Raw genomic sequence first — 57,671 nt, 5'->3', positions numbered from 1 at the left:
TGCTTTATTGGTGTAACGTACTTCATGGTGTGCTTCGTACTTCGGCTTCAAGCCCATCAAGATTTTAGTTGTGTCATCCAGAGAAGGCTCTACAACGTCAATCTTTTGGAAGCGACGGGACAACGCACGCTCTTTCTCGAAAATGTTGCTGTATTCTTGGTATGTAGTCGAGCCGATACAACGCAACTTACCGCTACTTAGTAGAGGTTTGATAAGGTTTGCGGCATCAACTTGACCACCAGAAGCCGCACCCGCACCGATGATTGTGTGTATCTCATCGATGAACAAAATTGCATCTTCTTCTTTTTCAAGCTGTTTCAAAATCGCCTTGAAGCGTTTTTCAAAATCACCACGGTACTTAGTACCAGCCAATAGAGAACCAATATCCAATGAGTAAATCACGCTGTTTTGAATAACTTCCGGGACCTGCCCTTCTACAATTCGCCAAGCAAGACCTTCTGCGATGGCTGTTTTACCTACCCCGGCTTCACCCACTAGTAATGGGTTATTCTTGCGGCGGCGGCAAAGTACTTGAATAGTGCGCTCTAGCTCTTTATCGCGACCAATCAGTGGATCGATATTGCCATCTTTAGCGACCTGATTAAGGTTAGTCGCAAAGCTTTCCAAACGTTCTTCAGAATTCGGCTCTTCGACACTCTCTGAACTGAACGAATCTGATGATGGGTCTTCGCTTGCACCTGACGCTTTAGTAATACCATGGGAGATAAAGTTAACAATATCTAATCGGGAGATGTCGTTTTTCTTCAGTAGGTAGGCGGCATGCGACTCTTGCTCACTGAAGATCGCCACAAGCACGTTTGCACCTGTTACTTCGTTGCGGCCAGACGACTGTACATGAAAGACGGCGCGTTGTAGCACACGTTGAAAACTCAAAGTCGGCTGGGTTTCACGCGTCTCATCACTGTCTGGGATAAGAGGCGTAGTTTGATCGATGAATATATCGAGTTCGTTACGTAAAGCGTCAAGATCCGCTTTACAAGCTAAAAGGGCTTCCTTAGCTGCATCATTTTCCAATAATGCAAGTAGGAGGTGTTCGACAGTCATAAACTCGTGGCGTTTATCTCGCGCCCGAGCAAATGCACCGTTAAGGCTTGACTCTAGTTCTTTATTTAGCATAAGTACCTCCCGAAAAAACAACTTGGGTTGTTCGAGCAAGTCTTCTTTGTTTACGCTTGCTCCATAGTGCAAAGTAGCGGATGTTCATTTTCCCTTGCGTACATCGTAACTTGCGCTACTTTTGTTTCGGCAATTTCTGCACTGTATGTGCCACAGATTGCCTTTCCTTCATAGTGAATCTTGAGCATGATCTGAGTCGCTTTATCAATGTCATGTGAAAAGAATCGCTCAAGTACCTCTATGACGAAATCCATAGGTGTATAGTCATCATTATTTAGTACAACATTGTACAGCTTAGGTGGCTGAACTTTCGTACTTTCTCGCTCCAGAAGATCAGAGTCCGGAGTGACCCATTCAAAATTTTTACTCATGGCAATTCAAAGATATCGTATCAAAGGGTTGATGTTTTCGACCTATAAAAACAATCTACCACAAGCGTGCAGCGCGGTGTAGTGAGATATGGCACCGAATTCGATCTTTGATCGATAAAAGTTACTACCTAATATAGAGACTAATGCAGGTCTTGAGGGGGCGCAAATAAAAGATGCTTGTCGATAAGTTACACATTTTTACTTATAAAATAACTTTCTTTTTACCCCCTCCGAGCTATTGCGAAACATCTCTCAGTCTTCTACCGAGATCACACTTCCTAACTGAGAATGGGGTAATTATCACGAAAACTTCATTTTTTATTCAGTTAGAGGATTCATCTATCATAAGCAACACGAACAGTATGGTTTTTCCAGTGAATACTACTTTGCAGGCTAATTGACCAAACTTCCGCGTATATACGAAAAACTGTTTGCAAATTTGTTAATCTCAAAAGTGATTTGTTTTCAATTATGTTTCTGTTTGTTGCTTAATGCTATTGACTGTCGGGATTCATTGACTACAGTGGAAAGTGTTGATGCATAAATCGTCATTTTGAATCCATTTGTTTTTAAGCAGCTTGGTGAATGTGATTTCTCATTGACTAGATGTTTGTTAGCGTTCGCTGACAATAGTAGTACCAGGTTAAAGGTATAACTTGGTTGTTGTAACAACTCAGTAAAAAATGCATGAGGGATGTAAAAGCATGGCTACAGGTACAGTAAAGTGGTTTAACAATGCCAAAGGATTTGGGTTTATTTGTTCAGATGAAGAAGAGGGAGATATCTTTGCCCACTACTCAACTATCCAGATGGACGGTTATCGTACACTGAAAGCAGGCCAACAAGTCTCATACGAGATTGAAAAAGGTCCCAAAGGCTGTCACGCGAGTAGCGTCGTGCCTCTTGAAGGTCAAGCCAAATAATTAGAGCGCTGTCGAAAAATAAAAATATTGCTCTCGAAACATCATTTTGATGTTCTGAAGAGAAAAATAAACCCGCCAAGATAGCGGGTTTCTTACTATTTGTAGCTTATGAAATGCAGATAGACCACATACAAAGTATTGATAAAATAAGAAACACGTCGAAAGCGACGTGCTCTTTTCATCTATTTTACTTGTTAATGATCGCGTTAAAGGTTTCGCTTGGGCGCATCAACTTAGAAACCAGTGCATCGTCTAGCAGGTAATAACCGCCCAGCTCTCCTTTCACACCCTGTGCGTTGTTTAGCTCAGCGACGATTTTTTCTTCATGCTCTGACAACGCTTTCGCAATCGGTGCAAACTCAGCAGCGAGATCAGCATCGTCTGTTTGCTCGGCAAGTGCTTTCGCCCAGTAAAGTGCAAGGTAGAAATGACTACCGCGGTTATCTAATTCGCCCACTTTACGTGATGGAGACTTGTTGGTATCTAAAAACTCGCCAGTCGCTTTGTCTAGCGTATCCGCCAAAACTTGTGCTTTCGGGTTGTTTGCCACCACACTTAGATGTTCTAGGGATGCAGCTAGTGCTAAGAACTCACCTAAAGAATCCCAACGAAGGTGATTCTCTTTTTCTACTTGTTGAACATGCTTAGGAGCAGAACCACCAGCACCTGTTTCAAATAGACCACCGCCATTCATCAATGGAACGATAGATAGCATCTTAGCTGACGTGCCTAACTCTAGAATTGGGAACAAGTCTGTTAGGTAGTCACGAAGAACGTTACCCGTTACAGAGATAGTATCTAGACCCGCTTTCATACGCTCTAGCGAGTACTTACAAGCATCAACAGGAGACAGGATCTTAATCTCTAGACCGTCAGTATCGTGCTCTGGTAAGTAGGTATTTACTTTCTTAATGAGTTCAGCATCGTGCGCACGGTTTGCGTCTAGCCAGAATACAGCTGGAACACCTGTTGCACGTGCGCGAGTCACTGCTAGTTTAACCCAATCTTGGATTGGTGCGTCCTTCACCTGACACATACGGAAGATATCGCCTTCTTCAACCGCTTGCTCTAACAATACGTTACCCGCAGTATCAACAACGCGAACAGTACCCGCTGCGTCTAGAATAAATGTCTTGTCGTGAGAACCATACTCTTCTGCCTTTTGAGCCATTAAGCCAACGTTAGGCACGCTACCCATAGTGGTCGGGTCAAATGCGCCGTGCTCTTTACAGAAATCAATCACCGCTTGGTAAATACCTGCGTAGCTACGATCTGGTATCATCGCTTTGGTATCTTTTTGTTTACCATCTGGTCCCCACATTTGACCAGAAGAGCGAAGCATTGCTGGCATAGAAGCATCTACAATAATGTCGCTTGGTACATGTAAGTTTGTGATACCACGATCAGAATCAACCATCGCAAGTTCTGGTTGAGTTTGGTAAACCGCTTGAATGGCCGCTTCAATTTCTGCTTTTTGCGCTTCAGGTAGAGACTCAATTTTTGAGTAAACATCACCGATGCCATTGTTTACATCAACGCCTAGCTCTTCAAACAGCTTGCCGTACTTATCGAAAACGTCTTTGTAGTAAACTTTTACTGCATGGCCGAAAATGACAGGGTCAGAAACTTTCATCATTGTCGCTTTCATATGAAGAGACAGCAGCACGTCTTGTGCTTTCGCTTCAGCAATCTCTTTCTCGAAAAATTCAACCAGCGCCTTCTTCTTCATCACTGAAGTGTCAATGACTTCTTTATCTAGTAATGGGAACGCAGACTTGAGCTCTTTAACTGTACCGTCATTACCAACAAACTCGATTTTTACCTCTGTTGCACCAGAGATAGTCGTGGACTTTTCGCTACCAAAGAAGTCATTGTCTGACATGCTCGCGACATGAGACTTAGACTCTGATGACCACGCACCCATTGAATGTGGATTTTTCTTCGCGTAGTTCTTAACCGAAGTTGGAGCACGACGGTCTGAGTTACCTTCACGAAGTACTGGGTTAACCGCACTACCTTTGATTTTGTCGTAAGCCGCTTTAATAGCTTTCTCTTCGTACGTGCTCGGTTCTTCTGGGTAGTTTGGTAAATCGTAACCTTTCGCCTGAAGCTCTTTAATCGCCGCTTTAAGCTGAGGAACTGAAGCTGAAATGTTAGGCAGCTTGATGATATTTGCTTCTGGAGTTTGAGCCAGTTCACCAAGCTCAGTCAACGCATCGCCAATGCGCTGTTCTTCTTTTAGATGCTCTGGGAAGTTAGCGATAATTCGACCTGCTAGTGAAATATCACGAGTATCTACATTGATGCCAGACGATGCTGTGAATGATTGAATGATTGGTAGTAATGAATAAGTTGCTAGCGCCGGCGCTTCATCAGTGATGGTGTAGATAATTGTAGGTTTTTCTGTAGGCATGAAATTTCCCTATTTTTTAATCAACTTGTTGGCTGATCAACTCAGCGTCTGAGTTGGTTTAATTGACGCATTGCTGCACGTTAGCAGTACATGTCTCCTCACTAACGCCACATGCGGTTCGCACTCTTTGTTGTAGTTTGAAGCTCTAAGCTCTGAATCCATGAGTGCACTGATATAATTAAACAAATAACACGAATTAGTCTATCATTCTGTGCGCGTTTGTTAGTTTTAGGCGCGCAAATCATATCCGATCATGAGAAAACTTAAAACTTTCAAACACAGTTCATTTACATTTTTGCAGGGTAGTTAACATGTCATCTCGTACAGGTCAGGAAAAAGGTCGCAGTCGTAACCAGTCTAAAACGGGCCATTTTAAACACTCAGGAGCTCGCAATGGCTCAAAGACTCGTACTCAGCAAGACCGTCGCCCTAATCGCCCAACAAAAAGCCAAAAGCCAAAAGTGGCCCCCAAAGATCGTAAAGTCATTATTTTCAACAAGCCTTACGACACGCTCAGTCAATTTACCGATGGTGATGGTCGCAAAACGTTAGCGGACTATATCCCAATCAAAGATGTCTATGCGGCTGGCCGATTGGACCGAGACAGCGAAGGTTTGATGGTGCTCACTAACGACGGCATCTTACAGGCGAAGCTCACGCAGCCAAAGTCAAAATCGCCGAAGACTTATTGGGTTCAAGTCGATGGCGCTCCTCAAGAGCAAGATCTTGAAAAATTGAGAAAGGGAGTAGAGCTAAAAGATGGTATGACCCTACCAGCCGAAGTTGAAGTGATTCCAGAACCACAAGTCTGGGATAGAACCCCTCCTGTTCGTTTTCGGGCAAATATCCCAACAACTTGGCTAGCCATTACCATTATTGAAGGAAGAAATCGCCAGGTGCGTCGCATGACTGCACACATTGGCTTCCCTACTTTGCGCCTCATCCGTCATTCGATGGGTGATATCGTCCTTAACGACCTAATGCCTGGTGAATGGAGAGAAATCTCTCTCTAATACGGCAGAAAAGATAAAAGCAGGCTTAAAGCCTGCTTTTTAGATTCTTGGAAGCGTTTCAACTTCTTCCGTCAAACCCTATCTAACAAATTAAGGGATTACTGCTCAGCTAGCCAGTTTTTAAATGCCTCTTTTTCCGCTGGAGACGCTTTATTGTACATCGTCTTTAATACATCAATCATTGGACTGTCTTCAGGCACTGTTATTGTTCGGGTATCGCTAGTCTCAACTCGAGGCTCGATATCACTTACTGATTGTTGATGCTGATTCACAGTTACATAACTAACGGCAACACTCGCGATACCGCCAGCAATATTGTAGTTACGAGATTCTTGAGGGTAATTACGACCAATTTGAACACCATCTGACTCTAATACATCTTCGACCAAAGCAATAGGTTGACCTTTGGTGTCCAGCAGTTGCCAATCTAAAGGTGAGATGTTGTTTTGCGCTTGACGAAGAGTTTTAAACTCTGGTAGTTCAAACTTTAGTTTTTCATTTTCAACATCAAACTTAGCGATGATCACGTCACTGTAAACTGTCTTAAGGTTTTCGTTTGTTTCAAAAGCAGGTTGATATTTGAAGACAATTTGGTTAGTTCCGTCGGGGATCTCAATTGTCTTCTCACTAGAGAAAAGTCCCCCCTCAAGTTTTGGCTTCTCCATATTGACGGCCAGTAACTTCACGTCTTCTGGAACCACTAAAGTCGTTGCAGCATAAAGGTTTGTACTGGCAAGAATAGACAACGCCATTGCCACTTTTAATGATAACTGCATAGAGTTTTTCATCCTTATCTTCATAGTAAAAGACCCAGCATATAGCTGGGTCTTACAATATCAAACTGGGTATTGATTACCAGTAGAAACGTGCACCAACACCGAAGTCAGTTTTAGAATCAGTTTCTGCAGTTGTTTTACCAGCTTCTAGCTTATCACCATCAAAATTGTAACCCGCTTCTGCGAATACGCGAGCCCATTTAGAGAACTTGTATTCAACGCCAGCGTAAAACTTAGATTGGTCGCCATCTTTCTTGCCAGATTTGTCAGAAGATGACATTACTAGCTCGTAGCCAGAGTAAAGTGTTGTTTTAGGAGCTACAGCGAACATGCCTGCTAGAGAGATACCGTGAGAATCGATAGTCTCGTTAGCTGCTTTGTCTTCATTTTCGTTGTAGTAGTACGTAGCACCTAGAGTGTGCTCATCTAGAGCGTATTCAGCAGTTACTTCGAAAGATAGGTTTTCAGTGTTGTTACCTTTAGAAGCAATCTTGTTCTCAGAAGAAAGAACGCCAGCGTGTACAGATAGGTCATTGAAAGACTTACCTACGAATACTTCGCGGATTTCTTCGTTTTGATCTTTCTCACCTAGCGCGTAACCAGCTTTTAGCCAGAATGCGTCATTTTCGTAAGCGTATTTAATTTGAGAAGAGTTGTTCCACGCGTGTCCGTAAAGAAGTGCAGAACCACCGAAGAAGTATGAGTAATCAGCTCCGTAGATGTCATCAGCCCAAGTACCTTCTTTACCAAAACGAAGTGTACCCATATCGCCCATGTCGAAGCCAAAGATGTGACGGCGTACGTATACTGAGTCATCAGTACGCTCGCTTGAATCAGCACCTGCACCGTAGTTGTCACCTAGAGCAACACCGATTTCAACTTCACCTAGAACTTTTAGGTTGTCGTTTACAACGTAGACACCGTTTACGCCCATACGAGAAGAGCTAGTGTTTAGCTCTGCAGTGTGGTCTGTGCTGTCTAGGAATAGAAGAGTTGGACGTAGCTGACCGTAGAAATCTACAGAACCTTCTTCAGATTTGAATACTTCAGCTGCGTTCACTGAAGTTGCAGACGCAACTACAGCTAGTGCTAATAGAGTTTTTTTCATAATTAATCCACTGCCTTTTCTTAGTTCGGGATATCCTTGTCCGGTTCCCTTTTTTTATATGTTTGAGATAGAGCGTTAACAAAACGTTATACAGCGCCTTCTCAAAATCTGGAGCTAAGAGTGCAAAAGATTATTCTGGCTGTCAAATTTTCTAAATACTAATGTAAAAAAACAAAAATAACATTTAAAAACAATAGCTTGAAAAGTTTATCTTTATTTATTCGACGAACATCTAATCAATCCTCTTGATTTTTCATAATTTATAAAACCATTAACAATAAGATTTTAAATCCAAGATACGCACTAAAAAACACAATTCACAGAATAAAAAACCATACAAATATCATATTTGGAGTTTTATATTTTTCATATAATGAAATTAATTTCATTTAGATAAGGTTCAATATTTTTTTGTGAAGAAGATCTACATTCCTCATAAAAGCATTCCGTTTTGTGAACTACTGTACAACTAGTGATGTGTGCTACTATTCGCCTCCAACGCATTTGAGGCCCGTATGCTGACCAGTAACATTCAAAAATCGATTCGTAATAGCTATCAAAACCTGCAAGATCAACTTGATAACTTTGTACCTAGAAGAGCACAAAACTACCTTGTTGCAGAGATTGCAAAAACGCTGTGCGGTCAGTACCACAAATCTAACCGAATACTGGTTGCAGAAGCAGGGACTGGAATTGGTAAGTCGCTCTCCTATCTAATGGCCGCCATCCCCGTGGCCGTACATAACAATAGAAAAGTGGTTATCTCAACGGCGACCGTAGCTCTGCAAGAACAGCTCATAAATAAAGACCTCCCTCTTTTTCGTCGGATTACCGACCGAGAGTTTTCTTTTATTTTGGCAAAAGGCCGTCAACGATATTGTTGTGCAGAAAAACTTGCTTCAGCTTGTGGCGCTGATGGTGGTCAGTTAGCCATGTTCGAAACCAAGCCTAAGCAAAGAGATATAGAGCTGTTGGAAACAATGCATCGCTCTCTTGCGCAAGGTAAGTGGGACGGTGACCGTGATTCTTGGCCTAAAACCATTGATGATAAGCTATGGCAACTGATTGTTAGTGATAAACACAGTTGTAATAACAGCTTACCCGGCCATCGCGGCTGCCCATTCCAAAAAGCGCGCTCAGAGTTGGATAAGAATGATGTCATCATTGCGAACCACTCTCTCGTCATGGCAGACGCAGACTTGGGGGGCGGAGTAATCTTACCTGAGCCAGAAAACACGATATACGTCTTTGACGAGGCACATCACTTGCCTCATGTCGCCCGCGATCATGCTTCAGCATCTGCGAGCTTAAAAGGTGCGGCAGCGTGGCTTGAGAAGTTAAATCAGTCGATTAGCAAGTTTTCATCGCTCGCAGACGAGAAACGCGTAGCTCGATTTCGCAACGACCTTCAAGACGCGGTTCAGAACTTGATACCAGCACTGACTCAACTGCCTAAACAGTTCGATCCAGCTCAATTTGAAGAAGGCATCTACCGCTTTGAGCACGGTGAACTACCAGAATGGCTAGAGAACCAATCCAAAGAGTTGAAGCAGTTCAGTAAAAAAGCAAATCAAAGTGTGGCAAAAATTGCCGACCTTATTGCGGAAAGAGTAAAAGATGGGGAGCTTGCGACAAGATTGGCTGAACCAGCGCTTGCAGAGCTCGGCTTCTACATTCAAAGGTTAGAAAACCTAGCGCAAGTCTGGCACTTGATGGCTGAGCCAACTCGCGAAAAAGGTGCGCCTTTGGCTCGCTGGTTAGAAACCCACCCCGATCGCGAGGGTGATTTCATTGTGAGTGTTTCTCCGCTTGAAATTGGATGGCAACTCGACCAACAAATTTGGAGCAGGTGCATTGGCGCCATTTTAGTTTCCGCAACGATGCGTGCATTAAACTCCTTCCATTACTTTTGCCATCAGGTTGGTATTGATGGAAAACCAGAATCAGGCACACAGTTTTTAGCGCTTGCGTCACCATTCGATTACCAAAACCAGGCAGAATTGCTCATCCCTGCGATGAAATATGAACCACCAGCGCCTCAATTTACTGAATATCTTATTGAGATATTGCCTAACTACTTGGAAGACAAGAAAGCCAACTTAGTATTATTCTCATCCTATTGGCAGATGAACCAAGTTGCGAAGGCGCTGTCTTCGGAGTTCATAAAAAAAGGCTGGGCGTTGCAAGTTCAAGGTGAAAGCTCACGTCAAGAAATTCTAAAAAAACATAAAAAGCTAATAGAATCAAATAAAACCAGCATCTTATTTGGTACTGGCAGTTTCTCTGAGGGGCTAGATTTACCTGGCGAATTACTTGAAAACTTGGTAATTACAAAAATTCCATTTGGTGTTCCAACCTCTCCTGTCGAACAGGCTCACTCCGAATATATCGAGAAAAAAGGTGGGAACCCGTTTATGCAAATAACTGTACCTGACGCAAGCAAAAAGCTGATCCAGAGCGTAGGTCGCTTACTGCGTAAAGAGAGAGATTCTGGTAGAGTAACGATTCTTGATCGACGCCTAGTCACTAAGCGATACGGACAAGCCTTAATCGACTCACTACCTCCATTTAAACGTAAAATAGAATATTAGAAGAATCACCATTTATGGAAATGATTGAGCCAACTATGCTGTTGGTGTTGGCGCTTGTCGCTTTTGTCGCTGGATTTATTGATGCAGTTGCCGGTGGTGGTGGCATGCTAACCGTACCTGCTCTATTATCGTTGGGCTTGCCGCCCCATATTGCACTAGGCACCAATAAACTTGCGGCTACCTTTGCCTCTTCTACTGCGGCATTTACGTACTACAAGAAACGTTTATTCAAGCCTCAATGCTGGGGAAGAGCATTTGTTGCGACGCTTGTCGGAGCAACATTAGGTACCCTACTTGTGGACGCGATTAGCACGGATTGGCTAGAAAAAGGGTTACCTCTTGTTATTTTAGCGGCGGCGTTATACACCGTCTTCCATAAAACACCGCACTCACCTCATCAAAGTCCAATTCCCGAGCCTTGCCCAAAACTTCATAGAAAACAGTACATGCAAGGATTATCCATAGGGTTCTATGACGGGCTCGCAGGGCCTGGAACTGGGGCTTTTTGGACGGTCAGTTCAATGGCTCTTTATCGGCTGAATATCTTGCTCGCCTCTGGCTTAGCAAAAGCAATGAACTTTACCAGCAACTTTACCTCTTTGATCACGTTTGCAGTCCTCGGTCATATCAACTGGGTGCTAGGCTTAACAATGGGGGTATGTTTAATGGCTGGCGCTTTTGTTGGCGCACATTCCGCCATTCGGTTTGGTTCTAAATTCATTCGCCCTGTATTTGTTACTGTCGTCAGTATACTGGCCATAAAATTGGCTTATGACGCATGGTTTGTAGGTTTGTCATGAACATTTCTCAACTCCAGGAAAACCTAGAACAAATGGCGAAGCAAGCCGCTGTTCTTGACCGTCAAAGAGGCGAACACCATGTTCCGCTTTTTGATGATCGCTTATTTGGTTGTCGCTCTCGCTTACTTACTCCTTGCGTAAAAGAAGCAAAAGCTACGCTGGATGCGATTGTGCGTGAGCAAAATGAAGGTAAGCTCACCGCTTTACGTGCTGAGTACCTCACTGAACGGTTAGTAGCGCAAATCGGTGCGATTCAACGCGAGATTTCTACCACCAAAATTCGCAAGAATGAGATCAAACATAGCAGCCATTTCCGCAAGCCTATTAACGTGCTTTACCAGGAACTCGCTCAACACCAAGAGTGGGCAAGACGCTTGCGCGAAATGGTGTTAGAAAAAGAACGTGCTGTCGAAACCGCTCCTAGTTTTATGCGTGCCGAGGCTCAGAAAGTGTTACTAGCGACCGAGCAACGTTTGGCACGTTGTGAGGCAGCGCTTCTGAAACTAGAGAACCAAATTACACATAGGGAAAAACACCAATAATGGCCGATCAACCAACCTCGCCTTTAGATGACGCACCTGAAGAGATCAAATTGGCTGTCGATTTGATCTATTTACTTGAGAGCAATGAGATAGATCCAGAAGTTGCGCTTAACGCTTTGAAGATCGTGCAAAACGACTTAGAAAACAAATTAAAAGCAAAGTAGCCCAACGTTTCGCTCCTTTCACCGAGACTCGTTTTCAGTGCTCTTGCACAATGATACTATTCATAAAAAAGTACGCCCTCAAAAAGGATAAACAATGAAAGTAATCAGCTTTAACATCAATGGACTACGTGCGCGACTGCACCAACTCCAAGCGCTAATCGACAAACACCAACCAGATGTGATTGGCCTTCAGGAAATTAAAGTTCACGATGAAGCATTCCCGATTGAAGCTGTCGAAGCCATGGGCTACAAAGTGTATTTCCATGGTCAAAAAGCGCATTACGGCGTCGCAATGCTTTGTAAGCAAGAGCCTCTTCTCGTACAAAAAGGGTTCCCGACGGATAACGAAGAGCACCAAAAGCGCATGATCATGGCGACGTTTTTAAATGAAAACGGCGAAAAGATCACGGTGCTAAATGGCTACTTCCCTCAAGGGGATAACATCAGCCACGAAACAAAATTCCCATACAAACGTCAGTTTTATAAAGATCTAATGACCTACCTAAACGATCATCACAATAGTGACGAGCAATTGATTGTTATGGGTGACATCAACATCAGCCCTATTGATGCAGATATCGGTATCGGCGAGCCAAACCGTAAGCGTTGGCTAAAAACAGGTAAATGTTCATTCCAACCGGAAGAGCGCGAATGGCTGAAAACCTTGCTAGATTGGGGCTTTGAGGACACCTTCCGCAAGCTATATCCAGAAGTGAACGATCAATTCTCGTGGTTTGATTATCGCTCTCGCGGGTTTGATGATAACCGAGGTCTACGAATTGATGTCATTTTGGCGACCCCTTCTCTCGCGCAAAAATGTATTGAGTCGGGTATCGATTATGAATTGCGCGGTATTGAAAAACCTTCAGACCACGCTCCAATTTGGTCGACGTTCAAGTAATACATAACTGAACAATAAGCGGGACTCAACGCTAAGCTTAACCCATTAAAAAGGGAGACTCTGTCTCCCTTTTTAATGCAAGTTACTTTCTACTCAGCTAGTTCAGCGGCCAAACCGTTTGACCATCTACACTGACTGGCGTTTGAGCAAATTCGTTCAGACAGTAGCCGGTATTGCTGCTTGCAAAGTAAGTGAGAGGCATCGGTGGTAGATTCAGCGCCACAACCTGCTGTTTCGCTTTTTCTGTGAACGAGAAGCCCCACATATCTAAATAGCTCGTCATGTCTCGCTGAGAGATGTAGCTTAGAGCAATAAGCAACCAGTCGTTGTTTGAGATGCTATTTGCCTCTTCACGAGAGTAGTTGGCGAAACCAATACTCAGTCGTCTCTCATTCCAAAGCGCATCATCCGATTTTAAGCGGTTAAACTCACGTTCAATCAGGTGCAATCGCGCCAATAAATGCCAACCATTTTGCAGTACACCTTCATGCTGCGTCGCCATCATCATTTGAATGTAAACGCGAGCTCCCCAACTCCAACCAGTTTGATTTTGCGCTGCCATGTAAGCGTTTGAATCCGCTTGAGTTCGGCTTGCTTGCAATAATTCAAACTGGCCTTTGAAATCCAAACTTTGGCAAGTTGAAACTTTCCCTGTATCCTGGAAGAAACGAGACTTACTGTAATACGAGTAGTAATTGGTCGTTGAATGCCCTTCCCAGCCTGCAAATCGGAATCGACCTTTTTCCAAGCCATGACCAAGCTCATGTAAATCACCGTGACCGAGTGGGCTGAATGACCAGTAAGCATCGTATGGGTTACCAGAACAGCCGTAACCACACGTCGCTTGGTCAGCGTTCATATGCTTCACCATATCAATATTGGCGATTTCCCAACCTTGATTTTTGGCATACTGGATAATTTCCGGAACCTCATCGATACCCGGCCCTTGGAAACCAGCCAAGACATGTGGGTAGTTATGAACATACTCTTCTGTCGCCAGCGCCATTTCAGCTGGTGTCGACCACATCTCATCGTTGACAGATTCAAGCATTTTGTCACGTTTAGAGTGTACCTCAAATCCAGGCGTGATCAGTTCAGCCCAATCGAACAAATTCGCTTCAAGCTCCTGAATAAACGCATCGTTATCCTTTTCACTTCTCCATACAGGGTGTTGCGCTACATGGCTAAATGTTAGAGCTACTGGTACATCGTTGTTGTTAAAGTGAACCTGGATAGGCCCGCCATAAGGTGAAGTCAGCGTGATGGTTTCACCCGGCTTCACCTCATAGGCGAAAGAAGTCAGCATTTTTGGTCGCGTGTATCCATCTTTGCTGAACTCATGAGTTGCGCCACTTCTTAAACTGTTGATGACAATTTTAGTCGTCACTTCATTACTGTCATTGCGCGTGACCGTAAAGGTCTCCCCTGGAAGCGCATACACACCAGCAGAGCGGAAGTTACGCTTTGATTCCATATTAATCGTTGCGCTGATTCTCTTTACTTCAGGGCTAAACTCACTACGGCTGAAGTTCCCCATATTTGGTTGTTTTGGGTTTACGCTTCGGCTGTTGTATTGCACGTAATCGGCAAAGTACGACTTTAGGAATTCGGTCGTTTGGGTTGACTGTTTGTCCATTGGGAAGACAACCGTTTGACGATAATGATCAGCCAGCAATACCATGAGTTTTTCGTATTGGTAGCCGTCTTGATTAAACAAATCTACTTTTTGTTCATCAAGCTTTTGCAACCGATGGCGAATACTGTTTGCCCCTGCATAAAATTGACTTTCCATATTCGCAGTGTCAGGACAAGATTTGTCATCACACTGTGACAAGTCAACATTGAAGTTTTGAGATTCAAAACGAGACAACAGCGCTTGTTGCGTAGCAACAGAGTCTGGCACGAAGTTCATGAGTGATGAAGGCGCCCAATCAACCAAGCCTAACTTACGCCAATAGTTATCTCCCACATAATCAACATGGAATTTTTCCAAAATGTCTCGGCCAAGTTCAGTTAGTCCTCCATCCCAATGCAGGTATAGAACAGGAATTTGGGCTTGCTCAGCGTATGCCAGAGCATCGAGTACTTGTTGGTTGGTGTCGCCAGATTGCAGATGCTGTGACAAGATCAATAAGTTTGGAGTATTGGTTTGCAAGCAGCTAAGTAGCTTCGAACCATCGCATAGGTTGGCCTCGTTAAACGCCAACTCTTGTGAAACATTGTCGTTCAGCCAATTCCGAGTCGCTTGCTCATCAGGGAAGTAATAAGACTGATCCATTTGCGCGATGACAACGTTTGAAGTAGCTCCGCCTGACAACCAAGTGACCAAGTTGCTTAGCCATTGAGTCATCGCTGCATTCGAAGACTCGGGAAAGCGTTGTGCCGTTCTAAATGGGTTACTACCTAATAGCGCATAACGTTGACCATTAGCTTTTTCTCCAGCAACGCCAATTGACAACGCCTGATCTTTATAACCGCTAGCCATGGCCTTGTTGGTCATCAAGATGGTGTCGTTGAACCCATACTGAGGTGCCAATATCGCTGCATCATGGGTTGGATCCCAATAAAGGCCAGAAAGGTTTTTCGCAATTGCAGATTTGATCGTATTCGACTGTTTCTTGTGCCCTTCCACAACTTGCCGACTTTCTCGGATGAAATCGTTCGGGTCAGAAACGAGCAGTGCATTACCAGTTTCCAGAGCTTGTTGAACTGGAGCTGGCGTTGGTTTTACTTGAGCATTAGATTGTGACTCTCCCTCTCCCCCACCACATCCAGTGGCAACGGCGGCAAGGCCCAACGATAGAATTGTTTTTTTCATTTTTACTTACTAAACAATGGGTTTATCAAATATTAATGTAAGTACATGAATAAAAAGAAATAGTCTTTTGTATCGGTAGGGAAAATAGGAATGAAGATAACAAAATCATCAAAAAGCAATGGTACCCATTCCGATACCATTGCTGACATTAATTATTAACTTAAAGGACGTAGGTATGCCAAGAAGCGCTTCTCTGCCACTTTAAAGCACCACAAGATCATAAACGTCAGTGCCATGTAGAACAGCCCCGCCGTTAGGAAAGATTCAAATGGCGCATAGTAACGTGAGTTAACTAAGCGCGCAGCGCCAGTTAGATCCATAATGGTAACGATACCCGCGACCGCACTACCGTGCAGCATGAAAATCACTTCGTTTGAATAAGCTGGTAATGCTCGACGCAGTGCACTAGGCAAGATAATACGTCTGTATGTCATAAACTTACTCATCCCATACGCTTTGGCAGCTTCTACTTCACCTTTGGGCAAGCCATTAATCGCACCACGAATAATTTCTGCTGTATAAGCCGACGTATTAAGAATAAAAGCGACTAAAGCACAAAACCAGGCGTTTTCCCACAAGGTATCTTTCACAGGAAAGAACTGATCCATACCGTAATAAATCAAATACAACTGGACCAACAACGGTGTTCCACGGAAAAAGTAAATGAATCCCCAAGAAGGTAAGCTAAAGGCATAATTCGTACTATTACGTGCCACGGCTAATGGAATCGAGACACACAAACCGATAACCAACGCTAATCCTACCAGCCAAACTGTCGTCCAAAGTCCCTGAAGATAAGTTGGGAAGCTTTCAATAATCAAAGAAAAATCCATAACTTACCTCGCATGAATACTGAACTTACGCTCAACAAGCTTGAGTAGCCCGGTCGAAACGCTGGTAAAAAATAGAAAGATGAGCGCGACAGCCATGTAAAAGGTAAACGGCATTTTCGTCGTACCTGCCGCCAACGAGCTCATTCTCACCATGTCATCCAGGCCGATGATGGACACTAACGCTGTGGTCTTGAGTAACACTAACCAGTTATTACCAAATCCAGGTAATGCATGACGAATCATCTGAGGCAGTAAGATTCTTCTAAACGATAAGGCTGAGCTCATACCATAAGCTTTCGCCGCTTCTAGTTCACCTTTGTCCACCGCCATGATCGCTCCGCGAAAAGTCTCCGCCATGTAGGCACCAAAGATAAAACCAATCGTGAGTACACCTGCAATAAATGGGCTGACATCAATATAATCAGGTAAGTAAGACGTCCACTCATGGTTTGGATCACTCGAAGCAAACCACTCATTGAGCGTTTCGTTAATGGAGTACAGGCTATTGTTTAAAAGTATTTGTCCACCAAAGAAAATCAGCATCATCAGAACCAAATCTGGAATGCCGCGAATGACGGTGGTGTAAAGAGTGGCAATCGCCCTTGCCCATTTGTAAGGCGCTAGCTTAGCTAATGCGCCAAGCATACCTAAGATCACCGCAAGAAGGAGTGAAAGCACTGCAACTTCTATCGTTACTAAAGCCCCTTTTAAAATCGAAGCTTCGTATCCTTGTAAATCTAGCATAGGTGAGTTCCTAATCCCTAAACTCAAAAAATCGACCGTTGACTACTTCTAGGAACAAGCCAACGGTCGCTTAATTACGGTTTATTCACCGTACACATCGTAGTTAAAGTATTTACCAGCAATTTCTTGATAAACACCTTTCTCACGTAGTGAAATTATCGCCGCGTCCAATTTCTTCGTTAGATCTTTATCTTGTTTACGCACGGCAATGCCAAAGCCTTCACCGAACCACTTAGGATCGGTCAATGACGGACCAACAAACTCGTACGCGTCGCCGCCCGCTTTATTAAGCACACCTTCTTCTAGAGCAGAGGCGTCGCCCAATACAGCGGCAACACGACCATTGGCTAAATCTAGGTAAGCCTCATCAAAAGAACCGTAACGAACAATTTCTACTTTATCGCCATAGTTATCTGTCAGATATTTGTCGTGTGTTGTTGCACGTTGAACGGCGATTTTCTTGCCATCTAGGTTGTCAAAATCCAGATTCGCACCCTTCTTGGCAATAAATTTGTTTGGAATCAGTGCGTATTTGCCCGTGAAATCGACTTTCTTCTTACGCTCTTCAGTAATAGACATCGCAGCGATGATTGCGTCGTACTTACGCGCTAATAGAGAAGGAATGATGCCATCCCAATCTTGCGCGACAATCTTACATTTCACTTGCATTTCCTCACAAAGCGCGTTGGCCATGTCTACGTCGAAGCCTTTAAGAGAACCATCCGTTTCTGTCCAGCTAAACGGAGGGTAAGCACCCTCAATGCCGAAGCGAACTGTTTTCCATTCTTTCGCTTGAGCGACACCAGATACTGCCGTTGCAGCGATCGTTGCTGCTAATAACCACTTTTTCATTTCCATACTCCTGTGATTGCTATTTTATTTCGTTTTGTTTGTTGTGCTGGCTTAGGAGGCAATAGTCTGCCGCCTAAAAATATTAGTAAATGGATGAGATAAACTGCTGTAATCGTTCCGAATCCGGGTTTGTAAATAGCTTAGCTGGATTTCCCTGTTCTTCCACTAAGCCTTGATGCAAGAACATCACATGGTTTGATACGTCTCGCGCAAACGCCATTTCGTGCGTGACCACCAGCATGGTTCGTCCTTCATCTGCCAAATCTCTCATTACCCCTAATACTTCCCCAACTAGTTCTGGGTCAAGCGCAGAGGTTGGCTCGTCAAACAACATCACTTCAGGGTCAACTGCTAGCGCACGGGCAATAGCGGCACGTTGCTGCTGACCGCCAGATAAGTGTCCAGGATAATAGTCTTTACGCTCATATAGGCCTACTTTCTTAAGCAAGACTTCTGCGTTTTCAATCGCTTGGGCTTTTGGCACGCCTAGAACATGAACAGGGGCTTCAATCACGTTTTCTAGTACTGTCAGGTGTGACCATAAGTTGAAACCTTGGAACACCATCGCTAGACGTGAGCGAATACGTTGCACTTGCTTTTCATTAGCAGGAACGGATTCCCCTGCTCGGTTGTTCTTCATTTGGATTAATTCACCATTCACCCAAATTTCGCCTGCGGTAGGCGTTTCTAGCAAGTTGATACATCTAAGAAAGGTACTCTTACCAGAACCGGAAGAGCCAATGATGGAGATGACATCTCCTTTGTGCGCGGCAAGAGAAATTCCCTTGAGAACTTCATTTTGTCCAAATGTTTTGTGCAGGTCTTTTATATCTAGCGCTGGTACATCATTCATGCGCTCTACTCCCTGTGTTTTTGTCACTGCAATTAAGGGACTCCGCCCTCTCTAATTCGGAACAAATTAGCACCACGCCCTGAAACTTGCAACAAATTATTAACCTAAATAATTCGAATAGAAAGATACGATAGCCAAATTAATATGCAATATATAGCAACTTATTCTTCAAAAGCTGAATATTAAATATAAAAAAGCCCCTTTAGAAGGGGCTTAATAAAATTACAAAAGTGTTAATTGAAACTTATTTAGGGTCGTAATGAATTAATTAAAACGACTGACTACCAATGAGTTTGAAGTACGTAATGTCACTTCATTTTCTAGGCCTTCTTTTTCAGAAGTAATGACGCCATCCAAGTCTTCATCTAGCTCAGGCTCTGACGCTTCACCATTAGAAAAGAAGCTCATGAAAACTTTAGAGTCGATATTGCTATCGTCACTCAATACCAAAGCAGTGCGATTAAAATCGTCCGAAGCTGAAACTTTCAAACCGTTAACGGCTGATGTTGGGAAATTGTAGTAATGGAGCTCAGGAACAACAACAGAGTCACTGTCACTCTTTGTGAAAATACGATGTGTGACTTTATAGTCGCCTGAAGCCGCAAAGTAAGCAACACGAGTAAAGCCTTCTGTAGACGATGTTAAACCCATGTCCAGATCAATCACCGAGTCTGCACTTCCTTGTGTTGATACACTTGGTTTTGTGTTTGGCAGGTTATCAATATTTAAGTAAGAGCTTGGATCAACGTCAATATCCCATCCATCAGAGACCGTTTCGTTAAGTAGAGACTCCCAACCATTAACTTGATTCTCTGAGAACGCCATGTAGACCCAAGTTTCTTTATTCGTTGCACTAGGACGACTATATTCAACGGCCGTTTTATCTAGCTTCAGCGCATCATACGCAAAGCCGTTAGTAACAAAACCAATGTGGAGAGTGTCGTAAGTATAATCAGAAGACGAATAAATGTTTGACGTATTATCCGCTCTGACTAAGGCGATCTCACCAGTCCCCCACGAACCAATACCATACTGGTACAGCACTTTGTCGCTTGAACCAGATTCATACTGGAACAACGCCGTTGGCTCACCTTTAAGGCCCATAAGTTCATCGGTAGGCAACATATCAGGGTTAGGTGACGTGAAAATATCGGTTTGCGAGACAAAGTTGTAGTCTCCACCACCTGATTCAGCATTTCGGTAATCTAGGTTAGTAAACTTATTGCTTGCTAAGTTACCGCCAGTAAAGCACTTGTTCAAAGAGTCTCGGTTAAGGGCAAACGTGGCATTACGTAGTTTCTTATCTTGTAAGAATTCTTTTGAAAACGTATTTACGCGAGCTTCTCTACCGTTAAATTCTATTGCTTGAAACGTTACAAAGCCGCCGTCAGGAATATCTTCAAGATAAAACTTAAAGTTATCAGTGGTTGGTTTGATGATGTCTCCGGCTCTTTTGCCATCTGCATCAGAGTAGTAACCGATAACATAGTTAGTCACTTGCTCTTTTGACGCTGCGCTATAGGTTAAAACCGTTTTATCACCGTTCAGCTCAGTTTTGTGGTCATACACCGTACAACCTTTCGCAGTAGCTTCACTTTCAGTCATTGTTGCTGGTATAGCAAAATCAAAAGTAAACGCTGTTTTCGGCGCAGCACCACCGCCGCCACCGCCACCGCCGCCACAACCGACCATTAACCCTGAGATGATTGCCACTAGTGGCAGTACTTTAAGCTGTTTCATGTCTTTTTCCTAAACTGAGCGGCAATGATTAGCCAAAAAATCGTCTTTGCCCTGTAGAAAGCAAGAATAAAGCCAGCTTTATATAATCATCATGAATATTGATATTTACCCTGCATCCCAGAACGATAAGAGCAACAAATTCTAATTTTATGCAACTTGTGTAATGAAATTACACAAGATTTCACCATCTCATTCGCATGCCAGAAACTTTCTGTAGTTTTATTTCACAACCATTCTTAAAGTGATCTAAATCAATCACCCTAAATGGCTATCTTGCTAGACTCCTGCCAAAAGATGAGGATTTTTTTGTGCCTCAACACAATAAGTTATTAGCTATGCTTAGGCACAATGTCGACGTGTAACAAATCTAATAATAGCTAGCATAAGCGTGCCGCAGGATGCGGATTAACACAATTGAATGAAGAATTCATAACTTTTAAATATATGAGGAATCTATGTCAGACGCAGTTAACAAAACGCACTCTGATTCAGATATCGAGACCAAGAGCTACCGTGAGCTTCATCGTCCAGCATCTGAGTTCGCAAGCCGTTCAGACTACCTAGACCACGAACTACAAATTATGAAGCCGCGTCGTTTCGGCTTAAACTTGCCAGGTCGTGACTTCCGTTTTGAACTTGAAGATCTTGTTCCAGCACTTGCCGGTACGATTGGTATTATCGCGATGTACTCTGCGGTAATGATGTCTTGGGCTGAAGGCCTAACTGCCGCATGGGACCATGTTAACCTGGGCAAAGATTTCGCCATCGAAGTTGCCCGTGTAGAGATGCTCATCCCTGCACTTCTTTTCTGTGTACTTGCTTCTGGCTTTATTAACCCTAAAGCCAACCTAGCAGGTAACCACGGCCCAATGATCCCTCTTATTGGTACCATCGCGCTTGCTGGTGCTCACCCTCTTGCATTGGCAATTCTCATTGGTGTGTTTGGTTTAATTCTGAGCCTGTTAAAAGGTGGTTCAAAACTGGTTAACCTCACCTCTGAAGGTACGGCTGGTGGCCTTCTCATCTTCTTGGGTTTAACCGGAACGATGAGCCAAATTAATTCCATTCAAGCTTGGGCTGTTGGTTTGCAATCCGACACAGTTGCCGCAGGTAGCATGGGTTACATCGGTCTAATCGTTCTTGCGGTTACTATTGGCCTATACGCGTTCCTTGCTAAAGTGAACAAACGCTGGCTAGCAATCCCTGTTTGTGCCTTCACTGGCCTTGCAATCGCACTTGTTCTTGGCGCAGGCTTCGATATTAAATTCGTAACCGAGACGGGTCTTCCAAACCTAAACCCAATCTACTGGTGGGGTTCAACAGAAGAAGGTTGGATGCTTGGTCTTCCTAATATGGAACACTTCATTGCTTCTCTACCATTCGCAATTCTTGCTGTAGCAATGTGGTCTCCTGACTTCTTGGGTCACCGCATCTTCCAAGAAATGAACTACCCACGTAAGAGTGAAAAAGTACTGATGGACGTTGATGACACAATGACAATGTGTTCTGTGCGCCAAATGGTCGGTACCGCTGTCGGTGGTGGTAACATCACATCATCTTGGGGGACTTACATGATCCCTGCAGCAATCGCGAAGCGCCCTATTCCTGGCGGTGCAATCTTACTAGGTTCTCTATGTATTATTGTTGCAATCCTTGGTTTCCCTATGGATGTTGCTGTATGGCCACCAGTTATGCGCGTTGCTCTTCTCGTTGGTGTCTCTCTACCATTGCTTGAAGCAGGCATGCAGATGGTGAAAGACTCAAAAGATTCACAAGCAGCAGGCATCTGTATCTTTGGTTCAGCAGTCGTTAACCCTGTTCTAGCTTGGGCACTAACTATGCTTTTAGATAACAACGGCTTAATTGGTGATAAAGAGCGCGCGTCTCGCTTGTCATTTGTAGACAAGATTGTGATCCCAGTAAGCGTACTTATTATCTGTTTAGTTGCTATGCTTGCAGTTGGTATGCTTGAAGGCCAATATGGCATCCAAGCTTGGCTGTAAAGCTGACAGTTCAGAAAATGTGTGGGTAGCGCTAGTCGCTACCCCATTTTTATCGAGATTTTTGAGGATTTATTGATTTAGTTTAAGGTTTGCAAAAAAATTTTAGTTTAACCTCTAACTGTTGCTTAAAAAGAGAAACGTTAAAACTAGTGACAATATTTATAGTTTTGTAACTCGAACATTTAAATTTAAGACTATAAATATTGTTATTCATAAGAGTGTACTGTTCCCCTCTTTAACTTGGGGATAGCTGGCTCAACGGCGAAGCAGTACGTATTTTTTTCTACTAAAAAGGTAGGTATGTCATGGCAGAGCAATTTGCTAAAGCTTGGGAAGGTTTTGCTGCAGGCGACTGGCAAAACGAAGTAAACGTTCGTGATTTCATTCAGAAGAACTACACTCCGTACGAAGGCGACGAATCTTTCCTAGTTTCTGAAGGTACTGAAGCGACTAACAAGCTTTGGGCTAAGGTAATGGAAGGCATCAAACAAGAGAACGCGACTCACGCTCCTGTTGATTTTGATACTTCAGTTATCTCTACCATCACTGCTCACGATGCAGGCTACATCGAAAAAGACCTAGAAACTATCGTAGGTCTTCAAACTGACGCTCCTCTAAAACGTGCGATCATCCCTAACGGTGGTATCCGTATGGTTGAAGGTTCATGCAAAGCCTACAACCGCGAGCTTGACCCACAAGTTAAGAAAATCTACACAGAATACCGTAAAACTCACAACCAAGGCGTTTTCGACATCTACACTCCACAAATCATGGCGTGTCGTAAGTCTGGCGTATTGACTGGTCTTCCTGATGCATACGGTCGTGGTCGTATCATCGGTGACTACCGTCGTGTTGCTCTATACGGTATTGATTTCCTAATGAAGGATAAATTCGCACAGTTCTCTTCTCTACAAGAGCGTTTCGAGAACGGCGAAGACCTACAAATGACAATGCAGCTTCGTGAAGAGATCGCAGAGCAACACCGTGCTCTAGGTCAAATCAAAGAAATGGCTGCAAAATACGGTTGTGACATTTCTCGTCCTGCTGAAACTGCACAAGAAGCTATCCAGTGGACTTACTTCGGTTACCTAGCTGCTGTTAAATCTCAAAACGGCGCGGCAATGTCTCTAGGCCGTACTTCTACGTTCCTAGACATCTTCATCGAGCGCGATATCGCTGCTGGCCGCATCACAGAAGAACAAGCTCAGGAAATGATCGACCACTTCGTAATGAAACTACGTATGGTTCGTTTCCTACGTACTCCTGAGTACGATGATCTATTCTCTGGCGACCCTATCTGGGCAACTGAGTCTATGGGTGGTATGGGTCTTGACGGTCGTACGCTAGTTACTCGTACAAACTTCCGTTTCCTAAACTCACTATACACAATGGGTCCTTCTCCAGAGCCAAACATCACTGTTCTTTGGTCTGAGCAACTACCTGAAGGCTTCAAGAAGTTCTGTGCGAAAGTGTCTATCGATACTTCTTCAATCCAGTACGAAAACGACGACCTAATGCGTCCAGACATGAACTCTGACGACTACGCAATCGCATGTTGTGTATCTCCAATGGTTGTTGGTAAGCAAATGCAGTTCTTTGGTGCTCGTGCTAACCTTGCGAAAACTATGCTTTACACCATCAACGGTGGTGTGGATGAGAAGCTAAAAATCCAAGTTGGTCCACAAATGCCGAAGATCGAAGGCGATGTACTGAACTACGATGAGTTGTGGGAGAAAATGGACCACTTCATGGATTGGCTAGCGAAGCAGTACGTGACTGCACTAAACGCTATCCACTTCATGCACGACAAGTACAGCTACGAAGCGGCACTAATGGCTCTACATGACCGTGACGTTAAACGTACTATGGCTTGTGGTATTGCTGGTCTATCTGTTGCGGCTGACTCTCTGTCTGCAATCAAATACGCAAAAGTTAAGCCAATCCGTGACGAAGACGGTCTAGCAATCGACTTCGAAATCGAAGGTGATTACCCTAAATTTGGTAACAACGACCCACGCGTTGATGATATCGCATGTGAACTTGTTTCTGTATTTATGGGCAAAATCCGTAAGCTTAAGACTTACCGTGATGCAATCCCTACTCAGTCAATTCTTACTATCACTTCAAACGTGGTTTACGGTAAGAAAACTGGTAACACACCTGACGGTCGTCGTGCTGGTGCTCCATTTGCTCCAGGTGCTAACCCAATGCACGGTCGCGATGAGAAAGGTGCCGTAGCATCACTAACTTCAGTTGCAAAACTGCCGTTTGCTGACGCACAAGATGGTATCTCTTACACATTCTCTATCGTACCTAATGCACTAGGTAAAGATGAGGGTTCACAACGCGCTAACCTAGCTGGCCTGATGGATGGTTACTTCCACCACGAAGCGGGTATCGAAGGTGGTCAACACCTAAACGTGAACGTTCTTAACCGCGAAACTCTAGAAGACGCTGTTAAGCACCCAGAGAAATACCCTCAGCTAACAATCCGTGTATCTGGTTACGCTGTTCGCTTTAACTCTCTAACTGCAGAGCAACAAGCTGACGTAATCGCACGTACATTCACAGAGTCTCTATAAGACTTTAGCGAAATAACGTTTTAGTGATACAACAAAGGCTGATGCTTAGAAGCATCAGCCTTTTTTTATTTCTTGAATGAAAGTTGTGATATTACGAAAGATTTTGCCCACATTCTTACGTATGATGCGAAAAAAGTTAGTAAATAAAGTATATGAAACTCAGTAAATTAATTGTTCTTACTCTTCTTTCTCCAGTTGCGATGGCATCCACTAAGTCTACGGTCTCTTTTACACTCGACAATGATGGTATTTTCGGCGTCGACCAAGACTACACAAATGGTATTTTTCTTTCCTACGCAACAGGCCAACTGAAACAAGAAAGCCAATGGAAATGGCTGAGTCTGGCTGACTCAGAACACGCCAATATCGATAAAATAGAGTTGGTTCTTGGCCACAAAATGTGGACTCCGAGCGACATTGAAGCGGATTATCCACTGGTCAATGATCGCCCATATGCGGGTTATCTACATACTGAGATCAACTATCTTTCTTTGACTGATAATAAGGCCGTCCGCTACAACTTCACCATCGGTGCAACAGGTGAAAGTTCGCTTTCAGAAAAAGCGCAAGAAATCGTTCACGGCATAACAGGCTCGACTGACCCACAAGGTTGGGATTACCAGATCGACGATAAAGTAGCGTTTAGCCTTGGCTACCGCGTATTTAATAAATTGATGCGCAGCGAAGAACAAAAAACGCAATGGGAAATCACCAACATTAACGACATCAATGCGGGTAACTTCCGTAGTGATGTCTCTCAAGGCGTCATGTTTCGTTGGGGTACAAACCTAGCAAGCAGCATCGGAGCCGCCAATATTAGTGTTGAGAGCCCGTTCTCAGCGAGTATGCTCGCACAGGATACTTCAAGCTGGTTCTTATTTACGGGGTTTGAAGGTCGTTACCGTTTCAATGACATGACCATCGAAGGTGATCGCCCTGGTATTCCTGAGCCATCCGCGCCATACGACGTCACACTGCAAAATTGGCAAGCAAGCGCCGTAGCGGGTGCAACTTGGTATAACCAAAATTACGGTGCAAGCCTAACCTTTACGATAAAAACGCCAGATTATGAAGAATCCCAAACTGATATTTATGGGACAGGCTCCTTCTCTGTGTTCGCCTTTTTCTAAAAGCTGACTTATCCCTGTATCCGCACCAATCTAAATACGAGGCAAGTTCTCTCGTTTGGTATTAACCAACCCTGTGATCAAGCATTTATTTAGATTGGTCTATCTATTTTCTTTCTTCACATAACCTTGCCTTTAGTACCGACAAAGCTGTTTTAACCCTGCTTTTTGTAATAAAATAACAGCTAGAATTTACTAGTAATGAGAGCAAAAGATGTCAACAACTGGTCGTATTCACTCATTTGAGTCATGTGGTACCGTAGACGGACCTGGTATTCGTTTTATCGTCTTCTTGCAAGGTTGTTTGATGCGCTGTAAGTATTGCCACAATCGCGATACATGGGATACGCATGATGGCAAAGAAGTTACGGTTGAAGAGATCATTTCCGAAGCGAAAAGTTACCGCCACTTCATGAATGCATCAGGTGGTGGCGTTACTTGTTCTGGCGGCGAAGCGATGCTTCAGCCTGAATTTGTACGGGACTTTTTCCGCGCAGCTAAGGCAGAAGGTATTCATACGTGTCTAGATACGAACGGTTATGTTCGTAAACACACTGATGTTATTGATGAAGTACTGGATGCAACAGACTTAGTAATGCTTGATATCAAGCACATGAAAGATGAAGTGCACCAAGATCTCATCGGCGTATCGAACCGACGTACATTGGACTTTGCTCGTTACTTGCAAAAAATCGGAAAGAAAACTTGGATTCGCTATGTAGTCGTGCCTGGTTACACAGATGACCCTGAAGCAGCACACATGCTTGGTGAGTTTATTAAAGATATGGATAACATCGAAAAGGTCGAGTTACTTCCTTATCACAAATTGGGTGCCCATAAATGGGAAGCATTGGGCTTAGAATACCCACTCGAAGGGGTAAACCCTCCACCGAAAGAAACGATGGACGAGATTCAATCCATTCTTGCGCAGTACAACGATAACGTAAAATACTAAGTGAACAGCAAGACTAACCTCTTTAAAATACCAGCAATATGCTGGTATTTTTTTAACTATACCTAAGTACCTTCAATGAATCTCTATGAGGTGATTTAGGTATAAAAAGAACAATAGAAATGATTGCGTCATGATCGCATAGGAAGGTAGTAACATGGATTGGTTTAACTTGGGCTCGCTGGTTGTCATACTTTGGATAGTACTCGCCTACTGTCTACCAGATTGGAAAAAAGTCGTTTGGCCCAAGCTTGAAAAGGAAAAAGCATTTCAGCACCTCGTTTTTGCAACACTCTTTTTTTTCAGTATCTTATGGGTAACTCAAGCTGGCGTAAAAGAAGGACTACAGATTCATTTTCTCGCGCTAACAACGCTGACGATGATGTATGGTTGGCGTATGGCCTTTCTAATCAGTATCCCCGCAATGCTGGTCAACCACCTGCTACATGATGTGTCGTTGTTGCAGTTACCCACATCTTTAGTATTGTCTGCCCTGCTTCCTATCTTCATTAGTTACCTCGTCTTTCTTTTGAGTTATCACTACTTGCCAAGAAACATTTTTGTATTCATCTTCGTTGCAGGTTTTTTCAACGGCGCGATAACAGGAAGCCTGCATCTGCTGATTAACTCCTTTTACCATTTATCGGTTGGTCATTACGATTGGGAAACCATTCAACATAACTACTTTATTTTTGTACCGTTGCTTGCCTTCCCTGAGGGCCTATTAAATGGTATGTCACTGGCTGTTTTAACCGTATTCAAGCCAGAGTGGCTAAGAGTATTTTCAGACCGAGACTACATATACAATCATTACCATAAATAAGTGTTTTTAAACTGGTCAAAAGTGACAGTTCTTGCCATTTTTTAGTATTAAATATGTGTTGAGATCATGTTTCACTCATGTCTTAAGCGTTAACCTAAGCACATTAAAAATGTATTAGATATCTAGTGAGGTCATCATGGAAATGTCAAACGCTCAACGTTTGATTCTATCAAACCAATACAACCTTATGTCTCAACTTGATCCAAGTAATGCGGCCAAATACAAACGCTTACAAACGATCGTTGAACGTGGCTATGAGCTACAAATGCGTGAGTTGAATAAAGATTTCGGCTGTCTCTCAGAAGCGGAGTGTCGTGAGATCATCGACGTTATGGAGATGTATCACGCGATGCAAGAATCTTACAACATGCTCGATACCGAAGATCGTAACAAAGTGGATCAGCGCCGCTTGCAGTTCCTTGGGTTTGATATTGCTTCGGAGGCCCAACAAGTCCATTACGTACGCTTCCTTATTGATTCTGAAGGTCTGTACCCTCAATTTGATAAAGCAGACCATCACTTTAACAGCCAAATGCCAATGCTGGATAAATACCGTCGTATGCTACAAACTTGGCGCAACTGCCCTCGTCAGTACCATTTATGCGAAAACGAGCTTGTACAAATCTTCAGCGCATAAAATATTCGTCTACGAAAAGGAAAGCACTCGCTTTCCTTTTTTATTTGCCCTGTCACAACCTTACCGCTGCTTTTTCACCTTCTTACGCTTCCCTTGTGCGATGTAGAGCAATGAATCACTGAGACTCTTCTGTCTTTGCCAAATATTTGATTTCTATTGCACCTATTCACGACATAAATTCATCTTCAGTGAAAGAGTGATTCAAATGTCACTTTTGCAATAAATTCATAATTGTTAAGCAAAATTGCAAATCCCCGACTAGGCTTAAGTAGAGAAAGGCTGTGATTGAAAGATTCATACCCACCGCTCACCGTTGTAATGAAAAAACTGTCCATAAAGCAAAGTCTTTGGTGTCGCCAATCTTACATTCTGTACGAACCAAATGTGATAACAGGACGTATATTCAAACAACAAGGAGCATAACAATAGGTGGGAAAGCCTGAATCAACGTTCGTCGGTAGACTGACTATTAAAGGGGAAAGCGACATGAGTATTTTCGACCACTATCAATCAAGATATGAAGCTGCAAAAGATGAAGAGATGTCGTTACAGGAGTTTCTAGCCCTGTGTAAGGATGACAAAAGCGCTTATGCTAATGCAGCAGAACGCCTACTGATGGCGATCGGTGAACCAGAGATAATCGATACGGCAAAAGACCCGAGATTGAGCCGCATCTTCTCGAATCGTGTTATCTCTCGTTATGAAACCTTTAAAGATTTTTATGGTATGGAAGATGCCATAGAGCAAATTGTGTCTTACCTAAAACACGCAGCGCAAGGTTTAGAGGAACGTAAGCAGATCCTATACCTACTCGGTCCTGTCGGCGGTGGTAAGTCCTCACTAGCAGAAAAACTTAAGGCTCTGATGGAACAGATGCCTATCTATGTTCTTACTGCCAATGGCGAACGCAGTCCAGTGAATGACCATCCATTCTGTCTATTCAAAGCCACGGAAGACGGCGATATTTTGAAAAAAGAATATGGTATCGAGCAACGTTATCTTCGCTCAATTATGTCACCATGGGCCGCTAAGCGCCTTCATGAATTTGGCGGCGATATCACTAAATTTAAGGTAGTGAAAGTTCGCCCTTCAATTCTCGATCAGATCGGTATTGCTAAAACAGAACCAGGGGATGAAAACAACCAAGATATTTCATCACTGGTTGGTAAAGTCGATATCCGTAAACTCGAACATTATTCGCAAGACGACCCCGATGCCTACAGCTACTCCGGTGCGCTGTGTAAAGCAAATCAAGGTTTAATGGAATTCGTTGAGATGTTCAAAGCGCCGATCAAAGTACTTCACCCACTTTTGACGGCAACGCAAGAAGGTAACTTCAACGGTACTGAAGGTCTATCTGCGATTCCATTCGACGGTATGATTCTGGCTCACTCGAACGAGTCTGAGTGGCAGACTTTCCGTAACAACAAAAATAACGAAGCCTTCCTCGACCGTGTGTACATTGTAAAAGTACCTTACTGTCTCCGCGTATCCGAAGAAGTGAAAATCTACCAAAAACTGCTTGAAAACAGTGAGCTGTCTCAGGCCCCTTGCTCTCCAAGCACGCTCGAAACTCTAGCGCAATTCAGTATTCTTTCACGCCTGAAAGAGCCTGAAAACTCATCCATTTTCTCAAAAATGCGCGTCTACGATGGTGAAACACTCAAAGACACCGATCCGAAGGCAAAAAGCTATCAAGAGTATCGTGATTATGCGGGTGTTGATGAAGGCATGAATGGTCTCTCTACACGTTTCGCCTTTAAGATTTTGTCACGCGTATTTAACTTCGACCAAACTGAGGTGGCAGCCAACCCTGTACACCTGTTCTATGTGATTGAACAACAGGTTGAACGTGAACAGTTCCCTGCTGAAACGGCAGAGAAATATCTCGAGTTCTTGAAAGGCTACCTAGTGCCTCGCTACGTTGAATTTATTGGTAAAGAGATTCAGACCGCTTATCTCGAGTCTTACTCTGAATACGGTCAGAACATCTTCGACCGCTATGTCACCTACGCAGACTTCTGGATTCAAGACCAAGAGTACCGAGATCCAGAAACTGGTCAGCTATTTGATCGATCTTCACTCAACGCTGAACTAGAGAAGATCGAGAAAACCGCTGGTATTTCTAACCCGAAAGATTTCCGAAACGAAATCGTTAACTTTGTGCTTCGTGCGAAAGCGAATAACAATGGTCAAAACCCGGTTTGGACCAGCTACGAAAAACTGCGCACAGTAATCGAGAAGAAAATGTTCTCCAATACCGAAGAGCTACTTCCGGTTATCTCATTTAATGCGAAAACCTCTTCTGAAGATCAGAAGAAGCATGACGACTTTGTCGCTCGCATGATGGAAAAAGGCTATACCGAGAAACAGGTTCGCCTACTTTCTGAGTGGTACCTACGAGTACGTAAGTCATCCTAACCCAGTATTGAGTTAGGTCGCTTGTGAAACATGAAGAGGGCTATTTCATGGCGCAATTTATAGACCGAAGGCTCAATGGCAAGAACAAGAGCGCTGTTAATCGACAGCGCTTCTTGAAGCGCCACAAAGAGCAAATAAAAGAGTCGGTAGCAGACGCAGTGAATCGACGCTCGATTACTAATACGGAAACGGGCGAAGACGTCTCTATCCCTCACAAAGACATCAATGAGCCGATCTTTCATCAAGGCAAAGGTGGTGTTCGCGAACGAGTTCATCCCGGCAATGACCAGTTCATTACTGGTGATAAAATTGAGCGTCCTAAAGGTGGCGGTCAAGGTAGTGGCTCGGGAGAAGGCAATGCCAGTCCAGATGGAGAAGGCCAAGACGAATTTGTATTCCAAATATCAAAAGATGAGTACCTCGATATTTTGTTCGAAGATCTCGAGCTGCCTAATCTAGAAAAAAACCAAATTGCCAAAATTACTGAATGGAAAACGCACCGCGCAGGCTTTCAAACTGCTGGTATCCCTTCAAACATTGCGGTAGTACGTTCGCTACAACAATCTCTTGCACGACGTACGGCAATGACCGCAGGTAAGAAACGTCTTCTCAAAGAGCTAGAAGATGAACTTGCTCGTATCAAAAACATTGAACCCGCTCAGCAGTTTGAAGAGAACCGCTTGAAGGCTGAAATTGAAGAGCTGCGTAAGAAAATTGAGGGGGTTCCATTTATTGACACCTTCGACTTACGCTTTAAAAACTATGAAAAACGCCCTGTACCATCTAGTCAAGCTGTGATGTTTTGTTTGATGGACGTATCGGGCTCGATGGATCAAGCAACGAAAGACATCGCAAAACGTTTTTACGTTCTGTTATACCTGTTCTTAACTCGTACTTACGAGAATGTAGACGTTGTCTTTATTCGCCACCACACCCAAGCGAAAGAAGTGGACGAGCACGAGTTCTTCTACTCGCAAGAGACCGGGGGCACCATTGTATCCAGCGCATTGAAACTGATGGACGAAATCGTAAAAGAGCGCTATCCAATTGGACAATGGAACATTTATGCTGCGCAAGCATCTGATGGCGATAACTGGGCAGATGACTCGCCAAGATGCCGCGATCTATTAGTGAACAAACTACTGCCAAACTGTCAGTACTACTCCTACATAGAAATTACGCGACGCTCGCACCAAACTCTATGGCATGAGTACGAAAAGCTTACCGATGAATTTCCGAACTTCGCAATGAAAAACATTCGCTCTGTGGAGGATATTTTCCCAGTCTTCCGTGAACTATTCCAAAAAGAAACGGCGTAAGGAGGCTAGCGATGAGTACCGCAACGAAAAACCTCTCAGGAGAGGCGCCTAAGAAGCGTAATAGTAAAATGCTGCCAGATGGACCGGATTGGACATTTGAGCTGTTGGAACGCTACCACAAAGAGATTAAGCGTGTCGCACAACACTATCGCCTAGACACTTACCCTAACCAGATAGAAGTGATTACTTCCGAACAAATGATGGATGCCTACTCAAGTATTGGTATGCCCATCAATTACAACCACTGGTCGTTTGGTAAAAAGTTCATCCAAACGGAACAGAACTATAAGCATGGTCAAATGGGGTTAGCCTACGAGATTGTCATTAACTCCAATCCGTGTATCGCCTATTTGATGGAAGAAAATACCGTGACAATGCAAGCGCTAGTGATTGCTCACGCTTGTTACGGGCACAACTCTTTCTTCAAAGGTAATTATCTGTTCCAAACCTGGACGGACGCTAGCTCCATCATCGATTATTTGCTGTTTGCCAAAAAGTATTTAGCTGAATGTGAGGAGCGATATGGAGTACAGGAAGTGGAAAAACTGCTCGACTCCTGCCACGCCTTAATGAACTTTGGTGTGGATCGTTACAAGCGACCAGAAAAAATCTCCATTACCGAAGAGAAAGCGCGACAAGAAGAACGCGAGGCATACTTACAGTCTCAAGTGAATGAATTGTGGCGCACAGTACCAAGAGCCAAAACCAAAGAGGAAGATCTTAAAGAGCGGTTCCCAAGCGAGCCTCAGGAAAACTTGCTCTACTTTTTCGAAAAGCATGCCCCGCTACTAGAGCCGTGGCAACGTGAAGTCGTGCGGATTGTACGCAAAATCAGTCAGTATTTTTATCCGCAAAAACAAACGCAGGTCATGAACGAAGGCTGGGCAACATTCTGGCATTACACCATTCTCAACCATCTTTACGATGAGGGTTTAGTATCCGAAAAGTTCATACTAGAGTTCTTACATAGCCATACCAGTGTGGTAGCTCAACCGCCTTATAATAGCCCTTACTTTAATGGTATTAATCCATACGCCTTGGGCTTTGCAATGTTCCGAGATATTAAACGTATCTGTGAAGAACCAACTGATGAGGACAAGGAGTGGTTTCCGGATTTGGCAGGAACAGATTGGTTAGATGCGGTACATTTCGCGATGCATAATTTCAAAGATGAAAGCTTCATTAGCCAATACCTTTCTCCGAAATTAATGCGTGATTTCAAGCTGTTTGCGATCAACGATGATGACCACAAAAACTTTATTGAAGTCGCCGCGATACACGATGAGATGGGTTATAAACGCATTAGAGAAACCTTAGCCGCTCAGTACAACTTATCTAATCTTGAGCCAAACATTCAGGTATTTAATGTCGATGTTCGTGGGGACCGCTCACTCACGTTGCAATACGTACCTCATAACCGAATCCCGCTTGATGACAGTTACGAAGAAGTTCTGAAACACGTATACCGATTGTGGGGATTTGATGTCATTCTGCAAGAAGTAAAAGACACAGGTCACCGAGAAGTCTTAGCGACCTGCCCTAAACGAAACCAATATGACACAAACATCTAACTAATACTTGGATATAAGCAACAAAAAGGCTCCTAATTCAGGAGCCTTTCTCGTTCTTAATTCAATGTGACCTTTAGTTATGCTTGCTTCGCCACAATAGCGCGCACCGCCTCTAGATCTTCTGGCGTATCAACGCCGGCTGCTGGCGCTTCTTTCGCTACCGCTACATGAATTTTTTCACCGTACCAAAGCACTCGTAGTTGCTCAAGGCACTCGATCTGCTCCAATGCGCTCGGAGCCCAGTTTACATACGTATTAATGAAACCAGCTCGATAAGCATAAATACCAATATGACGCATTAATGGATTGGCAATGATTTTGTCTTGTTTGGCAAAGTTATCGCGATCCCAAGGGATAGTTGCTCGGCTAAAGTACATCGCATAGCCTTGCTCATTAGCCACAACTTTAACTGCATTCGGATTGAACACTTCTTCTTCCGAGTCTATTTCTACGGCTAATGTCGCCATCGGAGCATCACACCCCGATAAGTTATCAGCAACCTGACGAATGATAGACGGTGGAATCAAAGGCTCGTCCCCTTGCACATTAACAATAATGTGGTCTGCAGGAATAGCCATCTTTTCAACAACTTCAGCAAGGCGTTCAGTACCTGATTCGTGGTTAGGAGAGGTCATACAGACTTTACCACCAAACGACGAGACAGCATCAGCAACACGCTCGTCATCAGTTGCCACGATAACATCTTCCGCACCCGCTTGTAGCGCTTGCTCGTAAACCCACTGAACCATAGGTTTACCGCCAATATCCGCTAACGGTTTACCAGGCAAGCGGCTCGATGCGTAACGCGAAGGAATGACAACCGTAAAAGACATTAGCGTCCCTCATCCATACTCATAGTACGAGCCTCAGGCTCGAGCAGAACGGGAATACCCTCTTTGATCGGGTAAGCGAGGCGATCCAATTTGCAGATCAACTCTTGATTCTCTTTATCGTACGTCAGCTTACCTTTGCAAACAGGGCAAGCTACAATCTCAAGCAGACGGTGATCCATAAGCCGCTTTAACCTCTTTTATTCTATTTAAAATTTGCTCTGCATCGTTTGGTTCAAACTGGGCAGATACAGGCAGATACCACCAATTATCTTGCGCATAATGGCTGCACTTGACAGCATCTTTCTCGGTCATAATCACATTGGCCCCTTGTTGAGCCAATGCTTCTAATTCTTGTTGGTCAAAGTCTTGATGGTCAGCAAAACCTTTTGTGACTTTAACATCTGCGTTCATCGAGTTTAGTGTATGAAAAAATCGTGGTGGATGCCCAATCCCTGCAAATGCCACTAGCTCTTTTAACTCAGAAACTTCCACAAGTTGCTTAGTCTTGAGGTTAATGGCTTTAGATGGCGCTAAAGTCATTGCGATTTCGCCCGTATGTGCTTGACCGCCATTGGTGATGATAAAGTCGACTTCAGCAAGGCGCTCGACCCCTTCACGAAGTGGGCCAAGCGGAATGAGGCTTTCATTCCCAAATCGGCGATTCCCATCCACAATCACTAACTCAATATCACGGCCTAACGCATAATGTTGTAACCCATCGTCCGTAATAATGATATCCACACCTGACTCAAGCAGTGCTTTCACTGCATTTGAACGCACCGGGTCTACCGCAACAGGCGCTCCTGTGCGGCGATGAATCAACTTAGGCTCATCACCACAATGTTTCGCAGGCGTATCTTCTTTTAGCACTAACGGATAGGCAGGAGCTTTTGCTCCATAGCCACGAGAAACGACCCCTGGCTTAAGCCCAAGCTGTTGCAGTTGCTCAACAAGCCAAACCACAACTGGTGTTTTGCCATTACCACCAGCTGTGATATTGCCGACAACAATAACAGGGATAGGCGCGTTGTAGGCTTGCTTACGGCCTGTTTGATATTGCTTTCGCTTAGACTTACTTATTGCTCCAAATAATACACTCAGTGGCCACAAAAGCGGCCACAAGAGGTATTTTATTGGATGGTTTTCAAACCAGATTTTTTCAACCACCGCGTTTATTCACCAAACTGAATACGGTGCAATTGTGCATACGCACCATTTTTTGCAATAAGATCGGCGTGGTTGCCACGCTCAATGATGGCGCCATCATCAACCACAAGAATTTCATCGGCTTTCTCGATTGTGGATAAGCGGTGCGCAATCACGAGTACCGTTTTGTCTTTCTGCAGTTCATCTAATGCAGCTTGGATAGCGCGTTCGGATTCCGTATCCAAAGCAGAGGTCGCCTCATCAAGAATCAATACCGGTGCATCACGCAATAGAGCACGTGCAATAGCGACACGTTGACGTTGACCGCCAGATAGACTCGCGCCATTTTCACCAATCATGGTATCAAGCCCATCATCCATTTTGCTGATGAATTCCATAGCATGCGCGAGTTTTGCCGCTTTCTCGATATCACTGCGCTCGTATTTTCCATCCGTTGCGTAAGCAATATTGTTTGCAATCGTGTCATTAAATAAATGAACATTTTGTGATACTAGCGCAAACTGCTGACGCAAGTTCTTTAGCTCGTATTCACGAATATCATGTCCGTCTAATGTGATGGAGCCACTATCAACATCATAGAAACGATTGAACAAGTTCGCGATGGTACTTTTACCGGAACCGGAACGACCAACCAGCGCAACGGTCTTCCCTCTTGGAATATCGAAGCTGACATTTTCCAATGCTGGCTTTTCTGCGCCAGTATAAGTAAAGCTTACGTTTTTAACTGAAACATCGCCATTTGCGCGTTCAACTGTCAACTTACCTTCGTTTTTCTCAGGCTCAAGGTCAATCAACGCAAAGAGCGTTTGGCTCGCGGCCATACCACGTTGGAACTGAGAGGTAACGTTAGTAAGCGCTTTAAGCGGACGCATCAAACCAAACATCGCAGAGAAGACAACGGTAAATGTACCTGGAGTCAGTTGCTCTTTAATCGAGTCAATACTTGCTAAGTAAAGAACGGCAACAATAGCAAGTGACGCAATCATTTGGATGATAGGGTTAGCCGCTGCTTGAGCTGTCACCAACTTCATGCTTTGTTGACGCATTTGGTTGCTGACCTTCTCAAATCGTTTACGTTCGATATCTTGACCGCCGTAGCTCAACACGACTTTATGGCCTTTCAGCATCTGCTCTGCTGACGCAGTCACGTTGCCCATCATTGTCTGCATATTTTTGGATATTTTTCTAAAACGTTTAGAAACGACACCAATACCCCACGCGACAACGGGAGCAACAGCAAACAGCACTAACGACAACTGCCAGCTGTTGTAAAACATCAGGACTAACAGGCCAATGATACTTGCACCTTCGCGAACGATGCTCACTAACGCCTGGCTGGTTGCCGCAGATACTTGCTCTGAATCGTAGGTAATACGTGACAATAAATTGCCCGTCTTTTCCTTATCGAAGTAAGACACTGGCATATGCATAAAGTGATTGAATACCATGCGGCGGACTTGCATAACCACATTGCCGGATACCCAGCTCAAACAGTATGTGGAGACAAATCCACTTATGCCACGGACAAACATCATGGCAAAAATAATCAATGGAAGCGTGCGTAGAAAATCAGATTCAGCGTTCCCAAAACCTTCATCTAGTAATGGTTTTAATAGGGAAATCATATAGGTATCTGATATAGCATTAATAACTAATGCAATGACTGCAACGACAAGACCTGACTTGTAAAGGCGAATAAATTGCCATAGACGCTTAAACGTCTGCCAAGTCGTTTCATCAGTATTTATCGACATAGAAGTGCTTTATTTTCTTACATTAAGACTCTCATTCTACTCCCTTACGCAGCATCTGCCTATACCAAGGCTCAAATGTATCGCTACGTTTGGTTTCTGAGCGCCAATTATCACGGTGAATAGAGAAGCTTACCTGACCATATTCCCCAGTATCAAGCCAAGTAATGTCAAGCTTGCGATATGCTGCAACAACATGTTCTGCCGGCATTCCCCATTGATTATTTTTTGCCAAAGAAGCAACGGCCACACTCGGGTTTACCGCTTCAATAAAGCGAGGATTCGATGAACTTTTACTACCATGATGAGGGACCAACATCACATCACTTTTTAACTTTTCAGGCTCCCTGAGCAAGATCCACTCGCTAATGGTCTCAATATCACCAGTAAAAAGCATACTGAACGTAGAAATAGGGTCGGTAAGACGTAGTACACAGGAGTGCGGATTATATGCACGTTGAACAAGAGCAGGAGGCCAAAGTACTTCTATATTTAACCCTTGCCATTTCCAATGATCGCCGCGAGTACAAGACTCATATCCGATAAAGTTTTGGCTACTGAGTTTGCGCTGTGGCGAAAAGGCATCTTCAATGAACAAGCGCCCTCCTGCATGGTCATTGTCGGAATGGCTGATGATCATCGTATCGATGCTTTCATAACCTCGTTGATGCAAGACCGGAGTGACGACCTGCTCCGCAATACTGCCATTTTGCCATGCTTTACCTGTATCATAGAGCAACACTTTATCGTCTTTTTCTACAATCACCGCAAGGCCATGGCCCACATCTAGTACATCAATGCGCCAATGTTGCTGATCATATTCCGATGTAAGCTTAATACTAATTACAATGCCAAGTAACAAACACCACGCGTACTGAAACATGAATCGTTGAAACACCAAGCAAACAATTCCCGCCAGAATCAACCCTGTCATTTCTATACTAATGGGTTGCCAGGAGCCTATCGCGTACTGAATTGACGTGCTCAATGGCTGCAATGACCAGTCCACCAACTGCCACAGATACTTTGCTATCATTTCAAGAAATAAAGATGAAAACAGGGCCAGAAACATCAAAGGCACAACGATAAATCCGAACCAAGGAATAAACGCCAAGTTGTATGCAATTGATGACAAACTGAAACCAGAAAAGTAATAGCCACTAATAGGCACGATTAACACACTCAACATCAATTGAGTAAGCAATAGCACTTTTAACTTCGCTTTCCAGCCCCCGTTTTGATGCCGAATCAAATTGATTGCGAACAACACTGCGCAAACTGACAAATACGATAACCAAAAACTCATGCTATACGATGCAAAAGGTTGAACAAGCAGTTGTAGCGCTACCGCGAGCAAAAGTACCCGCCAGGAAGCCCAGTGCACTAAGGTATATTTGAGAACGACGTAAATAACACATACCGACACCGCGCGGGTAGTAGGTAATGAGAAGTCCGCTAACCAAGCATAGGCAACGGCAAACATCAGCCCACATAAGCTAGGCAATAGCTGGTATTGAGGTAACGCATAACGAATGGCACCGCCCACCACTAGCCCAAAAGTAAACGCCATACCAATATGTAAGCCCGAAATCGAGACCAAGTGCAGTAAACCACTGTCTCTGAGTCGTTGCCAATCCTCCTTAGATAACCAAGAGCGATCGGCAAAAACTAACGCATTTATTAACGAGAAATGATGAAGGGAGGACACATCCTCCGAAACATCAGCGATAATGGCTTGGCGCAAAGATGTAGTAGAACGAATAATCCAGGTAACATCCTTGTTAACAACACCGCGTGCGATAATACTTTTACCCATTGCGTGCTTTTCGGCGTCAAAACCAGCTTCGTTGCGTAGGCCTGTAATCGGCTTTAGCGAGACAGATGTCGTAAACTCACTGTTAACATCGAGTGGAAAAGGCGTAATAAGACGGATTTTAGGTTTAAGAAAAGGTAACAGAGTTTGAGAATTTACCTTTTTTAGAGCCACAATGCCTTCATATCCGTGACTTATTTGCGTAAAAGGGCTGTCAACTTTACCAATTATGGTAATATTCTCCCCTGCTTGAAAAAGGGCTTGTCTCTGAGACTCCAATACATTGCCGTGGACGATGACAACCATAAAGCCCGCAATTGCGCCTATGCTAATTAAGCCACGACGTAATTTGATTATTGAGCCAGTGGTTATTATTCCCAGCAGCAACCAACGCCAATCTGGTATTGTCGGCCACCAAGCTGACGAAATTACGCTCGCTACAAATAACGCCAAGGTCCAACTTTTTTCTGAGAGAGTCATGCTGTCCTATGCCTAGAAAGCTGATAAAACGCTTCATGCCAGATCATGAATTGATCAAACGCCAAAAAGCATTGAAGGTCTTCGGCAATGTGTTGTACAACCCGAACTTATGGTGTTTAAATCGTCGCTCGGCGTCTGGGGCTTTTGCTGTCGGGTTATTTATGGCATTTGTTCCGCTACCAAGCCAAATGATCATGGCTGCAGGTTTGGCAATCATGCTTGGCGTCAATTTACCTCTCTCCGTCGCTTTGGTATGGATAAGCAACCCTATAACCATGCCTGTGTTATTTTATTTTGCGTATAAGCTTGGCGCTTTAGTGATGCATGTTCCTCCGCAACCTTTCCACTTTGAACTTTCGTGGGAATTCATCATGCAACAGATGAGCACTATTGGCCCTCCATTCTTATTAGGCTGTGCTATCTGTGGTGTTGTATCCGCGATTATTGGCTACTTCGGCATTAGAGGACTTTGGCGCTACTCAGTGGTTCGGAGCTGGCAAAAACGCAAAATAAGATAAGACGTTACTGCATAAAAATCAGCATTTGTGCTATCAGTTGAGGGGCACCTAACAGTTAGAATGAAACACGATGTCGCTCAAGTTGGATAAATACAAAAAAGGACCGAATTCGGTCCTTTTTGCTTTTCTCGTATTGTAAAACGGTTGGTTATTTAGAACTCAGCACCGCTGCCGGATTTAACTTCGCGGCGCGAGAAGCGGGGTACCACGTTGCAAGCAAACTCAAAACGATCGCCGTCACCGACACCAATGCTACGTCTGGCCAGTGTAACTGTGATGGTAAGAAGTCGACGAAGTAAATATCACCCGATAAAAACTGATGACCGATTAAGCTCTCTAACCCTTTAATTAACGGAGTCAGGTTTAACGCCACTAAGACACCAATAACACTGCCGACGAGACTGCCAAATACACCAGAGAACACGCCTTGCCAAACAAAGATACGTTTGATTAGGCTATCTTTTGCTCCCATTGTTCGCAAAATTGCAATTTCTGCGGCTCGATCTTTCACTGCCATCATCAGCGTAGACACAATGTTAAAACATGCCACACCAATCACGAGTACCATCACCAAGTACATAATGGTGCGTACGAGCTGAATATCGCGATACAAAAAACCAAACTTTTGCTGCCAGCTTTTCAAATACACGTAAACATCCACCATGCTACCTACCTCACGAACAATAGAAGGCGCATTGAGAACATCATCCGTTTTTAGTGAAATGCCAGTGACCCCTTCCCCTAACCTCGCGTATTGCTGAGCATCCGCTAATGGCACTAACGCTAAAGAATGGTCTATTTGGCCATTCAACGTTAAGAACCCAGACACCTTCACGCGCACACGCTTGGGAGCCTGCACTTTGTTTGCGCCGCCTGTTTGCGGAATCATCAACGTAATGTAATCCCCCACTGCGACATTTAGCTCGTTTGCAACACCTCGGCCTAAGATCACTTGCTTCTGACCGGCATAAAAGTTTTGCCAAGCTTCTTGGTCAATAAAATTCGATAAGCTCGACACCGCTTGCTCGAAAGTAGGCTCTACGCCACGAACTTCTATCGCTTTTAGCTTACTGCCTTTTTCTGCTAACCCCGTAAAACGAACGTACGGCGCTGCCGCAACAACATCTTCATGGTTTAGGGCTTGATTCATCGTTTTGGTGTAGTTATGAAGCGGACCATTAACGCCTTCCAACTCACCGTGTGGAATAACTGACAACACACGCGATTGCAGCTCGCGCTCAAAGCCATTCATTGCAGAAAGACCGATAATGATCACGGCTACACCAACCGCAATACCAATCGTTGAAGAAAGCGAAATGAAAGACACCATCTTGTTGCGCTTTTTCGCTCGACTGAAGCGACCACCAATCATCAATGCTAAAGATGAAAACAAAATTAGCCCTCCGCAGACGCAGTATCAGTCACAAAACGATCTACGAGCAAACCATCTTGCATGTGCATTTGACGATCCATTTTCGCTGCCAGCTCTTTGTCATGCGTGACAACCAAAAATGCAATGTTTGACTCTTTATTGAGCTCGCGCATCAAATCATAGATAGACAGTGCCGTATTGTGATCTAAGTTCCCCGTAGGTTCATCGGCCAAAACCAGATCAGGCTTATTCACCAATGCACGCGCAATCGCAACACGTTGACGCTCACCGCCCGATAACTCAGAAGGCCTGTGTTGCATCCGATGACTCAAACCAACTTTATCTAACAACGCTTTAGCCGCCTGTTTTGCATCCGCTACTTTAGCGCCGCCAATCATCAGTGGCATCGCCACGTTTTCAAGCGCAGTAAAATCAGCTAACAAGTGATGGAACTGGTATACAAAACCAAGGTGCTTGTTGCGTAAAGCCGCCTGTTTATTCGAACTTAAAGCCGATAGGTTTTGCCCTAGAAAATCAACTTCACCATGAGTTGCGTCATCTAACGCCCCTAAAATATGCAATAAGGTACTTTTTCCCGAACCAGAAGAGCCAACAATAGAAACCAACTCCCCTTTGTCGATATCGAAACTTACGCCTTTCAACACTTCCGTATCTAACGAACCCTCTCGGTAGACTTTACGAATATCACGACATTCTAATAGCTTATTCATAGCGAAGTGCCTCAGCAGGTTTAACAGAAGATGCTCGATAAGAAGGATAAAGCGTAGCAGCGAGGCTAAGAGCAATCGCCAACACCACCACTAAAAGAATTTGCAGTGAATCAATCAAAATAGGTAGATGGCCACCGAAACTGAATAGCGCCACACCGGCAGATTCAAGAATCGCATTCAGGTTAAGTGACAAGATCACGCCCGCAGCGCCACCGACAATCGCGCCAATTACACCGCTGCTCGCCCCTTGTACCATGAAAATGGTCATCACTTGAGATTGAGTCATGCCTTGAGTTTTCAATATTGCGACTTCTGATTGTTTCTCCATCACCACCATGATTAAGGCGGAGATAATATTGAATGCAGCAACGCCCACTATCAGACCTAGCATGAGTCCCATCATGTTCTTTTCCATTTTCACCGCTTGGAAAAGCTCACCACGCTGCTCGCGCCAATCACTCCATTGCCACCCATCAGGCATGGGTTGGTCAGCAAAATCCGTCACCATAAATGGGTCAGAGAAAAAGACACGCCAACCAGAAACCGTGTCTTTCGGAAAACGCATCAGCTTAGATGCATCCGTCATGTTCACAATCATTAATTGACCATCAACGTCCGATCCCGTATTGAAAATGCCTGAGACAGTAAAATTTCGCTGGCTAGGAATACGACCAAGTGGGGTAAACTGCGTCGCGTTGGTCACCATTAAGCGCACTTTATCCCCCATTGATACCTTTAGAGAGCGCGCCAAACTATGACCCAAAAAGACATTGTAATCGCCCGCTTGAAGTGACGATAATCGCCCAGCAATCAAATGGTTGCTAATCGGGTCGCCTTTCTTTGGTTCAATGCCAATGAGGTAACCTGCCGTCAGTTGCGCAGAACTCTGAATTACAGCCTCTCCACGAACGATAGGCTCCGGTTCAGATTCACTCGACATCGCTTGAACAAATGAAGGGGCAGACTCGGTCAACGGCGTTTTTCCATCGTGTTGTGAAACAACAGCGTGGGGCAGCACACCTAAAATGCGCTCTTTTAACTGCGATTCGAACCCATTCATCACAGAAAGAACCGTCACCAACGCCATTACACCGATCGTAATACCCGCCGTCGACATATAAGAAACAAATCGGCTGAACCTATCTCCAGAGCGTCCCCGAAGATATCTCAAACCAATAAATAATGAGATAGGATGATACATATAAGACAAACCAACTGGTTGTTTTGATATAAAGCTTTAGCAGGTTATCTTACCTTACTCTTCTCATTAAGAAGACAAGAGAATCGCTAAATTTGTCAACGACATGCAATAAGTCTGTATTTAGGGCAAAAAGTTCAAGGACAAATCAGGTAAACTTGATAACTTCATTCAGTTAGCGATAATCAGTGCCCTACTTCTCTTTGTTTGTTGAGTGAACAGGGAGCGCTCGCTGGCAAAAGGACCGACTATATGACAGAGCAAGAATACTTTACCGTCCATCATAATCTAACTATCAACGTCGAAACGTTGAGTGCGGATTTTGCTTTGCCAGATGAAGAAACCTTTGTCTCCGAAATTCCAGCACCGTTTATTGTTGCCAGCGAATTTAGCCATCTAGATATGTTGGCAGACAATGCACGTCTAGAGCTAAAAAACAAAGATTTAAAGCATGTGATTAACTTGCTTGATACGCAAAACGCGAAACTTAACCTCTTGTTGAGCTTTATGCTTTCACAACAAGATGACGCCTCCATTCGATATCAAACCACGAAGTTTGGCGCCAGCCAACTCAGTTACCGTTCAGATACAGTGCTATCTGCTCAACAACTCGTTCGTGTTAAACTGTTTCTCGATCATCCTGCTGCAGCGATTTACGGTTACGCTCAAGTAGAAGAATGTGATGCTTCAGAGCAAGATTTCATTATCACTCTTAGATATAAGATGCTACGTGAATCTGACCAAGATTTGCTGATAAAGGCGGCACTATATCAACAACAAAAACTTTTACGTCAGCGCTCGATGGAGCGAGATAAAAAATAACTCCTATGACAAAAGCAACGATTCTTTCCGTCACCAATCCTTCTGAGCGTGGCGACAAAAAACAGCTAGGTAATTTACCGGGCGCGGCTCTACCTCTAGCTATTGCTGAGCTAGCCAAGCAGCATTCGAGTCACTCGCTACTCGTCGTGCCTGACCCGCAAATCGCTTTAAAGCTTCAAGCGGAGATTGAACAATTCACCGACCAAACAGTAAGCCTGTTCCCTGATTGGGAAACGCTGCCTTACGATAACTTTTCTCCGCATCAAGAAATTATCTCTGAACGTATCGCGCGCCTATACCAACTGCCAAGCCAACGTAATGGCATTACCATCGTGCCAGTCAGTACGGTGCTGCAGCGACAGTCGCCACGTGATTTTCTATTGCAACATACCTTAATGGTGAAAACCGGCGATCAACTCTCGCTTGAGAAACTACGTGTACAACTTGAAAATTCGGGCTACCGCCACGTAGACCAAGTATTTGGGCCAGGTGAATACGCGAGCCGTGGGTCTATTCTGGATCTCTTTCCTATGGGCAGCGATGACCCGTATCGCATCGACTTCTTTGATGATGAGATAGATACCATTCGCACGTTTGATCCAGAGAACCAACGCTCTATCGACGATATTCAGCAAATCCAATTGCTGCCTGCGCATGAGTTCCCAACCACTAAAGAAGCGATTGAGGATTTTCGTACACGTTGGCGCACCCAATTTGAAGCACGCCGAGAGCCAGAATCGATCTACATGCAAGTGACCAAAGGCACTTGGCCCGCTGGTATTGAGTATTGGCAACCGCTGTTTTTTGACCATACCGAGACTTTATTTGAATATTTGCCAGAAGACTCTCAAGTCATCACATATGGTGATATTGAATCTGCGGTCGATACTTTCTTAACCGATATCGAATATCGGTACGACCAGAAAAAAGTTGATCCACTACGTCCTCTTTTGACTCCTGAACAACTTTGGCTGAAAAAAGACGAACTCTTCAGCCAACTAAAACAGCTCCCTATGGCTCAATTGAGCCTAGAGAAAGTGGTTAAGCGTGCTGGTCGTCAAAACCTACCAGTACAATCGTTAGCCGAGCTTGGCGTTCAGCAACAAAATAAAGAACCGCTTTCGCGTCTTCGTCAATTCAGTGAGCAATTCAGCGGCAAAATTGTTTTCTCGGTAGAGTCAGAAGGTCGTCGTGAAGCACTAACGGAACTGTTGCAAGGCATCAAAGTTCGCCCTGTCGTACATGGCTCACTTTACCAAGCTCTAGATTCGGGTGATCGCTTCAGTTTGATCTTAGGCGCTGCAGAGCATGGTTTCATTCACGAAGAGCTGAACTTCGCTCTGATCTGTGAAAGTGATCTTCTCGGTGACCGCGTTATCCAGCGACGCCGCAAAGATAAAAAAGCAGTCAACAGTGACACCGTTATTCGCCACCTTGCGGAATTGAAACCCGGTCAACCCGTGGTTCATATTGATCACGGTATTGGCCGCTACATCGGTTTACAAACACTTGAAGCCGGTGGCATGAAAACGGAATACGTCACCCTTGAGTATCAAAACGATGCCAAGCTCTACGTACCAGTTTCATCACTAAACCTTATTAGCCGTTATTCAGGCGGTGCTGAAGAAAGTGCACCACTACATAAATTGGGTGGCGAGGCTTGGGCAAAAGCACGTCGTAAAGCGGCAGAAAAAGTGCGTGATGTCGCGGCCGAGTTGCTGGATGTTTACGCTAAACGAGAATTAAAACCAGGCTTCAAATTTGAGCTAGATCGTGGGCAATACGCAACGTTTAAAGCAACGTTCCCATTTGAAGAAACGGATGACCAAGCGATGGCCATCAATGCCGTCTTGTCTGACATGTGCCAAGCAAAAGCGATGGATCGCCTAGTGTGTGGTGACGTGGGCTTTGGTAAAACAGAAGTCGCTATGCGCGCAGCATTTGTCGCAACGGATAACAGTAAACAGGTCGCCGTTCTCGTACCGACAACTCTGCTTGCTCAGCAGCATTTCGAAAACTTCCGTGACCGTTTTGCCAACTTACCAATCCGAGTTGAAGTACTGTCTCGTTTTAAATCGGCCAAAGAACAAAAAGTCATTTTGCAAGACGTTGCAGATGGTAAAGTCGATATTGTCGTTGGTACGCATAAGCTGCTTTCGAGCGACATTAAATTCAAAGATTTAGGTTTGTTGATCGTTGATGAGGAACACCGCTTCGGAGTTCGTCAAAAAGAAAAAGTCAAAGCAATGCGTGCGGATGTGGATATTCTTACCCTCACCGCAACACCAATTCCACGTACACTGAATATGGCAATGAGTGGCATGCGCGATCTGTCGATCATCGCGACACCTCCAGCGCGTCGTTTAGCCATCAAAACCTTTGTTCGTCAAAGAGAAGAATCTGTGGTCCGTGAGGCGGTACTGCGTGAAATCATGCGTGGTGGTCAGGTTTACTTCCTGCACAATCAGGTAGAGACTATCGAGAAAACCGCGGAAGACTTGCAAAAGCTTATTCCTGAAGCACGAATTACCGTGGCACATGGTCAAATGCGTGAGCGCGAACTGGAGCGCATCATGAATGATTTCTACCACCAGCGCTTTAATGTGTTGGTGTGTACAACGATCATCGAGACCGGTATCGACGTACCAACGGCGAATACCATTATTATGGATCGTGCAGACAACCTTGGTTTAGCGCAACTGCACCAATTGCGTGGCCGTGTTGGACGCTCTCATCATCAAGCCTATGCTTACTTATTAACGCCACATCCAAAAGCCATGACCAAAGATGCTATCAAGCGTCTTGATGCGATAGCTTCACTGGAAGACTTAGGCGCAGGCTTTACTCTAGCAACTCACGACTTGGAAATCCGTGGGGCTGGTGAACTGCTTGGTGACGAGCAAAGTGGGCAAATTCAATCGGTTGGTTTTACACTGTACATGGAAATGCTGGAACAAGCAGTCCAAGCATTGAAAGAAGGTAAAGAACCTTCTTTGGACGAGCTGCTTCGTGAACAAACTGAAGTTGAAATGCGAATCCCAGCGCTCTTGCCAGACGATTACATCCCGGATGTGAATACACGACTGTCGATGTACAAACGTATTGCAAGCGTTACGAGTGGTGAAGAACTCTCAGAGCTCAAAGTGGAACTTATCGATCGATTTGGACTGCTTCCAGACGCGACGAAGAACTTACTTGCTGTCTCAGAATTGAAAATTTCGGCTGGTAGCCTAAAAGCGAAAAAGATAGAAGCCCATGATAAAGGCGGATTTATCGAGTTTTACCCTGATGCTGACATAAATCCAGCGTATTTGGTTAAACTGCTGCAATCACAGCCGCAAAAATTTGCAATGGAAGGTCCAACTAAGTTCAAGTTTAGCGTACCATTGGCGGACCGACGTAAACGCATTCAGTTTGTTCAAGACTTATTGAATGATTTTAAACAGAATTTATTACCAACGAGCTAATAGTCGAATGAGAATACTGATCCCGTTATTGCTTCTATGTGTCTCAATGCCTTCTTGGGCACAGCGTCAATTTGATATTGAAGTGATCATTTTCAAGCGAGCAGTCGACGCTGAAAGCACCACTGAATCTTGGCCGAATCAACTGCCAAAAATCGATATGGAAAATGTCGGCAGCTTAGAGAGTGAATCATACCGTCGCTCTAAAGGTGTAACACTACTGCCACGCTCATCTTTCCGCCTGAATGCGCAAGAAGCGGCATTAAACAACCATGCAGGGTTTAAAGTGCTTAAACACGTAGCATGGCGTCAAGGTGACCGAGGCAAATCTAGCGCCCCAATTTTCCGTATTGTTGGTGGACGAGATTTTTCTGATTCTTATCACGCAGATGGTAGTCCAATCAATGGCAGTACTCAGACATTTTCCACTGACGGTTACAGTGAAGAGACAGTCAACGGTCCTTTGTATGAACTAGACGGTCGATTCCAAATTTACGTGCAGCATTATCTATTCGCTGAAACGACACTAGACCTGCGCGAGCCAAGTGTTAGAGAAGTGCGTTTTGAACCAACTTCAACCGAGCAATTGGCGGATGATTTAGGTGAGGTCGATGGTAATGTTCAAGTGGGTAACTTGGCGGAAATCTCTCCTACAATAACAGAAGAAAAGTTCCTCAAGAGCTATCGAATGGATCAAAAACGCCGTATGCGTAGTAGTGAGACTCATTACCTAGACAACCCATTGATGGGCATGATCATTCAAGTTCGTCGCGTTCGATAAGCACGAGTGATTCAACAAAGCGCAGCATTTGCTGCGCTTTGTTTTTATCTGTTATGTCCTCAGTTATTCCTAACCAACGCAGAGCAAGGAAAATAACTGCGTTACAGTATGAAATAGACAGTTTTCAAATTACTTAAACTCAACATGGAAGTCGTATCAGTTCATGAGTCCAGATTTTGAAATCATTGCGCCCCGCTTAGCGCTCAAGCTCATCCCTTCTGAAGAAGCTCACTTACTACAACGTTTGCTTGCAGAATCCCCTTCCCTACACCAGTGGCTAGATTGGTGTAATCAAAACGTTACGTTGAAAGATGCACAGGACTTCCTGTTGGCAACCCGACTTAACTGGGTAAAAACAGAAGCTTTCGGTTTCGGTATCTATGAGCGACAAAGTAACACTCTAGTAGGAATGGCCGCCGTAAACGAGTTATATCACACGTTTAATATGGCAAGTATTGGCTACTGGGTTGCTGACCGCTATCAACGACAGGGCTATGCTCAAGAAGCCGTTAGAGCCTTGGCTGAATTCTGCTTTGCAAAGCTGAGTTTAACTCGACTGGAAATTGTCTGTGACCCCGACAACGAAGCAAGCCAAACCTTAATTGAGTCAGTCGGTGCACAAAAAGAAACCATCGCCAGAAACCGGTTTATTTTTCATGGTAAGCCTAAGGATGGCGTTGTGTACTCACTTTTACCGGCAGATCTAACATAAATAAAAAGCCACCGACTTGCGGTGGCTTTTTATATTTCGAAGCTACAGCATCCGCGCAATCCGCGTAGATGTGAATTTGGCGTCTTAGTGAAGCTTAAGGTTTGGACGCAGTACTCGGTTGATACGGCCCACGAGCATCATCAGTCCGGTTTTAAATACGCCGTGCAACGCCATCAGGTGCATTCTATATAACGAGATATAAACGACACGTGCAATACGGCCTTCTACCATCATCGACCCTTTGGTTAGGTTGCCCATCAAGCTACCAACGGTAGAGAAACGGCTTAGAGACACCAATGAGCCGTGATCTTTATACACATAATCTTTCAGCTCGCGTCCGTTGATCTTCGCAACGATGTTGCTGAATGCTTGGCTTGCCATTTGGTGCGCAGCTTGCGCACGTGGTGGAACAAACGAACCATCAGCCTGAGTACATTGTGCTAAGTCACCAATAACGAAAATGTCATCATCACGCGTCGTTTGTAGTGTATTTTTCACTACCAGCTGGTTGATACGGTTCGTTTCTAAACCAGCGATATCTTTAATAAAATCTGGTGCTTTAATACCCGCAGCCCAAACCATGATTTGTGCCGGGATCTTCTCACCATCTTTCGTGGTGAGGCCATCTTTTTCAGCTTTAGTCACCATGGTTGCAGTGCGTACGTTTACGCCCAACTTCACCAACTCTTGATGAGCAGCAGAAGAAATACGTGGAGGTAACGCTGGTAAAATACGCTCACCCGCTTCAATCAGGTTGACGTTCAGCTTGCTAGAGTCAAGATCGCCAAAGCCGTAAGTACGCAGCTCTTTAACGGCATTGTGTAGTTCTGCAGATAGCTCAACGCCAGTTGCACCAGCACCAACAATCGCGATATCCACCGTACCGTTACCGTTTTTCGCGTGCAGTTTTAGGAACTCATTGTTCATTTCTGTGCGGAAACGGTGCGCTTGTTCTGGACTGTCTAGGAAAATACAGTTCTCACGAACGCCAGGAGTGTTGAAGTCGTTTGATGTTGAACCAATCGCCATGACCAGAATGTCGTATTCTAGCTCGCGGCTTGGCATCAGAAGCTCACCATGCTCATCTTTAAGCTCACTTAAGATGATCACTTTACGTTCGCGGTCGATGTCTTGAAGGCTACCCATTTGGAAGTCGAAGCTGTGGTTTTTTGCATGAGCTCGATAACTCAGAGCATCCACCCCTTCGTCCAAAGAGCCAGTTGCAACTTCATGCAATAATGGCTTCCACAAGTGGCTCGCTTTACGATCTACTAGCGTAATTTGCGCACGGTTCTTGCGACCTAGAGTTCGGCCAAGCTTAGTTGCCAACTCAAGACCACCAGCACCGCCGCCTACAACGATAATGCGTGTCACAATGATTTTCCTCTACAAAAATGAATATATGGGGTTCAGCTCGACATATGGCTCACAGACATGCTGTGCCATACATCCAACCGATGAATTCTTGGTTCTTAGAGGTGTCTCAATTTATTTGGATTAAAAACTGCTGCCTAATTTTATTCTTTATCTATCAATAACTTGTTAGGAATCAGCATATTTGTCTGGTACGCATACGACGCCAGAGATTTTTGGGCAAGTTTATTACTCGCTCTCAATTTTTTTTGATATTTATCAAATTATTTTAGTCTGGTTCATTATATAGAGACGTACTTTGAAGGCAACCAAAATCCGTGTGACGAGTACGGATTGACTACTTTTCGACTACTCTACAACAAGGTATTCGTGCCACATAGGATGGAAGTAAGAAAACGGTAAGGAGAACACAATAATCTAAGCGCTAAACCAAAAAAATGAGGCCTTTAAAGAGAAAGGGACTCGGCATACTCACAAAAGGGGGTCGCAGCAAAGCAGCCGATAAAAAATGCCGCTTTACTGTTCACACTCAAACACTCTTAAGTATTTTTAAATGCCTTCATCGCTTGTAAATGGTGAGAGATCTTTTTGAACTTGTGGGACTGCGTTTCGTCCCAAATGATTTGATAGTATTTTTCTAACTCAGCTGCAGTTTTCGCATTGTCATGCACTTCATCATCTTTGGATAAAATCACTAAGCAGTGCGCCTGATTTTTCGCTCGAAACTGATCAACACATTTTGTTGCGATATCTTCGTACTCTTCTGGGCGATCGATTCGACCAGCCATCGTTTTTTCTGGGTGCAAGTTCGGGTTAAACATCACTTGCTTGATACCGCATAGAAAACCAATTCGTTCAGACCAATAACCACCTAAACCAACCCCACAGATTAACGGGTTTGGATCATCCGATTGCTCGATAACTTTAGACACCTCTTTTAACAAGTGTTGCATGTCGTGCTTTGGGTGAAGGGTGCTGTAATTGATAAAACGAACGTCGTCGTCGATGAATTGCAGTTGAAGAACTTTTTCGTGGTTACCCGGGCTTGTACTGTCAAAGCCGTGTAAGTAAATAATCATGTGTACCTCTCCCTGTGTGTATCTGGTACTTTTATTAAAACTACCACTATTTCCTTACTGTTAAAGGGGAAAATATCACGAGTTCTCAAAACAGTGATCTTCCATACACAATGAGCCTTTCAACTCATGCGCACTGTTTAAGTATTGTTCATCTCCCCACAATTTATAGGCCAGTAGATACCAAAGCATCGCCATCACTAGGGTTCTTGGCTGCCACTCCTGTACACCACTTAACCAAAGAGACGTATCGTCGATACCTCGAATTTGGCAATACTGTTTCACTGCCTCTTCCACAGGCGCATCCGCGACTTGAATAGTCAAGGTCAAATCAAGCCTAGGGTCAGCAATACCAGCATACTCCCAATCAATGACTTTCACCCCACTATCTCCCCGAACGAGGTTGTAACACCCCAGGTCAAAGTGACAAAGAGCTAGTGGAACCGGCACTACACTCGGTTCCGTGCGCCACTTCATGTATAGAGCCTCAAATTCCGTATCCGCATACTGACCATCAAGCTCAAGCCAATAATGATCGATGCGAGAAATATAAGAAAATGGAACCAAAGGGAGCGCGCTGATCGGGTGCTGATGAATGGTCGCCGCAATGGATAATAAATCTCTTACTGGTAGCCCTACATCCGAAAGTGCTTGCCCTTCGATCCATTCCACCAGTAAACCTTGCTCGTGGATAAACACTGGCTTAGGACCAATTTCTAATGAAGAGATAGCATTCAGAACTTGATATTCATTGTGGCGAGAAATTGAAAAAGCCTTGCAAACATTACTGGTCGGTCGCCAGATGTATACAAGGCCTTGAGAGGATTCCAACCGCCAACAACGGTTGGTTAGCCCCCCGGTAACGGTTTGAACTTTTACCGGAGGCTCAGTAAAGAAGCCATCGAGAGCATTAAGACTCGGATCTAACTGTTTTGCTTGTTGCCAAGAAAACCATGCCATTGATGACTTCTCCATCAGTATCGATTAAAGACCGAATAAGCTCTTCGATTGCGCTTTACGAATTTCCGTTTCATCCGCCCACTCAATCAAACCTGTTTCTAGGTCCATTAGGCGCATGGTCATCTTGTAGTATACATCTTTATCGCTACCTGCATTTTTGACGATGCTAGATAGGTTACCGTAAAGCATGTATTGCGCACCCACCATTTTACCAAATTGGATCGCTGTGCTTTGGTTAACCAGCTCATCCGTGTTTTGGAAGTTAAGCTGTTCACGCACAGACTCAACACGGTCCATATCAACAAAGCGGAACTTACCAGAGTTCAGCATCTTAGTAGAAATAGTGTCGGTAATGGATTCAGTGTCAATGTGTTCACTGGTCTTGTTCTTAATTCGCTCAACAAAAACGATAGGACGTTGATCACGAGTAATTGCTGCTACAGAACCCGACATCATCATGCTATCCACCATTTCAGCCGCGATTTTTTGTAAATCTGTTGAGCCAAAATCGATAGTTGTGGTTTCTGTTGCTTGCGCATCGCCGTAAGAGACTTTGTTAGAACAGCCACCCAAAATGACGGCAAGACCTAAAAGAGCAATAATACTTTTTTTCATGAGAGTTCCTTAGTTTTTCAATACCAGCGCATCGTTAGCGCGGCAGCTTCGGCAAAGCCGTTAAGATTAATTGTCTTGTGCTTCTCTAATTTGAACACGGAATTTGGTGCCATTTGGATTCACAGTAACTTCAGATAACGTGACTTGCTCAAACCCTCGCACAATCATTTTGCGCCATGGGCCAGGCTTGGTATTCACTTCTAAACCATTATTGTCATACCAATAGAAGCGGTAAAGAATGTGCTGGTCACCTTTATAGTTACTGCTTAGTTGCACCACTCCACGTGGACGATCATCAACGTAAGTGGTGGTGATGTTGTCAACTAATAAGCGACTACCCAAAACGTTATCATTAAAAAATACTTTTTGCGTTTGACCATCAATTCGAATACCAGCCGTGTTTTCGGCGCATCCAACTAAACCAATAGCCATTGCTAAACAAATAAGCCATGCTTTCATTACAGTCTCCCTAGCTGTTTATGCCACACGGTTGAGTGTGTTCCCTGACGAGATACCCATACCAATGTAGTCTGCTGTGCAGGCACTTCAAACTGATAGGTTTGATCACCCAAGTTTAAACTTTGTGTTCCCGGTTTCACGACTTTTGATGCCGTTTTCACTTGCGCTGGTAATGTTTGCCAACTTCTCGTATCCGGCTGCTCGGTCAATGTGTTCCATACATTGAAAAGTATGTTACCCACATCATCGCCTTTTTTCGCCGCCTCTTTTCGGATTCGATCTTTTGCCCAAACGCGAAGAGCTTGACGGATCACCATTGTAGTCAGACGTTCATTAAGATCGTTTTGTGCCATCGCATTAACATCAGTCAGCGTGCTAGAAGGCAATACCTGACCATTTAAAACCACATCGCTAAAACGTTGAGCACCCCGATTCGGATAATAAGGAAGCGCCAACGAATAAATGGCCCCATTATCGCGACTGTCGTAAATCGGTAGATCAATACGCCAACCTTTCAAAGCCTCCACAACGCCTTGTTCATCAATAACGATGACTCGACCTTGAGACTGAGTTAACCCAGAAGGTGCTTTACCATACCGTTTCTCTAGCATGCGTAAGTCTTCACGCATGCCTAGTTTCTTAGCGGCGTACAACGTGCTTTCAACAACTTGTTTGTTGTCTGGCATCACAGCGAGTGCTCGTCGGTAATCAACATAAGCACTGTTTAAATCTCGTGACGCTTCATATAACAAGCCAGAAAGATAGAACAAATAGCCGTTTTGTACTGCGCTTAGTTTTTTACCAGCATCAGGGTAGCTCGCCAACACACTGCCCAAATTGGCAGACATGCCTTGCTTTTTCAGGTCTTTTTCTGCTGCTTTTAGTTCTTTTTCACGCGCCTTTCTGGCCGCTTCCTGAACTTGATTGGCTCGACGCACTTCAACAAGCGCCCCTTCCAAATCATTTTTCTGTAAATAGTTTAGCCCGAGATAAAGGTGCAGAAAGCCAAGTTCATAATCGGCGGGATGATAATCTTGGAGATTGTCGTTCACTGCGAGAGAGCCGACGCTCGTTGCCGTTTCTGACACAGAAATAGTCGCGCGATCTTGCTGAACACGAACGGCACGATCACCATTTTCCAGTGCTTTCAAACTTGTCGGGTAATCTTCAGCAAGAAAAGAAATACGGCCCTTTTCAAAGTTGCCAAGTATCTCGCCACCCACTTCGCTCGATTGAAGTTGTTTCGCTTTCGCATATTCCCCTGCAACAACGGCTTGATAAACTTCTTGATTCTGGTTGCTGTAGTGACTAAACAGGTTGCCCGCAGACAAATTCGCGCAGCCAGAGGCCATTAAAGCCCAGCCCATCAGCCCTAACAGCTTTACACCTAGTTTCACATTTATCTCCACAAATGTGTCATTCGACAGGAAAAAGAAGTGGGTGAACTGCGCCACCCACTTTTAAAGCTTAGCTCAATACCATTGGACCTAGAGGACGACCGCCTAATAGGTGCATGTGAATATGGTAAACCTCTTGGCCACCGTGCGGGTTACAATTAACGATCAGGCGATAGCCGTCTTCCGCAATGCCTTCCTCTTTCGCCAGTTTTTTAGCAACAGTGAACAAACGCCCCATCATTGCTTCATCTTCAGCTTCAACATCATTCGTTGTTGGGATCAATTTATTCGGAATAATGAGAATATGGCTCGGTGTGCGCGGGTTAATATCGCGAAACGCAGTCACCAACTCATCTTGATAAAGAATATCGGCTGGGATTTCCTTACGAATAATTTTACTAAAGATCGTTTCTTCCGCCATGAGGACTCCATTTTATAAAGGTAATTAGACCCCAATTAGTATGCGCCAACCAAAAGCGGAGCTCAATAAAAACAGTGTTCACTTAACATTATTAATCAAACGCTAATTAACGAAGCTTTTTTTGTCGTGTGCGTCATAAAATGCGCGTCACAAACTCAATACAATCCAATGAATTTTGTTACTTTTTTAAGACAATTATTATTTTTATACCCAAGTAAGCTCAAAATTCTTGGGTAGCTTGTCTATTTTGGGAGAGGAAGCTCACTTATGCGAGGTTCAGTTATTAAAAGGATGTATGCGGGCTTTGCTCTGATCATCATCCTATTTGCCGTCACAATTGCCATTATGATGGGAGGAATGAGTGATATTCACGGGAAGTTTGGCACCGTGTCTAAATCATCCCTACCACTGGTATCGTTATCTAACCAAACCAGTGTTGAACTGCTTTCTGCCGACAAATCGTTTAAAGATTTTCTGACGACAGAGAATAAACAACGCATGGATGAAATGCGTCAGGAATTTGCTAGATCTCAACAACGTTTCGAATCCACTTTGGCTCAACTGGAAACTGCAAGCCAAATCTACCCCTCTCTTGCCGAACCGTTTTCACAATTAAAAACGTTAGAGCAGAGCTATTTTACTGAAGCTCTTGAAGCCATGGACAACTACGAAGCGATGTTCGCTGCGCAGGAAAAAGTGCAAAAATCGTCACGTCGCTTCCAAAAGCTGAATACCGAGTTGTCGGTCGGCCTTAAAGAATATGTGGCAGATCAAACCAGCATTTCTGTCAAAGTCATGGCGAAGAGTTACTTCATTAAGCTAAAAGATGCCGAAGTTATAACCTCTGATGCCCTCGCCAGCTCTGATCCTGAGTTTGTTACGCAAGCCGTGACCAAAAACCGCAAAGCAGTGACTCATTTGAACTATGCTTTCCGTGGTTTAGTTACTCAATTACCTGAACTAAAAACAGCGTTTGGTGAGTCGGTAGAACAATTCACACGCGACGTGGGAATGCGTGGAGGTGTCTTAGACCAGCACAATAATTACCTCAATGCTCGTGCAGCGCTATACAACAACATCGCCAACCTAGCGAATAAAGTTGATTCAACGATGGCGATTCTTGAGCAATTTACGACAACCGCAACGGATAAACTTAATGAATCGTTAGCAGACGCTGGTGACATTTATTCTGCGGGTGTGACGAAAGCCATCATCATTGGCGTTGTCGTCGTGCTACTTGCCACAGCGATTGGCTACCACATCGCGCATAGCGTTCGCGAGCCATTGACTCGTATTCTAAAAGTGCTTGAAAGCCTGACTGAAGGTGACATGACACAACGTATCGATATTCGCTATAACAACGAGTTCAGCCGAGTGAGTGGACACATTAACTCACTAGCCGACAGTCTTCACGAGATCTTAGTGAAACTCAACGAAGCGTCAGAGAACCTATCTTCGACCGCAGCGACAAACGAAAGCACGTCTTCGCAAGCGCAAAGCAAATTAAGTTCACAACGCGAGCAAACAGCAAACGTTGCGACCGCAATGACGGAAATGTCTCACTCAGTGCAAGAAGTCGCTCAAAGTGCACAAGGCTCACTAGAAATGGTGCAGCGTGTCGAATCTGCCTCTGAAGAAGGCAGAAATGTCATGAGCAGCAATATCTCGACCATAAATCAACTGGAAACGCGTTTGAACGAATCCGTTTCCGCT

48 protein-coding genes (2 of these 48 only partly in view) are annotated in these 57,671 nt (G+C 44.2%); 22 read left to right on the top strand and 26 right to left on the bottom strand.

What is annotated here, in order from left to right; genetic code table 11:
• Nucleotides 1–1,137: the 5' portion of an ATP-dependent Clp protease ATP-binding subunit ClpA gene (clpA, locus tag NDJ01_RS10960; RefSeq protein WP_005390700.1), read on the bottom strand. Its footprint begins 1,131 nt before the window's first position; 1,137 of the gene's 2,268 nt are visible here — the first part of the coding sequence; its start codon is at nucleotides 1,135–1,137; its stop codon lies beyond the left edge, outside the window.
• A 50-nt stretch (nucleotides 1,138–1,187) separates the two neighbouring features.
• Nucleotides 1,188–1,508, bottom strand: coding sequence for an ATP-dependent Clp protease adapter ClpS (gene clpS, locus NDJ01_RS10955; RefSeq protein WP_031780157.1), 321 nt, complete (start codon nucleotides 1,506–1,508; stop codon nucleotides 1,188–1,190).
• A gap of 704 nt (nucleotides 1,509–2,212) precedes the next feature.
• On the opposite strand from clpS, the gene cspD reads away from it, so the two are divergent.
• Entirely contained in the window at nucleotides 2,213–2,431 is a 219-nt protein-coding gene (cspD, locus tag NDJ01_RS10950; protein ID WP_005378407.1) for a cold shock domain-containing protein CspD, read from the top strand.
• Between the two features lie 187 nt (nucleotides 2,432–2,618).
• Here cspD and NDJ01_RS10945 read toward each other — a convergent pair whose 3' ends face one another.
• Entirely contained in the window at nucleotides 2,619–4,844 is a 2,226-nt protein-coding gene (locus NDJ01_RS10945) for an NADP-dependent isocitrate dehydrogenase (RefSeq protein ID WP_258586694.1), read from the bottom strand.
• Nucleotides 4,845–5,155: 311 nt separating this feature from the next.
• Between NDJ01_RS10945 and NDJ01_RS10940 the strand changes: the two genes are divergently transcribed.
• Nucleotides 5,156–5,857 carry a pseudouridine synthase gene (locus NDJ01_RS10940; RefSeq protein WP_258586693.1) on the top strand — a complete coding sequence of 234 codons (702 nt, stop codon included), beginning with the start codon at nucleotides 5,156–5,158 and terminating at the stop codon, nucleotides 5,855–5,857.
• A 98-nt stretch (nucleotides 5,858–5,955) separates the two neighbouring features.
• On the opposite strand, the gene NDJ01_RS10935 is transcribed toward NDJ01_RS10940, so the two are convergent.
• Together NDJ01_RS10935 and NDJ01_RS10930 are read right to left on the bottom strand one after the other, a co-directional pair.
• The gene (locus tag NDJ01_RS10935; protein WP_258586692.1) at nucleotides 5,956–6,633 is read right to left on the bottom strand and encodes a DUF2057 family protein; all 678 of its coding nucleotides are present in this window, start codon (nucleotides 6,631–6,633) and stop codon (nucleotides 5,956–5,958) included.
• A 76-nt stretch (nucleotides 6,634–6,709) separates the two neighbouring features.
• Complete coding sequence (locus NDJ01_RS10930; RefSeq protein WP_006742133.1) at nucleotides 6,710–7,741, bottom strand: porin; 1,032 nt, start codon at nucleotides 7,739–7,741, stop codon at nucleotides 6,710–6,712.
• Nucleotides 7,742–8,256: 515 nt separating this feature from the next.
• Between NDJ01_RS10930 and dinG the strand changes: the two genes are divergently transcribed.
• From dinG to xthA, 5 genes are all read left to right on the top strand, one after another.
• A complete protein-coding gene (gene dinG, locus NDJ01_RS10925; RefSeq protein WP_258586691.1) occupies nucleotides 8,257–10,332 on the top strand; it encodes an ATP-dependent DNA helicase DinG in 2,076 nt (691 codons plus the stop codon).
• A 14-nt stretch (nucleotides 10,333–10,346) separates the two neighbouring features.
• Complete coding sequence (locus tag NDJ01_RS10920) at nucleotides 10,347–11,132, top strand: TSUP family transporter (protein WP_005390688.1); 786 nt, start codon at nucleotides 10,347–10,349, stop codon at nucleotides 11,130–11,132.
• On the top strand, nucleotides 11,129–11,674 hold the full coding sequence (locus NDJ01_RS10915; protein WP_258586690.1) for a primosomal replication protein: 546 nt from the start codon (nucleotides 11,129–11,131) through the stop codon (nucleotides 11,672–11,674). Before NDJ01_RS10920 ends, NDJ01_RS10915 begins: the two co-directional genes overlap by 4 nt.
• The gene (gene rsmS, locus NDJ01_RS10910) at nucleotides 11,674–11,838 is read left to right on the top strand and encodes a pleiotropic regulatory protein RsmS (RefSeq protein ID WP_005378432.1); all 165 of its coding nucleotides are present in this window, start codon (nucleotides 11,674–11,676) and stop codon (nucleotides 11,836–11,838) included. The genes NDJ01_RS10915 and rsmS overlap by 1 nt, the downstream gene beginning before the upstream one ends.
• Nucleotides 11,839–11,932: 94 nt before the next feature.
• Nucleotides 11,933–12,739, top strand: a complete 807-nt coding sequence (gene xthA / locus NDJ01_RS10905) for an exodeoxyribonuclease III (RefSeq protein WP_005390683.1) — start codon at nucleotides 11,933–11,935, stop codon at nucleotides 12,737–12,739.
• Between the two features lie 97 nt (nucleotides 12,740–12,836).
• On the opposite strand, the gene NDJ01_RS10900 is transcribed toward xthA, so the two are convergent.
• The 6 genes from NDJ01_RS10900 to NDJ01_RS10875 form a co-directional block, all read right to left on the bottom strand.
• Nucleotides 12,837–15,557 carry an ImpA family metalloprotease gene (locus NDJ01_RS10900; RefSeq protein WP_258586689.1) on the bottom strand — a complete coding sequence of 907 codons (2,721 nt, stop codon included), beginning with the start codon at nucleotides 15,555–15,557 and terminating at the stop codon, nucleotides 12,837–12,839.
• A gap of 155 nt (nucleotides 15,558–15,712) precedes the next feature.
• Nucleotides 15,713–16,390, bottom strand: coding sequence for an ABC transporter permease (locus NDJ01_RS10895; RefSeq protein WP_005390676.1), 678 nt, complete (start codon nucleotides 16,388–16,390; stop codon nucleotides 15,713–15,715).
• A 3-nt stretch (nucleotides 16,391–16,393) separates the two neighbouring features.
• A complete protein-coding gene (locus NDJ01_RS10890) occupies nucleotides 16,394–17,134 on the bottom strand; it encodes an ABC transporter permease (RefSeq protein ID WP_006742137.1) in 741 nt (246 codons plus the stop codon).
• An 81-nt stretch (nucleotides 17,135–17,215) separates the two neighbouring features.
• Nucleotides 17,216–17,986, bottom strand: a complete 771-nt coding sequence (locus NDJ01_RS10885; RefSeq protein ID WP_012841998.1) for an ABC transporter substrate-binding protein — start codon at nucleotides 17,984–17,986, stop codon at nucleotides 17,216–17,218.
• Between the two features lie 82 nt (nucleotides 17,987–18,068).
• Nucleotides 18,069–18,839 carry an ABC transporter ATP-binding protein gene (locus NDJ01_RS10880; protein ID WP_005378438.1) on the bottom strand — a complete coding sequence of 257 codons (771 nt, stop codon included), beginning with the start codon at nucleotides 18,837–18,839 and terminating at the stop codon, nucleotides 18,069–18,071.
• A 264-nt stretch (nucleotides 18,840–19,103) separates the two neighbouring features.
• Nucleotides 19,104–20,579 (bottom strand): 54K polar flagellar sheath protein A, encoded by a 1,476-nt coding sequence (locus NDJ01_RS10875; RefSeq protein ID WP_258586688.1) that lies wholly within the window; start codon nucleotides 20,577–20,579, stop codon nucleotides 19,104–19,106.
• Nucleotides 20,580–21,034: 455 nt separating this feature from the next.
• On the opposite strand from NDJ01_RS10875, the gene NDJ01_RS10870 reads away from it, so the two are divergent.
• The 9 genes from NDJ01_RS10870 (at nucleotide 21,035) to NDJ01_RS10830 (ending at nucleotide 34,014) form a co-directional block, all read left to right on the top strand.
• Nucleotides 21,035–22,582: a DUF3360 family protein gene (locus NDJ01_RS10870; protein ID WP_005390668.1), complete on the top strand. Its 1,548-nt coding sequence runs from the start codon at nucleotides 21,035–21,037 to the stop codon at nucleotides 22,580–22,582.
• A gap of 305 nt (nucleotides 22,583–22,887) precedes the next feature.
• Nucleotides 22,888–25,164, top strand: a complete 2,277-nt coding sequence (gene pflB, locus NDJ01_RS10865) for a formate C-acetyltransferase (RefSeq protein WP_005390666.1) — start codon at nucleotides 22,888–22,890, stop codon at nucleotides 25,162–25,164.
• A gap of 152 nt (nucleotides 25,165–25,316) precedes the next feature.
• Nucleotides 25,317–26,294 carry a lipid A deacylase LpxR family protein gene (locus NDJ01_RS10860; RefSeq protein WP_257082244.1) on the top strand — a complete coding sequence of 326 codons (978 nt, stop codon included), beginning with the start codon at nucleotides 25,317–25,319 and terminating at the stop codon, nucleotides 26,292–26,294.
• Nucleotides 26,295–26,505: 211 nt separating this feature from the next.
• Complete coding sequence (pflA, locus tag NDJ01_RS10855; RefSeq protein ID WP_005390663.1) at nucleotides 26,506–27,246, top strand: pyruvate formate lyase 1-activating protein; 741 nt, start codon at nucleotides 26,506–26,508, stop codon at nucleotides 27,244–27,246.
• Nucleotides 27,247–27,400: 154 nt separating this feature from the next.
• Nucleotides 27,401–28,066: an energy-coupling factor ABC transporter permease gene (locus NDJ01_RS10850; protein ID WP_257082239.1), complete on the top strand. Its 666-nt coding sequence runs from the start codon at nucleotides 27,401–27,403 to the stop codon at nucleotides 28,064–28,066.
• Between the two features lie 136 nt (nucleotides 28,067–28,202).
• Nucleotides 28,203–28,703: a YfbU family protein gene (locus NDJ01_RS10845; protein ID WP_053807154.1), complete on the top strand. Its 501-nt coding sequence runs from the start codon at nucleotides 28,203–28,205 to the stop codon at nucleotides 28,701–28,703.
• Between the two features lie 486 nt (nucleotides 28,704–29,189).
• Nucleotides 29,190–31,124, top strand: a complete 1,935-nt coding sequence (locus NDJ01_RS10840) for a PrkA family serine protein kinase (RefSeq protein ID WP_005390658.1) — start codon at nucleotides 29,190–29,192, stop codon at nucleotides 31,122–31,124.
• A gap of 47 nt (nucleotides 31,125–31,171) precedes the next feature.
• Nucleotides 31,172–32,443: a YeaH/YhbH family protein gene (locus NDJ01_RS10835; RefSeq protein WP_005390656.1), complete on the top strand. Its 1,272-nt coding sequence runs from the start codon at nucleotides 31,172–31,174 to the stop codon at nucleotides 32,441–32,443.
• A gap of 11 nt (nucleotides 32,444–32,454) precedes the next feature.
• A complete protein-coding gene (locus tag NDJ01_RS10830) occupies nucleotides 32,455–34,014 on the top strand; it encodes a SpoVR family protein (protein WP_006742146.1) in 1,560 nt (519 codons plus the stop codon).
• A 77-nt stretch (nucleotides 34,015–34,091) separates the two neighbouring features.
• On the opposite strand, the gene kdsB is transcribed toward NDJ01_RS10830, so the two are convergent.
• Genes kdsB through NDJ01_RS10805 form a run of 5 tightly spaced genes read right to left on the bottom strand, consistent with a single transcriptional unit; the run spans nucleotide 34,092 to nucleotide 40,058 of the window.
• Complete coding sequence (gene kdsB, locus NDJ01_RS10825) at nucleotides 34,092–34,847, bottom strand: 3-deoxy-manno-octulosonate cytidylyltransferase (RefSeq protein WP_005390653.1); 756 nt, start codon at nucleotides 34,845–34,847, stop codon at nucleotides 34,092–34,094.
• Nucleotides 34,847–35,026, bottom strand: coding sequence for a Trm112 family protein (locus NDJ01_RS10820; protein WP_005390649.1), 180 nt, complete (start codon nucleotides 35,024–35,026; stop codon nucleotides 34,847–34,849). The genes kdsB and NDJ01_RS10820 overlap by 1 nt, the downstream gene beginning before the upstream one ends.
• Nucleotides 35,007–36,014 carry a tetraacyldisaccharide 4'-kinase gene (lpxK, locus tag NDJ01_RS10815; protein WP_006742147.1) on the bottom strand — a complete coding sequence of 336 codons (1,008 nt, stop codon included), beginning with the start codon at nucleotides 36,012–36,014 and terminating at the stop codon, nucleotides 35,007–35,009. The genes NDJ01_RS10820 and lpxK overlap by 20 nt, the downstream gene beginning before the upstream one ends.
• 5 nt (nucleotides 36,015–36,019) lie before the next feature.
• The gene (gene msbA, locus NDJ01_RS10810; RefSeq protein WP_005390646.1) at nucleotides 36,020–37,768 is read right to left on the bottom strand and encodes a lipid A ABC transporter ATP-binding protein/permease MsbA; all 1,749 of its coding nucleotides are present in this window, start codon (nucleotides 37,766–37,768) and stop codon (nucleotides 36,020–36,022) included.
• A 31-nt stretch (nucleotides 37,769–37,799) separates the two neighbouring features.
• Complete coding sequence (locus tag NDJ01_RS10805; protein WP_258586687.1) at nucleotides 37,800–40,058, bottom strand: DNA internalization-related competence protein ComEC/Rec2; 2,259 nt, start codon at nucleotides 40,056–40,058, stop codon at nucleotides 37,800–37,802.
• Between the two features lie 8 nt (nucleotides 40,059–40,066).
• Here NDJ01_RS10805 and NDJ01_RS10800 point away from each other — a divergent pair, with 8 nt between their 5' ends.
• Nucleotides 40,067–40,576 carry a DUF2062 domain-containing protein gene (locus tag NDJ01_RS10800; RefSeq protein WP_005390643.1) on the top strand — a complete coding sequence of 170 codons (510 nt, stop codon included), beginning with the start codon at nucleotides 40,067–40,069 and terminating at the stop codon, nucleotides 40,574–40,576.
• 148 nt (nucleotides 40,577–40,724) lie between these two features.
• Here NDJ01_RS10800 and lolE read toward each other — a convergent pair whose 3' ends face one another.
• The 3 genes from lolE to lolC are packed head-to-tail and all read right to left on the bottom strand — an operon-like array spanning nucleotide 40,725 to nucleotide 43,880.
• Nucleotides 40,725–41,969: a lipoprotein-releasing ABC transporter permease subunit LolE gene (gene lolE, locus NDJ01_RS10795; RefSeq protein WP_048626175.1), complete on the bottom strand. Its 1,245-nt coding sequence runs from the start codon at nucleotides 41,967–41,969 to the stop codon at nucleotides 40,725–40,727.
• A gap of 2 nt (nucleotides 41,970–41,971) precedes the next feature.
• On the bottom strand, nucleotides 41,972–42,679 hold the full coding sequence (lolD, locus tag NDJ01_RS10790) for a lipoprotein-releasing ABC transporter ATP-binding protein LolD (protein ID WP_005378457.1): 708 nt from the start codon (nucleotides 42,677–42,679) through the stop codon (nucleotides 41,972–41,974).
• On the bottom strand, nucleotides 42,672–43,880 hold the full coding sequence (gene lolC, locus NDJ01_RS10785; protein ID WP_258586686.1) for a lipoprotein-releasing ABC transporter permease subunit LolC: 1,209 nt from the start codon (nucleotides 43,878–43,880) through the stop codon (nucleotides 42,672–42,674). The genes lolD and lolC overlap by 8 nt, the downstream gene beginning before the upstream one ends.
• Nucleotides 43,881–44,129: 249 nt before the next feature.
• Here lolC and NDJ01_RS10780 point away from each other — a divergent pair, with 249 nt between their 5' ends.
• The 4 genes from NDJ01_RS10780 to NDJ01_RS10765 all read left to right on the top strand — a co-directional run bounded on the left by NDJ01_RS10780 (nucleotide 44,130) and on the right by NDJ01_RS10765 (nucleotide 49,656).
• Nucleotides 44,130–44,699, top strand: coding sequence for a PilZ domain-containing protein (locus NDJ01_RS10780; protein ID WP_256955068.1), 570 nt, complete (start codon nucleotides 44,130–44,132; stop codon nucleotides 44,697–44,699).
• A gap of 5 nt (nucleotides 44,700–44,704) precedes the next feature.
• Nucleotides 44,705–48,166, top strand: coding sequence for a transcription-repair coupling factor (gene mfd / locus NDJ01_RS10775; RefSeq protein WP_258586685.1), 3,462 nt, complete (start codon nucleotides 44,705–44,707; stop codon nucleotides 48,164–48,166).
• Between the two features lie 7 nt (nucleotides 48,167–48,173).
• Nucleotides 48,174–48,944: a peptidoglycan binding protein CsiV gene (locus NDJ01_RS10770; RefSeq protein WP_074191059.1), complete on the top strand. Its 771-nt coding sequence runs from the start codon at nucleotides 48,174–48,176 to the stop codon at nucleotides 48,942–48,944.
• A 163-nt stretch (nucleotides 48,945–49,107) separates the two neighbouring features.
• Nucleotides 49,108–49,656: a GNAT family N-acetyltransferase gene (locus tag NDJ01_RS10765; RefSeq protein ID WP_048626173.1), complete on the top strand. Its 549-nt coding sequence runs from the start codon at nucleotides 49,108–49,110 to the stop codon at nucleotides 49,654–49,656.
• Nucleotides 49,657–49,740: 84 nt separating this feature from the next.
• Here the strand turns inward: NDJ01_RS10765 and NDJ01_RS10760 are convergent, their stop codons facing one another.
• The 7 genes from NDJ01_RS10760 to hinT all read right to left on the bottom strand — a co-directional run bounded on the left by NDJ01_RS10760 (nucleotide 49,741) and on the right by hinT (nucleotide 55,958).
• Nucleotides 49,741–51,030, bottom strand: a complete 1,290-nt coding sequence (locus NDJ01_RS10760) for an NAD(P)/FAD-dependent oxidoreductase (protein WP_005390626.1) — start codon at nucleotides 51,028–51,030, stop codon at nucleotides 49,741–49,743.
• Between the two features lie 539 nt (nucleotides 51,031–51,569).
• Complete coding sequence (ycfP, locus tag NDJ01_RS10755; RefSeq protein ID WP_104974314.1) at nucleotides 51,570–52,109, bottom strand: alpha/beta hydrolase YcfP; 540 nt, start codon at nucleotides 52,107–52,109, stop codon at nucleotides 51,570–51,572.
• 75 nt (nucleotides 52,110–52,184) lie between these two features.
• Entirely contained in the window at nucleotides 52,185–53,066 is an 882-nt protein-coding gene (thiK, locus tag NDJ01_RS10750) for a thiamine kinase (RefSeq protein WP_145532306.1), read from the bottom strand.
• A gap of 24 nt (nucleotides 53,067–53,090) precedes the next feature.
• On the bottom strand, nucleotides 53,091–53,681 hold the full coding sequence (lpoB, locus tag NDJ01_RS10745; RefSeq protein WP_005378467.1) for a penicillin-binding protein activator LpoB: 591 nt from the start codon (nucleotides 53,679–53,681) through the stop codon (nucleotides 53,091–53,093).
• Nucleotides 53,682–53,747: 66 nt separating this feature from the next.
• Nucleotides 53,748–54,140 carry a YcfL family protein gene (locus NDJ01_RS10740; protein ID WP_005390620.1) on the bottom strand — a complete coding sequence of 131 codons (393 nt, stop codon included), beginning with the start codon at nucleotides 54,138–54,140 and terminating at the stop codon, nucleotides 53,748–53,750.
• Nucleotides 54,140–55,537: a COG3014 family protein gene (locus NDJ01_RS10735; RefSeq protein ID WP_258586684.1), complete on the bottom strand. Its 1,398-nt coding sequence runs from the start codon at nucleotides 55,535–55,537 to the stop codon at nucleotides 54,140–54,142. The genes NDJ01_RS10740 and NDJ01_RS10735 overlap by 1 nt, the downstream gene beginning before the upstream one ends.
• 70 nt (nucleotides 55,538–55,607) lie before the next feature.
• Nucleotides 55,608–55,958, bottom strand: a complete 351-nt coding sequence (gene hinT, locus NDJ01_RS10730; protein WP_005390611.1) for a purine nucleoside phosphoramidase — start codon at nucleotides 55,956–55,958, stop codon at nucleotides 55,608–55,610.
• 267 nt (nucleotides 55,959–56,225) lie between these two features.
• Here hinT and NDJ01_RS10725 point away from each other — a divergent pair, with 267 nt between their 5' ends.
• Nucleotides 56,226–57,671, top strand: partial view of a methyl-accepting chemotaxis protein gene (locus tag NDJ01_RS10725; RefSeq protein WP_256898884.1) — the 5' portion only. Its footprint extends 546 nt past the window's final position; only the first 1,446 of its 1,992 coding nucleotides appear in the window; the start codon lies at nucleotides 56,226–56,228; its stop codon lies off the right edge, out of view.

The sequence above is a fragment of the Vibrio sp. HS-50-1 genome, from assembly GCF_024747315.1.
Classification (GTDB): domain Bacteria; phylum Pseudomonadota; class Gammaproteobacteria; order Enterobacterales; family Vibrionaceae; genus Vibrio; species Vibrio diabolicus.
Note: the sequence above shows the minus strand (reverse complement) of the source record. Positions and strands in the feature narration are given on the sequence as shown.

What these genes read in the sequence shown, in the direction of transcription:
- clpS (WP_031780157.1), bottom strand. Translation starts at nt 1,508, where the DNA reads ATGAGTAAAAATTTTGAATGGGTCACTCCGGACTCTGATCTTCTGGAG.
- cspD (WP_005378407.1), top strand. Translation starts at nt 2,213, where the DNA reads ATGGCTACAGGTACAGTAAAGTGGTTTAACAATGCCAAAGGATTTGGG.
- NDJ01_RS10945 (WP_258586694.1), bottom strand. Translation starts at nt 4,844, where the DNA reads ATGCCTACAGAAAAACCTACAATTATCTACACCATCACTGATGAAGCG.
- NDJ01_RS10940 (WP_258586693.1), top strand. Translation starts at nt 5,156, where the DNA reads ATGTCATCTCGTACAGGTCAGGAAAAAGGTCGCAGTCGTAACCAGTCT.
- NDJ01_RS10935 (WP_258586692.1), bottom strand. Translation starts at nt 6,633, where the DNA reads ATGCAGTTATCATTAAAAGTGGCAATGGCGTTGTCTATTCTTGCCAGT.
- NDJ01_RS10930 (WP_006742133.1), bottom strand. Translation starts at nt 7,741, where the DNA reads ATGAAAAAAACTCTATTAGCACTAGCTGTAGTTGCGTCTGCAACTTCA.
- dinG (WP_258586691.1), top strand. Translation starts at nt 8,257, where the DNA reads ATGCTGACCAGTAACATTCAAAAATCGATTCGTAATAGCTATCAAAAC.
- NDJ01_RS10920 (WP_005390688.1), top strand. Translation starts at nt 10,347, where the DNA reads ATGGAAATGATTGAGCCAACTATGCTGTTGGTGTTGGCGCTTGTCGCT.
- NDJ01_RS10915 (WP_258586690.1), top strand. Translation starts at nt 11,129, where the DNA reads ATGAACATTTCTCAACTCCAGGAAAACCTAGAACAAATGGCGAAGCAA.
- rsmS (WP_005378432.1), top strand. Translation starts at nt 11,674, where the DNA reads ATGGCCGATCAACCAACCTCGCCTTTAGATGACGCACCTGAAGAGATC.
- xthA (WP_005390683.1), top strand. Translation starts at nt 11,933, where the DNA reads ATGAAAGTAATCAGCTTTAACATCAATGGACTACGTGCGCGACTGCAC.
- NDJ01_RS10900 (WP_258586689.1), bottom strand. Translation starts at nt 15,557, where the DNA reads ATGAAAAAAACAATTCTATCGTTGGGCCTTGCCGCCGTTGCCACTGGA.
- NDJ01_RS10895 (WP_005390676.1), bottom strand. Translation starts at nt 16,390, where the DNA reads ATGGATTTTTCTTTGATTATTGAAAGCTTCCCAACTTATCTTCAGGGA.
- NDJ01_RS10890 (WP_006742137.1), bottom strand. Translation starts at nt 17,134, where the DNA reads ATGCTAGATTTACAAGGATACGAAGCTTCGATTTTAAAAGGGGCTTTA.
- NDJ01_RS10885 (WP_012841998.1), bottom strand. Translation starts at nt 17,986, where the DNA reads ATGAAAAAGTGGTTATTAGCAGCAACGATCGCTGCAACGGCAGTATCT.
- NDJ01_RS10880 (WP_005378438.1), bottom strand. Translation starts at nt 18,839, where the DNA reads ATGAATGATGTACCAGCGCTAGATATAAAAGACCTGCACAAAACATTT.
- NDJ01_RS10875 (WP_258586688.1), bottom strand. Translation starts at nt 20,579, where the DNA reads ATGAAACAGCTTAAAGTACTGCCACTAGTGGCAATCATCTCAGGGTTA.
- NDJ01_RS10870 (WP_005390668.1), top strand. Translation starts at nt 21,035, where the DNA reads ATGTCAGACGCAGTTAACAAAACGCACTCTGATTCAGATATCGAGACC.
- pflB (WP_005390666.1), top strand. Translation starts at nt 22,888, where the DNA reads ATGGCAGAGCAATTTGCTAAAGCTTGGGAAGGTTTTGCTGCAGGCGAC.
- NDJ01_RS10860 (WP_257082244.1), top strand. Translation starts at nt 25,317, where the DNA reads ATGAAACTCAGTAAATTAATTGTTCTTACTCTTCTTTCTCCAGTTGCG.
- pflA (WP_005390663.1), top strand. Translation starts at nt 26,506, where the DNA reads ATGTCAACAACTGGTCGTATTCACTCATTTGAGTCATGTGGTACCGTA.
- NDJ01_RS10850 (WP_257082239.1), top strand. Translation starts at nt 27,401, where the DNA reads ATGGATTGGTTTAACTTGGGCTCGCTGGTTGTCATACTTTGGATAGTA.
- NDJ01_RS10845 (WP_053807154.1), top strand. Translation starts at nt 28,203, where the DNA reads ATGGAAATGTCAAACGCTCAACGTTTGATTCTATCAAACCAATACAAC.
- NDJ01_RS10840 (WP_005390658.1), top strand. Translation starts at nt 29,190, where the DNA reads ATGAGTATTTTCGACCACTATCAATCAAGATATGAAGCTGCAAAAGAT.
- NDJ01_RS10835 (WP_005390656.1), top strand. Translation starts at nt 31,172, where the DNA reads ATGGCGCAATTTATAGACCGAAGGCTCAATGGCAAGAACAAGAGCGCT.
- NDJ01_RS10830 (WP_006742146.1), top strand. Translation starts at nt 32,455, where the DNA reads ATGAGTACCGCAACGAAAAACCTCTCAGGAGAGGCGCCTAAGAAGCGT.
- kdsB (WP_005390653.1), bottom strand. Translation starts at nt 34,847, where the DNA reads ATGTCTTTTACGGTTGTCATTCCTTCGCGTTACGCATCGAGCCGCTTG.
- NDJ01_RS10820 (WP_005390649.1), bottom strand. Translation starts at nt 35,026, where the DNA reads ATGGATCACCGTCTGCTTGAGATTGTAGCTTGCCCTGTTTGCAAAGGT.
- msbA (WP_005390646.1), bottom strand. Translation starts at nt 37,768, where the DNA reads ATGTCGATAAATACTGATGAAACGACTTGGCAGACGTTTAAGCGTCTA.
- NDJ01_RS10805 (WP_258586687.1), bottom strand. Translation starts at nt 40,058, where the DNA reads ATGACTCTCTCAGAAAAAAGTTGGACCTTGGCGTTATTTGTAGCGAGC.
- NDJ01_RS10800 (WP_005390643.1), top strand. Translation starts at nt 40,067, where the DNA reads ATGCCTAGAAAGCTGATAAAACGCTTCATGCCAGATCATGAATTGATC.
- lolD (WP_005378457.1), bottom strand. Translation starts at nt 42,679, where the DNA reads ATGAATAAGCTATTAGAATGTCGTGATATTCGTAAAGTCTACCGAGAG.
- lolC (WP_258586686.1), bottom strand. Translation starts at nt 43,880, where the DNA reads ATGTATCATCCTATCTCATTATTTATTGGTTTGAGATATCTTCGGGGA.
- NDJ01_RS10780 (WP_256955068.1), top strand. Translation starts at nt 44,130, where the DNA reads ATGACAGAGCAAGAATACTTTACCGTCCATCATAATCTAACTATCAAC.
- mfd (WP_258586685.1), top strand. Translation starts at nt 44,705, where the DNA reads ATGACAAAAGCAACGATTCTTTCCGTCACCAATCCTTCTGAGCGTGGC.
- NDJ01_RS10770 (WP_074191059.1), top strand. Translation starts at nt 48,174, where the DNA reads ATGAGAATACTGATCCCGTTATTGCTTCTATGTGTCTCAATGCCTTCT.
- NDJ01_RS10765 (WP_048626173.1), top strand. Translation starts at nt 49,108, where the DNA reads ATGAGTCCAGATTTTGAAATCATTGCGCCCCGCTTAGCGCTCAAGCTC.
- ycfP (WP_104974314.1), bottom strand. Translation starts at nt 52,109, where the DNA reads ATGATTATTTACTTACACGGCTTTGACAGTACAAGCCCGGGTAACCAC.
- thiK (WP_145532306.1), bottom strand. Translation starts at nt 53,066, where the DNA reads ATGGCATGGTTTTCTTGGCAACAAGCAAAACAGTTAGATCCGAGTCTT.
- lpoB (WP_005378467.1), bottom strand. Translation starts at nt 53,681, where the DNA reads ATGAAAAAAAGTATTATTGCTCTTTTAGGTCTTGCCGTCATTTTGGGT.
- NDJ01_RS10740 (WP_005390620.1), bottom strand. Translation starts at nt 54,140, where the DNA reads ATGAAAGCATGGCTTATTTGTTTAGCAATGGCTATTGGTTTAGTTGGA.
- hinT (WP_005390611.1), bottom strand. Translation starts at nt 55,958, where the DNA reads ATGGCGGAAGAAACGATCTTTAGTAAAATTATTCGTAAGGAAATCCCA.